The sequence below is a fragment of the Azospirillum rugosum genome, from assembly GCF_017876155.1.
In the GTDB taxonomy this organism is placed as follows: domain Bacteria; phylum Pseudomonadota; class Alphaproteobacteria; order Azospirillales; family Azospirillaceae; genus Azospirillum; species Azospirillum rugosum.
Window position 1 is genome coordinate 57,272 of the sequence record NZ_JAGINP010000007.1, and the last position, 57,671, is coordinate 114,942.

General features: G+C 68.4%; 47 protein-coding genes (2 of these 47 running past the window's edge). 20 read left to right on the forward strand and 27 right to left on the reverse strand.

Annotated elements, in window-relative coordinates; translation table 11 throughout:
* Positions 1-498, forward strand: the 3' end of a protein-coding gene (locus J2851_RS11430) for a methyl-accepting chemotaxis protein (protein WP_209766404.1). Its footprint begins 1,671 nt before the window's first position; the window shows 498 of its 2,169 coding nt (coding positions 1,672-2,169); its start codon lies off the left edge, out of view; the stop codon is at positions 496-498.
* A 145-nt stretch (positions 499-643) separates the two neighbouring features.
* Positions 644-1,432, forward strand: a complete 789-nt coding sequence (locus J2851_RS11435) for a Crp/Fnr family transcriptional regulator (RefSeq protein WP_209766405.1) — start codon at positions 644-646, stop codon at positions 1,430-1,432.
* Positions 1,433-1,743: 311 nt separating this feature from the next.
* On the opposite strand, the gene J2851_RS11440 is transcribed toward J2851_RS11435, so the two are convergent.
* Positions 1,744-3,588, reverse strand: a complete 1,845-nt coding sequence (locus J2851_RS11440; RefSeq protein WP_209766406.1) for an MHYT domain-containing protein — start codon at positions 3,586-3,588, stop codon at positions 1,744-1,746.
* Positions 3,589-4,307: 719 nt separating this feature from the next.
* Between J2851_RS11440 and J2851_RS11445 the strand changes: the two genes are divergently transcribed.
* Positions 4,308-7,046 (forward strand): ATP-binding protein, encoded by a 2,739-nt coding sequence (locus tag J2851_RS11445; protein WP_307419510.1) that lies wholly within the window; start codon positions 4,308-4,310, stop codon positions 7,044-7,046.
* Between the two features lie 90 nt (positions 7,047-7,136).
* Here the strand turns inward: J2851_RS11445 and J2851_RS11450 are convergent, their stop codons facing one another.
* From J2851_RS11450 to J2851_RS11460, 3 genes are read right to left on the reverse strand one after another with little or no spacing between them, the layout of a single operon-like run.
* Positions 7,137-9,308 (reverse strand): xanthine dehydrogenase family protein molybdopterin-binding subunit, encoded by a 2,172-nt coding sequence (locus J2851_RS11450; protein WP_209766408.1) that lies wholly within the window; start codon positions 9,306-9,308, stop codon positions 7,137-7,139.
* Positions 9,305-10,288, reverse strand: coding sequence for an FAD binding domain-containing protein (locus J2851_RS11455; RefSeq protein ID WP_209766409.1), 984 nt, complete (start codon positions 10,286-10,288; stop codon positions 9,305-9,307). Before J2851_RS11455 ends, J2851_RS11450 begins: the two co-directional genes overlap by 4 nt.
* Before the next feature lie 6 nt (positions 10,289-10,294).
* The gene (locus tag J2851_RS11460) at positions 10,295-10,804 is read right to left on the reverse strand and encodes a (2Fe-2S)-binding protein (protein WP_209766410.1); all 510 of its coding nucleotides are present in this window, start codon (positions 10,802-10,804) and stop codon (positions 10,295-10,297) included.
* Positions 10,805-10,958: 154 nt separating this feature from the next.
* Here J2851_RS11460 and J2851_RS11465 point away from each other — a divergent pair, with 154 nt between their 5' ends.
* Positions 10,959-11,972: a sensor histidine kinase gene (locus J2851_RS11465; protein ID WP_209766411.1), complete on the forward strand. Its 1,014-nt coding sequence runs from the start codon at positions 10,959-10,961 to the stop codon at positions 11,970-11,972.
* Positions 11,973-12,157: 185 nt separating this feature from the next.
* On the opposite strand, the gene fghA is transcribed toward J2851_RS11465, so the two are convergent.
* Both fghA and J2851_RS11475 read right to left on the reverse strand, forming a co-directional pair.
* Positions 12,158-13,003, reverse strand: a complete 846-nt coding sequence (gene fghA / locus J2851_RS11470) for an S-formylglutathione hydrolase (protein WP_209766585.1) — start codon at positions 13,001-13,003, stop codon at positions 12,158-12,160.
* 120 nt (positions 13,004-13,123) lie between these two features.
* A complete protein-coding gene (locus J2851_RS11475; protein ID WP_209766586.1) occupies positions 13,124-14,239 on the reverse strand; it encodes an S-(hydroxymethyl)glutathione dehydrogenase/class III alcohol dehydrogenase in 1,116 nt (371 codons plus the stop codon).
* A gap of 141 nt (positions 14,240-14,380) precedes the next feature.
* On the opposite strand from J2851_RS11475, the gene J2851_RS11480 reads away from it, so the two are divergent.
* Positions 14,381-15,196: a mechanosensitive ion channel family protein gene (locus tag J2851_RS11480; RefSeq protein ID WP_209766412.1), complete on the forward strand. Its 816-nt coding sequence runs from the start codon at positions 14,381-14,383 to the stop codon at positions 15,194-15,196.
* Between the two features lie 157 nt (positions 15,197-15,353).
* Positions 15,354-16,730: a calcium-binding protein gene (locus J2851_RS11490; protein WP_281416018.1), complete on the forward strand. Its 1,377-nt coding sequence runs from the start codon at positions 15,354-15,356 to the stop codon at positions 16,728-16,730.
* 90 nt (positions 16,731-16,820) lie between these two features.
* On the opposite strand, the gene J2851_RS11495 is transcribed toward J2851_RS11490, so the two are convergent.
* A complete protein-coding gene (locus tag J2851_RS11495) occupies positions 16,821-18,056 on the reverse strand; it encodes a YeeE/YedE family protein (protein WP_209766413.1) in 1,236 nt (411 codons plus the stop codon).
* A gap of 135 nt (positions 18,057-18,191) precedes the next feature.
* Complete coding sequence (locus J2851_RS11500; RefSeq protein ID WP_209766414.1) at positions 18,192-19,445, reverse strand: cation:proton antiporter; 1,254 nt, start codon at positions 19,443-19,445, stop codon at positions 18,192-18,194.
* Between the two features lie 193 nt (positions 19,446-19,638).
* Between J2851_RS11500 and J2851_RS11505 the strand changes: the two genes are divergently transcribed.
* Both J2851_RS11505 and J2851_RS11510 read left to right on the forward strand, forming a co-directional pair.
* Positions 19,639-20,733 (forward strand): ABC transporter ATP-binding protein, encoded by a 1,095-nt coding sequence (locus J2851_RS11505; RefSeq protein ID WP_246500586.1) that lies wholly within the window; start codon positions 19,639-19,641, stop codon positions 20,731-20,733.
* 104 nt (positions 20,734-20,837) lie between these two features.
* Positions 20,838-21,743 (forward strand): prephenate/arogenate dehydrogenase family protein, encoded by a 906-nt coding sequence (locus J2851_RS11510; RefSeq protein ID WP_209766415.1) that lies wholly within the window; start codon positions 20,838-20,840, stop codon positions 21,741-21,743.
* Between the two features lie 68 nt (positions 21,744-21,811).
* On the opposite strand, the gene infC is transcribed toward J2851_RS11510, so the two are convergent.
* The 3 genes from infC to J2851_RS11525 all read right to left on the reverse strand — a co-directional run bounded on the left by infC (position 21,812) and on the right by J2851_RS11525 (position 23,870).
* Complete coding sequence (infC, locus tag J2851_RS11515) at positions 21,812-22,345, reverse strand: translation initiation factor IF-3 (protein WP_209766589.1); 534 nt, start codon at positions 22,343-22,345, stop codon at positions 21,812-21,814.
* Positions 22,346-22,415: 70 nt separating this feature from the next.
* The gene (locus J2851_RS11520; protein ID WP_209766416.1) at positions 22,416-22,568 is read right to left on the reverse strand and encodes a hypothetical protein; all 153 of its coding nucleotides are present in this window, start codon (positions 22,566-22,568) and stop codon (positions 22,416-22,418) included.
* Between the two features lie 288 nt (positions 22,569-22,856).
* The gene (locus J2851_RS11525; protein ID WP_209766417.1) at positions 22,857-23,870 is read right to left on the reverse strand and encodes a DUF2125 domain-containing protein; all 1,014 of its coding nucleotides are present in this window, start codon (positions 23,868-23,870) and stop codon (positions 22,857-22,859) included.
* 206 nt (positions 23,871-24,076) lie between these two features.
* Here J2851_RS11525 and J2851_RS11530 point away from each other — a divergent pair, with 206 nt between their 5' ends.
* The 5 genes from J2851_RS11530 (at position 24,077) to J2851_RS11550 (ending at position 30,587) form a co-directional block, all read left to right on the forward strand.
* Positions 24,077-24,631 (forward strand): gamma-glutamylcyclotransferase, encoded by a 555-nt coding sequence (locus tag J2851_RS11530; RefSeq protein WP_246500587.1) that lies wholly within the window; start codon positions 24,077-24,079, stop codon positions 24,629-24,631.
* A 132-nt stretch (positions 24,632-24,763) separates the two neighbouring features.
* Positions 24,764-26,731: a M1 family metallopeptidase gene (locus J2851_RS11535; protein ID WP_209766419.1), complete on the forward strand. Its 1,968-nt coding sequence runs from the start codon at positions 24,764-24,766 to the stop codon at positions 26,729-26,731.
* Between the two features lie 99 nt (positions 26,732-26,830).
* On the forward strand, positions 26,831-27,472 hold the full coding sequence (locus J2851_RS11540) for an SH3 domain-containing protein (RefSeq protein ID WP_209766420.1): 642 nt from the start codon (positions 26,831-26,833) through the stop codon (positions 27,470-27,472).
* A gap of 272 nt (positions 27,473-27,744) precedes the next feature.
* Positions 27,745-28,887: a hydrogenase formation protein HypD gene (gene hypD / locus J2851_RS11545; protein ID WP_209766421.1), complete on the forward strand. Its 1,143-nt coding sequence runs from the start codon at positions 27,745-27,747 to the stop codon at positions 28,885-28,887.
* Positions 28,887-30,587: a hydrogenase maturation protein gene (locus J2851_RS11550; RefSeq protein WP_209766422.1), complete on the forward strand. Its 1,701-nt coding sequence runs from the start codon at positions 28,887-28,889 to the stop codon at positions 30,585-30,587. The genes hypD and J2851_RS11550 overlap by 1 nt, the downstream gene beginning before the upstream one ends.
* Positions 30,588-30,827: 240 nt before the next feature.
* Here J2851_RS11550 and J2851_RS11555 read toward each other — a convergent pair whose 3' ends face one another.
* Positions 30,828-31,490: a calcium-binding protein gene (locus J2851_RS11555; RefSeq protein WP_209766423.1), complete on the reverse strand. Its 663-nt coding sequence runs from the start codon at positions 31,488-31,490 to the stop codon at positions 30,828-30,830.
* Positions 31,491-31,927: 437 nt separating this feature from the next.
* Here J2851_RS11555 and J2851_RS11560 point away from each other — a divergent pair, with 437 nt between their 5' ends.
* Complete coding sequence (locus J2851_RS11560) at positions 31,928-32,917, forward strand: hypothetical protein (RefSeq protein WP_209766424.1); 990 nt, start codon at positions 31,928-31,930, stop codon at positions 32,915-32,917.
* Positions 32,918-33,161: 244 nt separating this feature from the next.
* Here J2851_RS11560 and J2851_RS11565 read toward each other — a convergent pair whose 3' ends face one another.
* The gene (locus tag J2851_RS11565) at positions 33,162-33,323 is read right to left on the reverse strand and encodes a hypothetical protein (RefSeq protein ID WP_209766425.1); all 162 of its coding nucleotides are present in this window, start codon (positions 33,321-33,323) and stop codon (positions 33,162-33,164) included.
* Between the two features lie 212 nt (positions 33,324-33,535).
* Between J2851_RS11565 and J2851_RS11570 the strand changes: the two genes are divergently transcribed.
* Together J2851_RS11570 and J2851_RS11575 are read left to right on the forward strand one after the other, a co-directional pair.
* The gene (locus J2851_RS11570) at positions 33,536-34,900 is read left to right on the forward strand and encodes a dicarboxylate/amino acid:cation symporter (RefSeq protein WP_209766426.1); all 1,365 of its coding nucleotides are present in this window, start codon (positions 33,536-33,538) and stop codon (positions 34,898-34,900) included.
* A 135-nt stretch (positions 34,901-35,035) separates the two neighbouring features.
* Complete coding sequence (locus J2851_RS11575; protein WP_209766427.1) at positions 35,036-36,136, forward strand: TRAP transporter substrate-binding protein; 1,101 nt, start codon at positions 35,036-35,038, stop codon at positions 36,134-36,136.
* A 47-nt stretch (positions 36,137-36,183) separates the two neighbouring features.
* On the opposite strand, the gene J2851_RS11580 is transcribed toward J2851_RS11575, so the two are convergent.
* Complete coding sequence (locus tag J2851_RS11580; protein ID WP_209766428.1) at positions 36,184-36,408, reverse strand: hypothetical protein; 225 nt, start codon at positions 36,406-36,408, stop codon at positions 36,184-36,186.
* Positions 36,409-36,633: 225 nt separating this feature from the next.
* Here J2851_RS11580 and J2851_RS11585 point away from each other — a divergent pair, with 225 nt between their 5' ends.
* On the forward strand, positions 36,634-36,921 hold the full coding sequence (locus tag J2851_RS11585; protein ID WP_209766429.1) for a hypothetical protein: 288 nt from the start codon (positions 36,634-36,636) through the stop codon (positions 36,919-36,921).
* 18 nt (positions 36,922-36,939) lie between these two features.
* Here the strand turns inward: J2851_RS11585 and J2851_RS11590 are convergent, their stop codons facing one another.
* Positions 36,940-37,392, reverse strand: coding sequence for a hypothetical protein (locus J2851_RS11590; RefSeq protein ID WP_209766430.1), 453 nt, complete (start codon positions 37,390-37,392; stop codon positions 36,940-36,942).
* Between the two features lie 361 nt (positions 37,393-37,753).
* Between J2851_RS11590 and J2851_RS11595 the strand changes: the two genes are divergently transcribed.
* Together J2851_RS11595 and J2851_RS11600 are read left to right on the forward strand one after the other, a co-directional pair.
* Positions 37,754-39,910, forward strand: coding sequence for a GNAT family N-acetyltransferase (locus tag J2851_RS11595; RefSeq protein WP_209766431.1), 2,157 nt, complete (start codon positions 37,754-37,756; stop codon positions 39,908-39,910).
* Entirely contained in the window at positions 39,903-40,361 is a 459-nt protein-coding gene (locus J2851_RS11600) for an ASCH domain-containing protein (RefSeq protein ID WP_209766432.1), read from the forward strand. Before J2851_RS11595 ends, J2851_RS11600 begins: the two co-directional genes overlap by 8 nt.
* Positions 40,362-40,412: 51 nt before the next feature.
* Here the strand turns inward: J2851_RS11600 and J2851_RS11605 are convergent, their stop codons facing one another.
* The 11 genes from J2851_RS11605 to ftsE all read right to left on the reverse strand — a co-directional run bounded on the left by J2851_RS11605 (position 40,413) and on the right by ftsE (position 56,450).
* Entirely contained in the window at positions 40,413-40,994 is a 582-nt protein-coding gene (locus tag J2851_RS11605; RefSeq protein WP_209766433.1) for a hypothetical protein, read from the reverse strand.
* 20 nt (positions 40,995-41,014) lie between these two features.
* The gene (locus tag J2851_RS11610) at positions 41,015-44,098 is read right to left on the reverse strand and encodes an efflux RND transporter permease subunit (RefSeq protein ID WP_209766434.1); all 3,084 of its coding nucleotides are present in this window, start codon (positions 44,096-44,098) and stop codon (positions 41,015-41,017) included.
* Positions 44,095-45,183, reverse strand: a complete 1,089-nt coding sequence (locus J2851_RS11615) for an efflux RND transporter periplasmic adaptor subunit (RefSeq protein ID WP_246500588.1) — start codon at positions 45,181-45,183, stop codon at positions 44,095-44,097. The genes J2851_RS11610 and J2851_RS11615 overlap by 4 nt, the downstream gene beginning before the upstream one ends.
* Positions 45,184-45,210: 27 nt before the next feature.
* Positions 45,211-46,686, reverse strand: a complete 1,476-nt coding sequence (locus tag J2851_RS11620) for a GntP family permease (protein WP_209766436.1) — start codon at positions 46,684-46,686, stop codon at positions 45,211-45,213.
* Positions 46,687-46,725: 39 nt separating this feature from the next.
* A complete protein-coding gene (locus J2851_RS11625) occupies positions 46,726-47,985 on the reverse strand; it encodes a patatin-like phospholipase family protein (RefSeq protein WP_209766437.1) in 1,260 nt (419 codons plus the stop codon).
* Between the two features lie 4 nt (positions 47,986-47,989).
* On the reverse strand, positions 47,990-49,471 hold the full coding sequence (locus J2851_RS11630; protein WP_246500589.1) for an alpha/beta hydrolase: 1,482 nt from the start codon (positions 49,469-49,471) through the stop codon (positions 47,990-47,992).
* A 276-nt stretch (positions 49,472-49,747) separates the two neighbouring features.
* Positions 49,748-53,254, reverse strand: coding sequence for an LAGLIDADG family homing endonuclease (locus J2851_RS11635; RefSeq protein WP_209766439.1), 3,507 nt, complete (start codon positions 53,252-53,254; stop codon positions 49,748-49,750).
* A gap of 120 nt (positions 53,255-53,374) precedes the next feature.
* Positions 53,375-54,166 carry a lysophospholipid acyltransferase family protein gene (locus J2851_RS11640; protein WP_209766440.1) on the reverse strand — a complete coding sequence of 264 codons (792 nt, stop codon included), beginning with the start codon at positions 54,164-54,166 and terminating at the stop codon, positions 53,375-53,377.
* Between the two features lie 12 nt (positions 54,167-54,178).
* Entirely contained in the window at positions 54,179-54,817 is a 639-nt protein-coding gene (locus tag J2851_RS11645; RefSeq protein ID WP_209766441.1) for a YdcF family protein, read from the reverse strand.
* A 40-nt stretch (positions 54,818-54,857) separates the two neighbouring features.
* Positions 54,858-55,751, reverse strand: a complete 894-nt coding sequence (locus tag J2851_RS11650; protein WP_209766442.1) for a cell division protein FtsX — start codon at positions 55,749-55,751, stop codon at positions 54,858-54,860.
* A gap of 18 nt (positions 55,752-55,769) precedes the next feature.
* A complete protein-coding gene (ftsE, locus tag J2851_RS11655; RefSeq protein ID WP_209766443.1) occupies positions 55,770-56,450 on the reverse strand; it encodes a cell division ATP-binding protein FtsE in 681 nt (226 codons plus the stop codon).
* Between the two features lie 232 nt (positions 56,451-56,682).
* Between ftsE and J2851_RS11660 the strand changes: the two genes are divergently transcribed.
* Positions 56,683-57,327 carry a DUF3426 domain-containing protein gene (locus tag J2851_RS11660; RefSeq protein ID WP_209766444.1) on the forward strand — a complete coding sequence of 215 codons (645 nt, stop codon included), beginning with the start codon at positions 56,683-56,685 and terminating at the stop codon, positions 57,325-57,327.
* Positions 57,328-57,447: 120 nt separating this feature from the next.
* On the opposite strand, the gene J2851_RS11665 is transcribed toward J2851_RS11660, so the two are convergent.
* Positions 57,448-57,671 carry the end of a TIGR02302 family protein gene (locus J2851_RS11665; RefSeq protein ID WP_209766445.1) on the reverse strand. Its footprint extends 2,404 nt past the window's final position, so only the last 224 of its 2,628 coding nucleotides appear in the window; its start codon lies beyond the right edge, outside the window; its stop codon occupies positions 57,448-57,450.

Here is a 57,671-nt window from a genome sequence, read left to right on the forward strand (position 1 = left end):
ATCGAGACCATCGCCAGCCAAACCAACCTGCTGGCGCTGAACGCCACCATCGAGGCGGCGCGGGCCGGTGACGCGGGCAAGGGCTTTGCGGTGGTCGCCAACGAGGTGAAGGGCCTTGCTGCCCAGACCGCCAAGGCGACCAGCGAGGTCAGCGGCCTGATCGGCGACATCCAGGCGGCCAGCGACACCGCCGTGTCGGCCATCGGCCGCATCGCCACGATCATCCGCGAGGTGGACGGCATCTCCGCCGTCATCGCCTCGGCGGTGGAGCAGCAGGGGGCGGCCACGGCGGAGATCGCTGAGACGGTCCAGCGCTCCGCGGCCGGGGCGCAGACGGTGTCCACCACCATCGTCGGCGTCAGCGAGGCCGCGGGCAAGACCGGGGCCGCCGCCTCCGACATGCTGGCCTCCGCGCAGGGGCTTGCCCGGCAGGCCGACGCGTTGCGCGGCGAGATCGACCGCTTCCTGGGCGCGATCCGCAACGTGGAGGCGGCGTGAGGCAACGAATTGTTGCAGGAACCCTTGATCCAGATCAGGGCAGGGAGGGCCGAGGACCAATACCTTTTGCTGAGAGTTGAGACCTTGGTATCGGTCGTGGGGTGATCCCGCGGCGCCCCGGGTCGGACAGCACGAGGTGCCCACCATGACCTTCTCCGTTGCCGCCACCGCCGAGAGCATCGCCGCCGTTCCGGTGTCCATCCCCGCACCGGCGGTGGTGTCGGGTTCCAGCGCGGCGACGGAGAAGGGCCGTTGCGCCGGCTGCTCGGTGCGGAGCAAGGGGCTGTGCGCCGCCCTGCCGGCGGAGGAGCTGCCGGAACTGTCCGCCGCGTCGCGCACCATCAACCTCCTGTCGTCGACCCCGGTCGTGCTGGAGGGGGCGGAGGCCGACAGCGTCTTTACCGTCGTGTCGGGCATGCTGAAGCTGTACAAGACCCTGCCCGACGGCCGGCAGCAGATCACCGGCTTCGCCACCGCCGGCGACGTGATCGGGCTGGCGGTGGGCGAGGCCTACGCCTACACGGCGGAGACGGTCACCGCCTCCACCGTCTGCCGCGCGCCGCGCTCGGCGCTGCACCGGCTGATGGAGCGCCGGCCGGCCGTGCAGGCGCGGCTGCTCGCCATGACCTCGGTGGAGCTGTCGGCGGCGCAGGACCAGATCCTGCTGCTCGGCTGCAAGACGGCGGTGGAACGGGTCGCCAGCTTCCTGCTGGCCCTGTCGCGCCGTTCCCGCCCGCTGCCGGACGGTTGCCCCAGCGTCTTCCTGCCCATGCCGAAGGTGGACATCGGCGCCTACCTGGGCCTGCGCCCGGAGACCCTGTCCCGTGTTCTGCGCAAGCTGGAGGACGCCGGCGCCATCACCCGCCTGACCAACGACCGCATCCGCCTGGACGACGCCGCCGCGCTGGAAGCCACGGCGACGCTCGCGGCGTGAAAACCCCTCTTCTTTCCCAAGATGTGCGCATATGCTGCTGTGAATTTGGTGGTGGTAAACGCAACAATAAGCCCCTCTCCCCTTGTGGGAGAGGGGTTGGGGTGAGGGGGCGTTACGGGCGCAAGCCCGGAGAAAATTTTACTTTACGTCGCTTTTGATTGTATCCGGCCGGCCTGTGGCCGGCGCCACCCTCACCCCAACCCCTCTCCCCTCAAGGGAGAGGGGCTTTTTCTTCGCCACAACATCACCGTCAGACTGCGCAGACCGTGTGCATACCGAAGCTCTCCCGCCCCCGGCGGGAGAGAGAGCGTTTACCCCACCGTTTCTGTCGGTGCCACCGCCGCATCCGGCGCGGTGAAGCGGGTGCCGGGCATGCGGAAGAGGGAGCGGTAGCCGCCGGCGCGGTTGATGTCCAGCTGCGCCTGGACCTGCTGCGCCAATGCCTCGATCAGGCGCTTGCCCAGGCCCTTGGCGCGCTCTCCGGTCTCGGAGCCGACGCCGTCGTCGCTCACCTCGAAGACGACGTCGTCGCCCTCGCGGAACAGGCGGATGCGGACGGTGCCGGAGCGGCCGTCGGGGAAGGCGTGTTTCAGGCTGTTGGTCACTAGCTCGTTGGCGATGAGGCCCAGCGGCATGGCCGTGTCCAGGTCGCAGACCAGCGGCTCCACCGCGGCCTCGATGCAAACCGGCTGGCCGACGTGCAGGGCGGCCAGCCCCTGGCCCAGCTCCGCGAAATAGCTGCCCAGGTCGATGCGCCGCAGGTCCTGCGCGCTGTACAGCTGCTCGTGCAGGCGGGCCATGGCCTGGATGCGCTGGCCGACGGCGGCGAAGCCCTCGCGCGCCTTTTCGTCCGCCACCTGCGCGGCCTCAAGCTGCAAAATGGCGGTGATGGCCTGCATGTTGTTCTTCACGCGGTGGTGCACCTCGCGCAGGAGCATCTCCTTCTCCTGGAGCGAGGCGCGCAGCCGCTCCTCCGCCAGCCGGCGGGCGGTGATGTCCAGGATGGTGCCGAGCAGGCGCACCGGGCGCCGTTCTCCGGTCGCGGAAGCGCCGGACTCGAAATGGGTCTGCCCCTGGGTGCTCAGCCAGCGGACCGCGCCGTCGGGCTGGAGCGCGCGGAACTCCGCCTCCAGGCGTCCGTCGCCCTCCGGCGCCAGGGCGGTGCGCACCGCCGCCTCGACCACCGCGCGGTCGTCCGGGTGGACCGCCTGCAGGAACCGCGTGTAATCGACCGCGCTGCCCGGGGCCAAGCCGAACAGCGCGTAGGTCCGCTCCGACCACAGGATGGCGTCGCGGGCCATGTCCCAGTCCCAGGTGCCCAGCCCGGTCGCCTGCACGGCGAGCCGCAGCCGCTCCTCGCTCTGCCGCAGCAGCGTTTCGCTGGACTGCCGCTCCTCGGCCAGAGTCGCCTCGACCTCCCGCGCCTTGCGCTCGGCGCTGCGCCGGGCCAGCGCGGAGGAGGTCAGCGCCAGCGCCAGCACGATGCCCGTCACGCCCGCGACCTGGAGCGCCAGCACCGGCGCCTCGACCGGCGACGCCTCGAACCAGCGCTGGGCTTTCCCCTCATGGAAGGTGAAGGTCGCCGCCGCCATGCCGACGAAATGCATGCCGATCACCGCAGCGCCCATGGTCACCGCGCCGATGGCGCGCTGCGCGCGCGTCCGGATCGCGCCGGCCAGCCGCAGGGCCGCGGTGGCCGCCGCGACGGCGATCAGCGCCGACAGGGCGACCAGCCCCGGATCGTAGGTGACGACGCCGTCCATGGTGATGGCCGCCATGCCGACGTAATGCATCAGCACGATGCCGCCGCCCATGACCAGCCCGCCGAGCGCCAGGCGACCCCAGGCCAGCCCGTCGCGCGCGGTGAGCGCCAGGGCGCCGCCGGTCACGACGATGGGCAGCGCCAGCGACACCAGCGTGATGGTCAGGTCGTAGGCGACGGGGACCGGCGTCACCAACGCCAGCATGGCGATGAAGTGCATCGACCAGATGCCGCCGCCCATCGCCACCGCGGCCGCCCCCAGCCACGCCCACCGCGCGGCGCCCGCGGTGGCCCGCTGCCGGCCCGCGAGGTCGAGCGCGACGTAGGCGGTGAAGACCGCCACCGCCACCGATAGGGCCACCAGCAGCGGCTGGTGGTGACTGCTCACATGCATCCGACGCCGTCTCCAACCCGGCCGCTCCGTCGATGACCGGTTGGGCCGGCCGCGGGGGCGGCGGGCCGTCCGGTTCGTTCGAGGATAGGGCGCCCGGACCCTTGTTCTCTTCCTGTTGCGCGGGGCAGGCCGACATACCGGAGCGACCGAGTCGGCTATTGCTTAAGGGCACCATCAGTTCTTATCGTTAAGGAGTAGTAAATTGTAAAATTACTCTAAAGTGTGCAGCCATGCGCTAAGGGCTGGTCAGCCAATACATATCAGAAACAATAATCGGAAGATGGAAGGCGTCGTTGGGGGCAGATGAAACCATTGGCAAAGATCGCCCTGTGGTTGCTAGGGCATCAGGCGCAGGCGTGGCTATTTTGGACTTCAATTCTCTTCTGGAATTTTCCAAGCGAACTCGGGGAAATGACGCGCTGAGGAGCGCATAAGTATTATCAAGGGCATTATGCGTTGCATCTCCCCTTCGCTGTGGCATGAACGTCCCACCAAGAACGAAGAACGCCAACGGAATGGCGGTGTCGTAATTGCTGCTCTTGAGACGGTATCGACCGCCCGGGTGCATTGGTTGCGGTCGCCGCCCAACAGTATTCGTGATGCCACACTACTCCCGCTTGTTTCTCTTTCTCGTGGCGGCCGTTATCCCGCTTGCGGCGCTGCAATTCATGATGCAATACAACGTGCGGCAGCATCGCGCGGTTGAGATCCAAAACGACGTGGTCCGGCTTCTCCACCTCGTTGACGCCGAACAGCAGCGCATCGCCGCCGACGCGCAGCATGTCCTGGCGGCGGTGCTCGAATCCGGAATTCCGCGCACCGCACCGGTGGATTGCCAGGCGACGCTCGCCCGGATGAAGGCGCGCTACCCCGCCTATCTGACGATCGAGGTCGCGGACCGTGAGGGCACCGTCTGGTGCTCCACCGACCCGCGGACGCTGGGGATCTCGGTCGGCGACTACGGCACCTTCCAGGAGGCCATGCGCTCCAACGGGATCGTGCTCGGCGAATACGCCGTCGCCCGCGGGATCGGGCGTCCGATCCTGCCCTTCCGGATGGGCTACCGGGGGCCCGACGGCGCCATGGCGGGGGTGGTGACCGTCCTGCTCGACGTCGGCTGGCTGGAGGACGACCTGACCCACCGCAACCTGCCGGCGGGCATGGCCATCCTGCTGACCGACCGGAACGGCATCGTCATGGCCCGGGTGCCGGCGCGGCCCGAGGCGGTCGGCCGCCCGCTGCCGTCCGACATGCTGCGCACCCTGCTGTCGGCGACGGACACGCAGACCATCGAGGTGGTGGGGCTGGACGGGGTCCGGCGGATCGTCGCGGTATCCCCGCCGCGGACGGGCTGGCGCGGCACGATGCTGGCCGTCGGCGTGGACCGCGACGCGGCGATGGCCCCGGTGAACGAGGCGATGATGCAGTCGCTGGCCTATTTCGGCGGGACGCTTCTGCTCTGCTGCCTGGGGGCCACCTGGGGCCTCCGCCAGTTCCTGCGCATGCGCGAGCGGATGCACGACACCGCGCTGGAGATGGCCTCCGTGCTGGAAAGCACGACCGACGCCGTGGCGGAGGTCGACCGCGACTGGAAGGTCGTCTTCCTCAACGACCGGGCGAAGGCGCTGCTTCCCTACTCCTCCTCCCTGTATGGCCGCAACGGGTGGGAGGCCTTCCCGGAACTGGTCGGCGGCACGGCCTGGGACCGCCTGAACCACGCGATGATGGAGCGCGAGCCGGTGGAGTTCGAGCTGCTGGGCCCGACCACCGGCCTGTGGTTCGCGGCGCGCGCCTTCCCGTCGCGCAAGGGGCTGGTGATCTATTTCCAGGACGTCAGCCAGCGCAAGCAGCACGAGGAGGAGCGCACGCGCCTCAACCGGCAGCTGGAGGAGGAGCGGACGCTCCTGCGCGCCGTGCTCGACCATATGCCCTCGGGCGTTCTGGTGGCGGAAGCGCCGTCCGGTCGCATCGTGAAGGTCAACGCCGCGGCCGAGCGGATGCTCGGCCAGCCGCTGCCCCGCGTGATCGGGGCGGAGCGCCTGTACGACGTGCCGATACCCCCCGGCTTCGGGCCGCATCGGCCGGACGGTACCCTCTACGGCGGGGGGGAGACCCCGCTGGCCCGCGCCCTGCTGGCCGGCGAGGTGGTGGAGCAGGAGGATCTCGACTACCACCGCGCCGACGGCGGCGTGGTCACCCTGTCGGTCAGCGCGGCGCCGGTCCGCGACGCCGACGGGCGGGTCGTGCTCGCCATCTGCACGCTGCGCGACGTCGGGGAGCGCAAGGCCATGGAGATGGCGCTCCATCAGGCGAAGGAGCAGGCCGACCAGGCCAACCGCGCCAAGTCGAAGTTCCTGGCGGCGGCCAGCCACGACCTGCGCCAGCCCATGCAGTCCATGTTCCTGTTCAGCGGCATCCTGCACCGCCACGTGACGGGGGAGCAGGGCCAGCGCAGCCTGGAGATGCTGGAGCGCGGGCTGGACACGCTGAAGGGCCTGCTGGACAGCCTGCTGGACGTCTCCCGCCTCGACGTCGGGGCCATCGAGCCGCGCATCGAAGCCGTGGCGCTGGCCGGGCTGGTCGACGAGATCGTCGCCTCCTACACGCCGATCCTGGAGAGCAAGGGGCTGTCCTTCCGCGTGGCCGGCGACCGGGCGGTGTCGGTGCGCAGCGACCGCGTCCTGCTTGGCCGCATGCTGCGCAACCTCGTCGAGAACGCCGTGAAATACACGGAGCGCGGCGGCGTGGAGATCGGTCTCCACTTGCTTGACGGCAAGGTGCGCGTCGAGGTGGCCGACACCGGCATCGGCATTCCGCCGGACCAGCTGGACCAAATCTTCGCGGAGTTTCACCAGGTCAACAACCCGGAACGCGACCGCGCCCGCGGCCTGGGGCTTGGGCTGGCCATCGTCCAGCGCCTGTCCGTCATCCTGGACCATCCGGTGGAGGTCCGCTCGCAGCCCGGCCGCGGATCGGTCTTCACCATCGACCTGCCGCTGGACCAAGCGGAGGCGGAGCCGCCGCCCAACGAGGCGCAGCCCCGCGGCGACGGCCGGGCGCCGCTCGCCCTCCTGGTGGACGACGACGCCATCGTTCTGCTGGGGCTTCGCGACATGTTCCGGGAATGGGGCTACGAGGTGCTGATCGCGGGCTCCACCGACCAGGCGGTCGAGCGCGTGCGGGAGGCCGGGCGCTTCCCCGACGCGATGCTGGTCGATTACCGCCTGCGCGAGGGACGGGTGGGGACGGAGGCGGTGGTGCGCATCCGCGCCATGGCCGGCGCCCCTGTGCCGGCGATGATCCTGACCGGCGAATCCGGCCCGGAGTGCGAGCAGGACGCGGCGCAGCACGGGTTGAAGGTCGTGCGCAAGCCGGTCACCCCGCGCCAGCTGCGCCGCGCCCTGGACCGCGCGCTGGAGGCCGGCCGGGCGAAGGACCTTCAGGGCACCCCGTCCTGACGGGCCGTCTGGACGGGGACTTCGCCCTGGCCGTATCCAGCGCGCGGGGCGGGCATGCTGCTGCTGGTGGGCGGGTGACTTGCGGAGAGGTCAGCGCTTGGCCAGCCCCGCCAGCACCTTGTCCGGGGTGATCGGCAGGCTGCGGAAGCGGATGCCCGTGGCGTGGTGGACAGCGTTGGCGATGGCGGGGGTCACGCCCACTGCGGCGATCTCGGCCAAGCCCTTGACGCCCAGCGGGTTCACGTGCGGGTCGTGCTCGTCCACGAAGGTGACGTCGAGGTGCGGGACGTCGGCGTTCACCGGGACGAGGTATTCCGCGAGGTTGGCGTTCATCACCTTGCCGAAACGGTCGTCCCACTCGCTCTGCTCGCTCAGCGCCATGCCCAGGCCCAGCACCATGCCGCCGACGCACTGGCTGCGCGCCGTCTTCGGATTGATGATCCGGCCGGAGCCATAGGCGCCGACCAGCCGCGGCACGCGGACGGTGCCGAGGTTCGGGTCCACGCGCACCTCCGCGAAGATGGCGCCGAAGGCGTACATGGAGAATCGCTTCTGCTCGATGCCGGGGGCGGCGTCGGCCTCCACATCCACCTGCGGCAGGCCGTGGCGGCGCAGGATGCCGGCGTAGTCCGCCCCGCGCACCGGGTCCACGGCGTTGGACAGCGCGCGCATGCGCGCGCGGGCGGCGACGCAGGCGGCCTGCACGGCGGAGCCGACGCTCGCCATGGTGATGGAGCCGCCGTGCACCGGCGCCTTGGGCAGGTCGGTGTCGCCCAGCTCGAACCGCACGCGCTCGACGGGCAGATCCAGAGCCTCGGCCGCGACCTGGGTCATGGCGGTGTAGGTGCCCGGCCCCATGTCGCTGGCCGCACTGCGCACCACCGCGGTACCGTCGTCGCGGATGACCACCGACGCGCTGGCCGCGGCGCGGTGGGTGGGGTAGACCGCGGTCGCCATGCCCCAGCCGACCAGCTCCCGCCCGTCGCGCATGCTGCCGGGGGCGGCGGAGCGGCCGCTCCAGCCGAAGCGCTCCGCCGCCGTGCGGTAGCAGTCGCGCAAGCCCTTACTGGACCAGGGCAGGTCCTTGTTCTCGTCGCGCTCCGCGTAATTGCGCAGGCGCAGCTCCAGCGGGTCGATACCCGCAGCCTCGGCCAGCTCGTCCATCGCCATCTCCAGCGCCAGCACGCCGGTGATCACCCCCGGCGCCCGCATGGGGCAGGGGGAGTTGATGTTCATCGGCGCCAGCCGGTAGGCGGTGCGCAGGTTCCGGCAGGAATAGAGCATGGCGGTCGGCTCGACCGTCGTCTCCGCGTAGTCCTCGTATTGGGAGGTGTGGCCGACCGCCTCGTGGATCACGGCGGTCAGGCGGCCGTCGGCCTCGGCGCCCAGGGCCACCCGCTGCACCGTGCGCGGGCGGAAGCCGATGGCGGAGAACAGCTGGCGCCGCGTCAGCTCCAGCTTCACCGGACGGCCGGCCATCTTGGCGGCCATGGCGGCCAGCGTGACGTGCGGCCAGGTGCGCAGGGCCGAGCCGAAGGCCCCGCCGACGAAGGGGGAGACGACGCGGATGTTCTCCTCCGGAATGCCGAAGACGTGGGCGATCTCCGCGCGGTCGTTGCCGACCCACTGTGTCTTGTCCCACAGCGTCAGCCGGTCGCCGTCCCAGGCGGCGATGGTCACGTGCGGCTCGATGGCGTTGTGGTGCTCCATCGGCTGGTCGTAGGTGGCGTCGACGCTGACCGGGGCGGCGGCCAGCGCCGCGTCCGCGTCGCCGCGCGCGAGGTCGGTCGGCTTGCCGGCGCCGGGCTTGCGGGGGCTCTTCGCCGCCTCCTCGAAGCGGGTGACGGCGGGGGTAGGGTCGTATTCGACGCGGACGAGGGCGGCGGCGTGGGTTGCCTGCTCCAGCGTTTCCGCCACCACGACGGCGATGGGCTGGCCGTTGAACTGGATCTCCGGCCCCTGGAGCACGCGCAGCTGGTCGCCCGCCTGCGGGTCCACCTGCGGGCGCTGGGCCATGCTGTTGTAGGGCAGGCGCGGCGCGTTGTGGTGGGTGGCGACCAGCACGACGCCGGGGGAGGCCTCCGCCGCGTCGGCGAACAGGGCGCGGATGCGGCCGGCGGGGATGCTGCTGGTCACCACCGCGGCGTGGGCGAGGCGGTCGGGCCGGAACTCCCCGGCGTAGGTGGCGGCACCCGTCACCTTGGCGCGGCCGTCGACGCGGCTGACGGGCTTGCCGATCACGGCGGAGGACTGGTCCGTCATGCGCAACCTCCCAACTCCATCAGGGCGCGGGTGACCGTGTGCTTCAGAAGCTCGACCTTGTAGGCGTTGTCGCCGCGCGGCTGGGCGCCGTCGGCGGCGCGGTCGGCCGCCGCCTTGAAGACCTGGGGGCCGGGCGCCTTGCCGATCAGCAGCGATTCGACGGCGCGCAGGCGCCAGGGCTTGGTGCCGACCCCGCCCACGGCGACGCGGGCGTCGCGGATGGTGCCGCCGTCCATGTCCAGCCCGACCGCGGCGGAGACCAGCGCCCATTCGAAGGTGGCGCGGTCGCGCACCTTCACGTAGTGGGACCGGCTCGCGCAGCCGGACGCCGGGATGTGGATCGCGGTGATCAGGTCGCCGGGCTGGAGCACCGTTTCCATGTGCGGGGTGTCGCCGGGCAGGCGGTGCAGGTTCTCCACGGCGACCTCGTCCTCGCCGTCCGGCCCCAGGATGGACACGCGCGCGTCCAGCGCCACCAGCGCCACCGCGAGATCCGACGGGTGGGCGGCGATGCAGCGGTCGCTGGTGCCGAGGATCGCGTGGATGCGGTTCAGCCCGTCCAGCGCGGAGCAGCCGGTCCCCGGATCCCGCCTGTTGCAGGGGGTGGTGACGTCGCGGAAATAGGGGCAGCGCGTGCGCTGGAGCAGGTTGCCGGCGATGGTCGCCATGTTGCGCACCTGCGCCGAGGCGCTCTCCAGCAGGGCCTTGGACACGACCGGCCAGTCGCGTTTCACCCGCGGATCCTCGGCCAGCTCGCTCATGCGGACCAGGGCGCCGACGCGCAGGCAGCCGTTCTTCTCCACGATGCCGCCGAGGTCGAGGCCGTTGATGTCGATGAGTTCGGCCGGCGTGCGCACCCGCTCCTTCAGCAGTTGCAGCAGGTCGGTGCCGCCGGCCAGGATGTCGGGGTGCGGCGGGTGGCTGCCCCGCGTGGTGACGTCCTGCGGCGTCTGGGCGGCGGTGTAGGCGAAGGGGTGCATCGGGCGTCAGCCTTTTTGGGCCGCGGCTGCGGCCTTCACCGCCTCCACGATGTTCACGTAGGCGCCGCAGCGGCACAGGTTGCCGCTCATGCGCTCGCGGATGGCCGCGTCGGTCGCCGGCACGCCCTCGTTGAGCAGGCCGACCGCCGCCATGATCTGGCCCGGCGTGCAGTAGCCGCACTGGAAGGCGTCGTGCTCGATGAAGGCCTCCTGCACCGGGTGCAGTTTCCCGTCGCGCTCCAGCCCCTCGATGGTGGTGATGGCGCGGCCCTGCTGGGTCGCCGCCAGCGTCAGGCAGGAGACGACGGGGCGCCCGTCGACCAGCACCGTGCAGGCCCCGCACTGGCCGAGGTCGCAGCCCTTCTTGGTCCCCGTCAGGTTCAGGTGGTCGCGCAGCGCGTCCAGCAGGGTCGTGCGCACGTCGAGGTGCAGCGTGTGCGGCGCGCCGTTGACGTCCAGCGTGACGTCGGCCGTCATGACGGCGGTCAGGGGGGTGTTCTTCGCCGGGTCGGCCATGGAGTCTCCTGTCGGGCAATTGCCTGTCGGGCAGCAGCCGCCCCTTCCGGAACAGGCGCGGTCCCGACCGGTTCCCCAGCCCGTCGCAGGCGACACCAAGCGGGACGTTCCGTGTTGTCCACGGGTTAACCGTTGCCCCAACCGGATACGCGGCATGGAAAATCTGCTGTTCCAGCTCCTTCCCCGGACACCGCGCTCGCTCTGGGTGCGCTACGGCGTCACCGTCGCGGTGATCGGCGTGGCGACGGCCTTGCGCTACAGCCTCGACCCGGTGCTGCGCGCCTACCCGTTCCTGCTGTACATCCCGGCCATCTTCCTGGTGTCGCTGCTGTTCGACCGCGCGTCGGGCTACCTGGCCGTGGTCCTGTCCTGCGTGGTGACGCTCTACCTGTTCATCGAGCCGAAGTACCAGTTCGCCATCGCCAGTCCCGGCGACCAGCTGGCCTTCATCATCTACACCGGCCTCGGCTTCGCCATCGCCGCGGTCACGGAGACGCTGCGCAAGACGCTGGACGCGCTGCACGACGCCTGGGAGAAGGTGGCCGCCGCGGACCGGGAGAAGGACCTGATGCTGCAGGAGATCCACCACCGCATCCGCAACGACCTGCAACTGATCGTGGCGCAGCTGTCGCTGGCCGCCATGCGGTCGGACAACACCCAGGACATCGTGGCGGGGACGATCGACCGCATCGGCGTGCTCGCCCGCGTCTACACCCGCCTGCGCCGGATCGAGGGCGCCAGCATCGTCAACGCCAAGGAGTTCCTGGAGAGCCTGGTGGAGGATTTGCAGGCCGGCATGGTGGGCGTGCGCCCCATCGCGCTGAGCGCGCGCGTCGACAGCCTGGACCTGGACATGGGTACCGCGGTTGCGGTGGGAACCATCGCCAACGAGCTGGTCACCAACGCGGTGAAGTACGCCTTCCCGGACGGCCGGGCCGGCTGGATCGACCTGACCTTCCGGATGGAGGACGGGGTTTGCATCCTCGACGTCCGCGACAACGGCGAGGGGCTGTCGTCGGCGGAGCCGAAGGGCACCGGCCTCGGCCGCCAGATCGTCCAGCAGCTGGCCCTGCAACTGCGCGGCACGCTGGAGATCCGGCCGAGGGAGGAGGGCCCGGGGGAAAGCGGTGGGGTGCAGGCGACCCTGCGCTTTCCCGCCGGGTCGTGAAACCCTCTTCACTGCGGGGACCGGGGCCGATTTTTAGGATTTCCGTCATCCCCGCGAAGGCGGGGATCCAGAAAACTCCGCACAATAGCGCCCGTGTGGTCTGGATCCCCGCCTTCGCGGGGATGACGGATTCTATGACCGAGATCCCTTGATGCGATAGCCGTGTTTGCGGGGAGAAAGAGTTTTCACCCCAGCGCCGCGGCGGCGTGGCGCAGGTGGTCGTCGATGAAGCTGGCGATGAAGAAATAGCTGTGGTCGTAGCCCGGCTGCATCCGCAGGGTCAGCGGGTGGCCGGCGGCGTCGGCCGCCTTCTTCAGGTTTTCGGGCTTCAGCTGCCGTTCCAGGAAGCCATCGGCGTCGCCCTGGTCCACGAGGATCGGCAAACGCTCCTTGGCGCGGCCGAGCAGGGCGCAACTGTCCCACTCCAGCCAGGTCGCGTAGTCGGTGCCGAAGAAGCGCTCGAAGGCCTTTTCGCCCCAGGGCACGCTTGCCGGGTTGCCGATCGGTGCGAAGGCCGACACGGAACGATAGCGGCCCGGATTGCGCAGCGCGCAGACGATCGCCCCGTGCCCGCCCATGGAATGGCCGGAGATGGAGCGGCGGTCGGTGACCGGCAGTTCGGCCTCCACCAGCGCCGGCAGTTCCTGCACCACATAGTCGTGCATGCGGTAGTGCTTCGCCCAGGGCTCCTGCGTCGCGTTGACGTAGAAACCGGCGCCGAGCCCGAAGTCCCAGGAGCCGTCCGGGTCGCCCGGCACGTCGGGGCCGCGCGGGCTGGTGTCCGGCGCCACGATGGCGATGCCGAGCTCCGCCGCCGTCCGCATGGCGCCGGCCTTCTGCATGAAGTTCTCGTCCGTGCAGGTCAGGCCGGACAGCCAGTAGAACACCGGCACCTTGCCGCTTTCGGCCTGCGGCGGCAGGTAGACGGCGAACACCATGTCGCAGTCCAGCACCGCGGAGCGGTGGCGGAAGCGCTTATGCCAGCCGCCGAAGCAGCGGTTCGCCGCGATTTGAGTCAGGGCCGTGTCCATCATCCCCCCTTGTTTTGGCTTTTTTGTAGGTTGGGTGGAGCGCCAGCGGAACCCAACATCCCCCGTGGTGGGGAGGATGTTGGGTTGCGCCTGCGGCTCCACCCAACCTACGGAGGTTCGTTACTGACCGTAGAGGATGACGGAGCGGATGCTCTTGCCCTCGTGCATCAGGTCGAAGGCCTCGTTGATGTCCTCAAGGCCCATGGTGTGGGTGATGAAGGTGTCCAGTTCGAACTCGCCCTTCAGGTAGCGCTCGACGTAGTCCGGCAGCTCCGACCGGCCACGCACGCCGCCGAAGGCGGAGCCGCGCCAGACGCGGCCGGTCACCAGCTGGAAGGGACGGGTGCTGATCTCCTGCCCGGCGCCGGCGACGCCGATGATCACCGACTCGCCCCAGCCCTTGTGGCAGCACTCCAGCGCCGCGCGCATCACCTGCACGTTGCCGATGCACTCGAAGCTGTAGTCCACGCCGCCGTCGGTCATCTCGACCAGGACTTCCTGGATCGGGCGGTCGTAGTCCTTGGGGTTGACGACGTCGGTGGCGCCCAGCTGCTTGGCGATCTCGAACTTGTCGGGGTTGATGTCGATGCCGATGATGCGCGAGGCCTTGGCCATCACCGCGCCGATGATCGCCGACAGGCCGATGCCGCCGAGCCCGAAGATGGCGACGGTGGAGCCCGGCTCCACCTTCGCGGTGTTGCGCACGGCGCCCATGCCCGTGGTGATGCCGCAGCCGAGCAGGCAGACCTTCTCCAGCGGGGCGGCCTTGTTGATCTTGGCGACCGCGATCTCCGGCAGGACCGTGTATTCGGAGAAGGTGGAGGTGCCCATGTAGTGGAAGACCTCGCGCCCCTTCGCGGAGAAGCGGGTGGTGCCGTCGGGCATCAGCCCCTTGCCCTGGGTGGCGCGGATCGCCTGGCACAGGTTGGTCTTGCCGGACAGGCAGAATTTGCACTTGCCGCATTCCGGTGTGTAGAGCGGGATGACGTGGTCGCCGACGGCGACGGTGGTGACGCCCGGCCCGACCTCCTCCACGACGCCGCCGCCCTCGTGGCCCAGGATCGAGGGAAAGATGCCTTCCGGATCGGCGCCGGACAGGGTGTAGGCGTCGGTGTGGCAGACGCCGGTGGCGACGATGCGCACCAGGACCTCGCCCTGCTTGGGCGCTGCGACCTCGACCTCTTCGATCTCCAGGGGACGCTTCGCTTCCCAGGCAACCGCCGCGCGTGACTTCACCATCCCACCGTCTCCGTATTCTGGTTGTTTGCTGCCAGGGAAGGTGGACCGGCGCGCGCTTTTTGGCAACGCCGCACCGGTGGAACATCCCAGCCCTTTGGGCATTGAAAAAGGTGTGCCAGGACTGTTGAGGGATTTTTGATGAACATTGATTTGTCCGCAGCCGCCGACCGCATTCAGTCGATGCTGCACGGCGCCATCGCGTTGCTGCCGAACCTGATGATCGCCGTTCTGGTCTTCATGATCTTCCTGGTCGTCGCCCGGATGGTGCGGTCGCTGGTGCTGCGCCTGATCGGCCGGCATGCCTCGGCGGGGCTGGAGCGGGTGCTGGGCCGGCTCGTGCAGGGGGCGGTGACCATCGTCGGCCTGTTCGTGGCCCTGACCATCATCATCCCGACCCTGACCGCCGGAAGCCTCGTGCAGCTGCTGGGCATCAGCAGCGTGGCCGTCGGCTTCGCCTTCAAGGACGTGCTGCAGAACTTCCTGGCCGGGATCCTGATCCTGGTCACGCGGCCCTTCCGCATCGGCGACGAGATCGTCTTCGGCGGGTTCGAGGGCACGGTGGAGGACATCCAGACCCGTGCGACGGAACTGCGCACCTACGACGGGCGCCGGGCGGTGATCCCCAATTCCAAGCTGTTCACCGACGCGGTGCTGGTCAACACCGCCTACAAGGGCCGCCGGTCGGAGGTGGACCTCGCCTTCGACATCAACGCCGACCTGGACCGCGCCCGCAACGCCATCCTGACGACGGTGCGCGGCGTGGACGGCGTGCTGACCGACCCGGCGCCGGAGGTGCTGACGACGTCCGTCTCCCCGGAGAAGGCGGTGCTGCACATCCGCTGGTGGAGCCCGCCGCACCGCGGCGACGTCGCCCGCGTCCAGGACCGCGTGATGGCCGCCATCGACCGCGCGCTGAAGGACAGCGGAATCGTGAAGCTGCCCTCGGCGGCGTGATGGCAGGACAACAATGAAAAGTATAAAATTGCGGCAATCCGCTCCTTATGTGACGCATTGCCGCACATTGCTCTCTCCTTGGGAGTGATGACCGTCACATGTCCCCTTTTTGCAAGGCTGTTACTTTCCGGCGCGACCTATTGGTGACGGGCGCGCAATGCTGATCAATCTGGGGACAATAATGTCGACGATTATGGGGACCGCGGACGCGGATTACCTGAAGGGAACGCGCAATGACGATGCCCTTTCCGGGCTGGATGGCAACGACACGCTGATCGGGGGGGCTGGCGCCGACACGCTGCTTGGTGGCGATGGAGATGACCGCCTCTACATCGACGCGGCGGATCAGATCGTCAGTGGCGGTGCGGGCTTCGACACCGCCGTCGTGCGCGGAACCGCCGGCGTTACGCTGGATCTCGCCGCGACGCAGATCGAACAGGTCTATGGCGGTGCGGGCGGCGACGTCCTGACGGCCGTCGGGGCGGCCAGCAGCGTGGTGATCAACGGCGGTGGCGGCAACGACACGACCAGCGGCAGCGATTTCAACGACACCTTGCGTGGCGGCGACGGCGACGACCTCCTGCAGGGAGGCGCCGGCAATGACTGGCTGGTCGGGGGGGCCGGTTTCGACACGCTGCTGGGCGGCGATGGGGACGACCGCATCTACATCAGTGGCTACGGCGATTGGGTCGACGCTGGCGCCGGCTATGACACGGTCGTCGTGCAGGGAACCGATCCCGTATACCTGGACCTTGAGGTCTCGCAGGTCGAACGCGTCTATGGCGGCGGGGGCGACGATTACTTCTATGCCGATTTCCGCTCGGTCGATGTCGAAATCAACGCGGGGGCCGGCAACGACTGGCTGATGGGAGGCAGCGGCAACGACACGCTCCGCGGCGGTGCCGGGAACGACTTTTTCGAAGGCGGCGAGGGTGCCGATGTGATCGCCGGCGGGGCCGGCATCGACACAGCCTATTTCAGCCGCTCCCAGGCGGGCGTCACGGTGAACCTCGCCACCGGCATCGGGAGCGGCGGTGTCGCGGATGGCGACCGGTTGAGCGGGATCGAGGACGTTTACGGGTCCTATTACGGCGACAGCCTGATCGGAAACGCCGCGGCCAACAAGCTGACGGGGTGGGAAGGCAACGATACCCTGTCGGGCGGGAAGGGCGACGACACCCTCATCGGGGGTTCGGGCAATGATGTCCTGATCGGTGGCGCAGGTGGCGATGCCTTCCGGTTCCTCCGCTATGATGCGGGAACCGACGTCATCAGCGACTTCCAGACTGGGGTGGACCGCATCGAACTGGAAGGTTGGTCGTTCGGCAATCTTCCCGATGGTCCGCTGGACGCGAGCCTTTTCGCGCTGAACGCGCCGGCCGATGCCGACGACCGCTTCATCTTCAACACCGCGACCGGCGTCCTGTCCTACGACTTTGATGGCAACGGCTCGGGTGCGGCGGTTGCGATCGTGGCGCTCAATGTCAGGACGCTGTCCGCCTCGGACATCGTGTCTGTGCCCTACGGTTCATAACGCCTTCCGGCCTGTGATGCGGCGAGCGGTGGCTCGCCGCATCATTCGGCTGGAGATCTCTGCCCCGTTCGCGGGCTGCTTCAAGAGCGCTCAGCAGGAGGTCTGGCGCGGAACGCGCTCCACCTCCAGGCCGAACAGCGGGCGCAGGCGGGTGCCCAGCACGTTGCCGGCCAGCGCCGCGACGATCCACACCCAGCCGTGCAGGCTGCCCGACGCGATGCCGCTGAAATACGCCCCGATGTTGCAGCCGTAGGCGAGGCGGGAGCCGTAGCCGAGCAGCACGCCGCCGACCACCGCCGCGACCAGGGAGCGCAGGGGCAGCTTCCACACCGGCGCGAACTTGCCGGCGAGGCCGGCGGCGAACAGCGCGCCGACGATGATGCCGAAGTCCATCACCGAGGTGACGTCGGCCAGCACGCTGTCCTGCAGCGACTTGGCCTGGGCCGGCGGCTGCCAGAAGGGCCAGGAGGCGACATCGACGCCGAGCGCGCCCAGGCCCTTGCTGCCCCACAGCGCGAAGGCCGACGTGATGCCCCAGGGGCGGCCGGCCAGCGCCAGGGTCGCGAAATTCAGCAATGCCAGCGCGACGGCACCCCAGACCAGCGGCCAGGGGCCGCGCATGAGGCGCTGCACGCCCTCCGTGCGGGCCGGCGCGCCTTCGACGAGGCGGCCGTGCGCGCGCTTCTCCAGCGCCACGGTCACGGCGTAGACGGCGGCGAAGACCGCGAGGTTGACGGCCAGCGCCAGCGGCCAGCCCCAGGCGGAGACCAGCGAGACGGGCGCGAAGGTCGGCTGCGTCTGCCACCAGGGCAGGTGGTAGGCGCCGAGCACGGATCCGACGACGAAGAAGAACAGCGTGACCAACATGCGCGTGCTGCCGCCGCCGACGGTGTAGAGCGTGCCGGACGCGCAGCCGCCGCCCAGCTGCATGCCGATGCCGAACAGGAAGGCACCGGCCACGACGGAGACGCCGACCGGCGACACCAGCCCCTTCACCGGCGTGCCGAACAGCGTCCCCGCCGCAAGCACCGGGAAGAACAGCGCGCAGGCCACCGCCAGCATGACCATCTGCGCCCGCAGGCCGGCCCCGCGCCGGTCCGCGATGAAGACGCGGAAGGCGGAGGTGAAGCCGAACAGCGCGTGGTAGAGGACGAGGCCCATGGCCCCGCCGATCAGGTACAGCGCCGCCTGCGTGCCGGAGACGGAATCCCCGATCCACAGGCCGCCGCCCGCCAGCGCCAGCAGCGCAGCCCCGGCCACGCGCCAGTCGATCCCGGGCACAAACGCGGCCGGGCCCGCCGCCCGGCCGAGTGTCACGTCAGCCATGCCGACTCTCCAATTCACACAAGAAAATGTGTTTGAAAGGTTTAAGAACGCTCAAGGAGCAGTAGATAATGGGACGGGCTTTCCGCGGAAGGCTTTCGTGTGCATCCCTGTCCTGCGTTCGCCGGGTGTGTGAAATTAACCGGCGTCGGGGAAGGCGCGCCGGGCCAAGCGGCCGAGCGTCAGGCTCTGCACCACGATGGTGAAGGCGACCACGGCGTAGCAGACGGTGAGCAGCGCGTCCCGGTGCGGGCTGTCGGGTAGGGACAGCACCAGGGCCACGGCGATGCCGCCGCGCACGCCGCCCCACACCAGCACCGCGGTGGCCGCCGCCTTGCGCTGGTAGCGGGCGTGGGCGAGGACCACCGGCACCACGCTGGCCAGCCGGGCCGCCAGCGCGACCGCCGGTGCCGCGAGCGCCGCGAGAAGGACCGCGCCGCTCCACGACGACAGGATCGCCGCTTCCAGCCCGACCAGCAGGAACAGCATCGCGTTCAGGATGGCGTCCACCATCTGCCAGAAGGTCTTCAGGATTCGGCCGGCCTTTTCGGAGGACACGTGCCGCTCCGCCGTGGTGCCGATCAGCAGGCCAGCCGCGACGACCGCGATCGGCCCCGACACCTCCAGCCGCAGCGCGAGGCTGTAGGTCGCGGCGGCCAGCGCCAGGGAGATCGACAGCTCAACCGACGCGTCGTCGGCCTGCTTCTTGGCCCAGAAGGCGAGGGAGCCGGTCGCCAGGCCGAGCAGGATCCCGCCGACGGCCTCCTTCACGAACTCCCAGGCGACCCCGCCGACGGTCACGTCGGCCCCCGTCCCCGTGGCGACGCCCAGCAGAACGGTGAAGAGGACGACGCCCACGCCGTCGTTGAACAGGCTTTCCCCGGCGATGGCGGCGCGCAGGCCGGCGGGAAGGGGGGAGCGCTCCAGCACCGCCAGCACGGCGACCGGATCGGTGGGGGCGAGCGCCGCGCCGAGCACGAGGCACCAGATGAACGGGACGGGATGCCCCAGCCAGCCGAACAGCAGCCACATCGCCGTGCCGAACACCGCCGTGGAAATGACCACCGACAGCGAGGCGAGCGCCACCACCGACCAGCGCCGGCTCCACAGCTCCTCGCTGTCCTGCTCGATCGCGCCGGCGAACAGCAGGAAGGCCAGAGCCCCCTGCAGCAGGGTCTCCGGCAGGTTGGCGGAGGTGATCAGCCTCTGTTCCCAGTCGCGGACGCCCTCGGTGCCGGGCACCAGGGAGGCGGCGAGGCTGGTCGCGAAGGCGACGCCGAACGCCAGCAGGAACACCCCGACCGTCCCCGGCAGACGAAGCCAGCGGTGGCTGGCGAAGCTGAACAGAGCCGCCAGGGTCAGCAGGATGGACACCAGTTCGAACAGGCCCATGGGCTCCATCGGGTGATAGGGGGATCAGCGGGAATGCACGGGCAGCCCAACAGGGCGGGGGGCGTTGTATTCCGGAGCCGGAACGACAGGCGTCATCGCAGCGTCACTTGACTTGGCCCGAGCCTTGCGCTGACTTGGCCCGCGCCTTAGGCGCCCTGCGTATCCCCGTTCGCCACCTCATTTACCGGTTTCCATGCCCGACCAGATGCCCGCCCTGTTGATCGACTCCGCCTCCCGCCACTACGCGGGCACCGCCGCGCCGGCGGTGGACGGGGTCACCCTCGACGTCGCCGCGGGGGAGTTCCTGGCGCTGCTCGGGCCCTCGGGCTGCGGGAAGAGCACGCTGCTGCGCATGGTCGCGGGGTTCGAGCGGCTGGACGCCGGGCGGATCGCCGTCGGCGGGCGCACGCTGTCCGGTCCCAGCACCCACGTCCCGCCGGAGGAGCGGCGGATCGGGCTGGTCTTCCAGTCCTACGCGCTGTGGCCGCACATGACGGTGGACGGCAACGTCGCCTACCCGCTGGAAACGGCGCGCGTGCCGAAGGCCGACCGCGAACGGCGCGTGCGCGCCGCGCTGGAGACGGTGGGCCTGACCGGCTATGAGGCGCGGCGGCCGGCGGAGCTGTCGGGCGGCCAGCGGCAGCGCGTCGCGCTGGCCCGCTGCCTGGTCATGAGCCCGGAGTTGGTGCTGCTGGACGAGCCGCTCGCCAACCTCGACGTGCACCTGCGCGCGGCGATGGAGGAGGAGTTCGCGGACTTCCACGCCAAGACCGGCGCCACCATGGTCTATGTGACGCATGACCAGGCGGAGGCGATGGCGCTGGCGACGCGCATCGCGGTGCTCGACCGCGGGCGCCTCGCCCAGGTGGCGCCGCCGCGCACCCTCTACCGGGAGCCGGCCACCCCCATGGTCGCGGGCTTCGTCGGGCAGGGCGCGGTGGTGGAGGGCGCGGTGCTGACGGCCGCAGCGGAAGGCCGCTGCCGCGTGCGGCTGTTCGGTGCGGAGGCGGTGGTCCGCTGCCGCTCCGGCCAAGGGGAGGGGCCGGCGCTGTTCTGCCTGCGCCCGGAGGATCTGGAGCCCGACCCGCAGGGGCCCATCACGGCGACCGTGGTGCGCGCCGCCTACAAGGGCGGCTTCGTGCTGGTCGAGGCGGAGCCGGCGGAAGCGCCCGGCGTCCGCCTGACGCTGCGGGTCGGCGGCGACGCCCACGTCGCGCCGGGGGAAGCGCTGCGGCTGGCGATCCGGGACGGGTGGGTGGTGCCGGAGGGTGACGGCGCGGCCGGGTGATTCGTCGCGCCGAACATTCGTGCCCAACTTTCGCTTGGTCACGGGCGGCCTTGGTGGTTTATAGCGGGGCGTTCCGCAACCAATCCGCTGCCGGTACCCCCATCATGAGCGACACCGCTGCCCCCCTGGCTGCCCCTCTGTTCGACCGCGTTGCCATCCTCGGCATCGGCCTGATCGGCTCCTCCCTGGCGCGGGCGCTGACGGAGTATGGGGTCGCGGCGCATGTGGTCTGCGCCGACCGCAGCGCGGAGGCCTGCGCCAAGGCGATGGAACTGGGAATCGTGGAGCGGGCGACGACCGACCTCGCCGAGGCGCTGGACGGCGCCGACCTCGTCGTGCTGGCGACCCCGGTCGGCAGCTTCGCGGAGGTGGGGGAGCGCATCGGGCCGCTGCTGCGCCCCGGCACCATCGTGACCGACGTCGGGTCGGTGAAGCAGGCGGTGCTGCGCGACGTCGGGCCGCACATGCCCGAGGGCGTGCACCTGATCCCCGGCCACCCGGTGGCCGGCACCGAGCATTCCGGCCCGGAGGCCGGCTTCGCCACCCTGTTCCAGGGCCGCTGGTGCATCGTGACCCCGCCGTCCGGGGCCAACCCGGAGGCGCTGGACAAGGTCGCGGAGATGTGGCGCCGCGTCGGCTCGACGGTGGAGATCATGGACGCGAACCACCACGACCGGGTGCTCGCCATCACCTCGCACCTGCCGCACCTGATCGCCTACACCATCGTCGGCACCGCGTCCTACCTGGAGGACGACACCAAGTCGGAGGTCATCAAGTTCTCGGCCGGCGGCTTCCGCGACTTCACCCGCATCGCGGCCAGCGACCCGGTGATGTGGCGCGACATTTTCATGAACAACCGCGAGGCGGTTCTGGATATCCTCCAGCGTTTCACGGAGGATCTGACCGCGCTCCAGCGCGCGATCCGCTGGGGCGAGGGCGAGGTGCTGCAGGACCACTTCACCAAGACGCGCGCCATCCGCCGCGGCATCATCGACGCCCGGCAGGCGTAAAGCGGGCTGGTCGGCCGCAGGCGCCGGTTTCCCGGCGCCTTAGCCGCCATAATCAGCGCGTAGCCCAATCAGCGCGGAGCAAGGACCATGATCATCATGCGGCCTTCCATCCGGGGCATCTGCTCGACCTTGGCGATGTCCTGGAGCTGGTCGCGCACGCGGATCAGCACGTTCATGCCCAGATCCTGGTGGGCCATCTCGCGCCCGCGGAAGCGCATGGTCATCTTGACCTTGTCGCCCTCTTCGAGGAACCGCTGCGCGGCGCGCATCTTGACGTCATAGTCGTGGTCATCAATGTTGGGGCGGAGCTTCAGCTCCTTCAACTCGATGATCTTCTGCTTCTTGCGCGCCTCGTTGGCCTTCTTCTGCTCCTCGAAGCGGTGCTTGCCGTAATCGAGGATCTTGCAGACCGGCGGGTCGGCCTGGGGCGCAATCTCGACCAGATCAAGTTCCGCATCCGCCGCCGCGTCGAACGCGTCGCGCAGGGAGACAATGCCGATCATCTCCCCGTTGGCGCCGACCAGACGGACGGTGCGGGCGGTGATTTCCCGATTGAGGCGCGGGCCTTCGCGGACCGGATCCGCGTCATAAAGCTTGGCTATTGTCGATCTCCTAGAAGTTTCACCATGCCAGTGGTGGCGTGGGACTCATGCGTTGGGGACGTGACCCCAATTATCCCATGATGTCCAGAATAATTTGGCGCACCTCGCGCCGAGTCAACCGGGGCCACTCCGGTCCCCGCGGCGTCAGCGGACGAATGTCCGGGGACACATGCGGCTGCGGCGCGGCGGTGGTGCCGTTCGTCGGGGTGATTGCGGTCGTCATAAAAAATCCTCCGGCCCGGTCGGGTGTTTCCCCGCCGGTTCTTGTCTCGGTTTGTGTGAAAGACCGCTCCGGTGCGCATGGATGCACCGCGGCGAACACTGCAACGCTTGGACCGCGCAGAGGTTCTCGGCAAAAACGCGAACGGCATCCCAATCTAAACGGGACAAGACCCGGACCCAGGGCGGGGGCCGGCGAACGCATCGCGCAGAGCGACTTCGGTTCGTTCTAAGTGGTGCCTCGGCCGCCGTATGCAAGCGCAAACATGGCAGCAGGCGGGCGCCGCCCCGCCTACCACACAAGTGGAGGCAGCGCGGCTACCTTCAGGGGCCCTAGGAACAGCGCCTGGTTCTGCACGGTGACCGGCGCGGTCAGCACCGGCTCGCCGCCGGGCTCGGCTGGGCGGGCAAGCATGGTCAGCATGGTGCGGGCGAAGGCCAGCTCCTTCGGGCGGAACACGCCCTGGAGGGCGTCCAGCACAGCCTGGAAGCCGCGCACCTCCGCGGTCAGGGCGGCCTGCGGCTGGAGGGCGGCGTCGAGCGCCAGCGTGCCGTTCATCGCCAGCTTCAGCGGCCCCCAGTCGAGCTTCAGGCTGTCCAGCTGGACCGTGCCGCCATCGCGGCTCCACGCCGACAGGCTGGCCGGCTCCGGCTTGGGCGGGCGGCCCATCACGCGGGCGGTGACCAGCGCCCGCTCCACCTGCCGTCCCAGCGAGCCCGGCGCCTCCTGCGGCAAAGTCACGCCGCTGGCGGTGGCCGAGACGGACAGGCCCGCGTCGCCGTGGCCGGCCGGCGGCTCGGCCGGCTGGGTGGCGGTCAGGTCGAGTGCTGCGACCGGCACGGGCAGGGCCTCCGGCTGGGCGACGAGGTCCTTGAGGCCAAGCTGGAGTTCCACCGGCTGCCCGCCGAAGGTCAGCAGGACGTGCCCCGCGCCGCCCCCCTTGGCCTGGAGGGCGAAGGGCGGCTGGTTGGCCTGGACCAGGGTCAGCCGCTGCTCCCCCGGCAGGTCCAGTGCGATGCGCGTGTGGTTCCAGGGCGGCGCCTCGGCCACCAGCCGGGTCCCCTGCCACTCCACCCCGCGGGTGGCGAGGTGCGGGGCCTCCAGGGCGGCGCGGATGGACAGGGGATAGCCGGTCACGGTCAGGCCGCGATGCTCCACCATCGTTCCGGCGGCGCGCTGCTCCTCGATCCAGGCGAGCACGCCGCGCTCCACCGCCGATGCCGCCTGCCACCACCAGACGGAATAGGCGGCGATGGCGACGGCCAAGGCCAGGATGACGGCCCCGATGACCTTATGTGTGCGCATGTGTGGCATTTCCGTTGTATGACACCCACGTTATAGCGGGCAGGCCGGGACCGTGCTAGCATTCACCCGGTCGGCGCAAGATCGCGCCAATTGAATACTTCTGGGACATGCTGCTCGATACGCAATCGCTTGTTGCCGAGCTTCCGGTTGTTGCGCCGAACCGCGCGACGCCACCCGCCACCCCCCGCCATCCCCCCCAGTGGACCATGGACATCACCGTCGACACCGGCGCGGATCTGTGGGTTTTCGGCTACGGATCCCTGATGTGGAACCCCGGCTTCCCGTTCCTGGAAAGCCAGCCCGCGGTCATCGGCGGTTACCACCGGCGCTTCTGCGTCTCCTCCCACCGCTACCGCGGCACGCCGGAACGGCCGGGGCTGGTGCTGGGGCTGGACCGCGGCGGCTCCTGCCGGGGCCTCGCCTTCCGCGTGGCGTCGGAGCATGTGCCCGCGACCCTGGATTACCTGTGGGAGCGGGAGATGATCAACCGCGTCTATCGGCCCAAGATGGTGCCGGTGCGGCTGGGCGGCGGCCGGGGGCCGGTGAGTGCCTGCACCTTCGTGGTGGACCGCCGGCATTGCCAGTATTGCGGCTGCCTCGACGAATCCACCATGGCCGACCGCATCGCCGGCTGCCGCGGCGAGCGCGGGCCGAACCTGGACTATCTCGCCAACACCGTCGCGCATCTGGAAGAACTGGGCATCCGGGACAAGAGCCTGTCCAGCCTGCTCGCCGCAGTGAAGCGCCGCATAAACCCTTAGATCCGTAGGTTGGGTGGAGCGCAGCGCAACCCAACACCCGTTGCATCGCCGGGGATGTTGGGTTGCGCTTGCGCTCCACCCAACCTACGCGGCCTGCTGGCGGTCACGCTGGCGGATCTTATATGGAAGGGCATGCGACCCCTTCCGATTGTCTTTTCCATCCTCATCGCCGCCTGTGCTCTGCCCGCCTGGGCGGCGGGGCTGCACCATGACCTGGACGTCACGCTCGACCCGAAGACGCGGCGGCTGGAGGTGGTGGACCGGCTCCATCTGCCGGCGGGGGACCGGACGCTGCATCTGGCGCCCGGCCTGACGGTCGGGGAGGCGACGGCAGGCGGGCGTCCGCTCGCCGTGAACCGGAGCGGGGCGACGTTGCGGCTGGCGGTGCCGGAGGGGGCGGGGGAGGTGGTCCTGCGCTACGCCGGGACCCTGGCGCCCCTGTCCGCGGAGGCGCGCGGCGACGGACCCATGGCCGGGGAGGAGGGGGCGTATTTGCCGGCCGGGAGCGGCTGGTTTCCCTCCGCCGGAGACGAGCCGCCGACCTGGAGGCTCGCCGTGCGCGTGCCCGCCCCCTTCGTGGCGGTGGCGACCGGCCGGCTGCTGGAGGAGGCGCGCGGCGGCGACCAATACCGCGCCGTCTTCGCCGAGGACCGCGCCGTCGAGGAGCCGTCGCTCTTCGCCGGACCCTGGCAGGTGAAGGAGCGGCAGGACGGTGACCTGCGCCTGCGCACCTATTTCCACCCCGAACAGGCCGGGCTGGCCGACGATTATCTGGACCTGTCCGCCCGCACCATCGACGAGCAGTCGCGGCGCATCGGCGCCTACCCCTTCGCCGGCTTCTCCATCCTGTCGGCGCCGCTTCCCGTGGGGCTGGGCTTTCCGGGGCTGACCTACATCGGGCGGCAGGTGCTGCCGCTGCCCTTCATCCGGGCGCAGTCGCTGCCGCACGAGATCCTGCACAACTGGTGGGGCAACGGCGTGCGGGTGGGGGAGGGCGGCAACTGGTGCGAGGGCCTGACCACCTTCATGGCCGACTACGCCGCCGCCGAATCGCGCGGGCCCGACGCGGCGCGGGCGATGCGGCTGGACTGGCTGCGCGACTACGCCGCCCTGCCGGCCGACCGCGATTCGGCGCTGACCGCCTTCCGGTCGAAGACCCACGACGCGTCGCAGATCGTCGGCTATGGCAAGGCGGCGATGCTGTTCCAGATGCTGCGCGCGGAGATCGGGGAGAGCGCCTTCTCCGACGGCATCCGCCGCTTCTGGACCGACCACCGCTTCAAGGACGCGGGATGGACCGACCTGCGCCGCGCCTTCGAAGGCGCGTCGGGCCGCGCCTTCGAAGGCGCGTCGGGCCGCGACCTCGGCCCCTTCTTCGAGCAGTGGCTGACCCGCGTCGGCGCGCCGACCCTGCGGCTGGCCGATGTGAAAGCGGACGGCAACGCGGTCACGCTGACCGTGCAGCAGGGCTCCCCCACCTACGCGCTGACCGTGCCGGTGGCGGTGGAGACGGCGAACGGCACGGTGTGGGACAGCGTCCGCCTCGACGGGCGGCAGGGCACCGCGACGATCCACACCGACGCTCCGCCCAAGGCGGTGTCGGTCGACCCGGCCTTCGACCTGTTCCGCCGGCTGGCCCCGGGCGAGGCGCCGCCGATCCTGCGCGACGTGACGCTCGACCACGCCGCCAACATGGTGATCGCGGCGGACGGGGACGCGGCCCAGGCGGCCCGCGCGCTGGCGGAGCGGCTGGCCGACGGCAAGCCGCGCGTCGTGGCACCCGACCGGACGGACCCGGTGGCCCCGCTTGCCCTGATCGGCACGACGGAGGGGGTGGACCGGCTGCTCGCCCTCTACCGGCTGCCGCCGGTGCCCGACAGCCTGGAAAAGCGCGGCACGGCGCGGGTCTGGGCCTTCCGCACGGCGCAAGGGCGCGCGGTGCTGGCCGTGGCCGGCGACGACGCGGCGGCCTTGCAGTCCCTGCTGCGCCCGCTGCCCCATTATGGCCGGCAGAGCTGGCTGGTGTTCGCCGGGACGAAGGCGGAGGACCGCGGAGTCTGGCCGGCGGGAGACAGCCCTTTGCGCCGGTCGCTCGACTGAAGACTCTGGCCTTTCGCACAGTACCCATGGAGCATACCCCCGCCTTCGCTTGTTGAAGGGGAAATCGCGCGTTTCGCGCGCACCCTGCGGGAGGATGCAATGTCTCGGACAGCGAAGCTTTTCCTGGGTTCCGTGATGGGGATCGGCATGGCGGCGGCGCTCGCCCTGCCGGCGGCTGCGGCGCCCGGCGACATCTATGCGGTGAGCGGCGAGAAGGTGAACCTGCGCGCCGCCCCGTCGGACAACGCCTCGATCCGCTCGACGGTCGGACGCGGCGACGAGGTGATCGAGCTGAAGCAGGAGGGCAACTGGCTCGGCGTGCGGTCGATGCGCACGGGCGAGGAGGGCTGGGTCTTCGCCGACCTCGTGAAGCGGCGCACGCCCAGCACGCTCAGCGGTGCGTCGGCGGCGGCGTCGGACGCCGGCTTCGGCCGGATCTCGTCGGGCTTCGACGGGCTGATGGCGAACATCAACAACCAGCTCGGCTACCGCATGGCGGAGCGGGTGGAGCAGACCAACGACGGCGGCCTGCGCGTCATCCCGACCCAGGAATGGCTCTACAACACCAGCCGCGAGGCCAAGATCTACGCGGCCCTGGCGCTGTACGAGATGTGGAAGAACCACAACAACGGGCGGCCGGTGAACGTGGCGCTGGGCTCCCCCGGCTCCTCCGCCATCGCCATCGAGGACGGCAACCGCGGTCCGGAGATGGCCCTGCCGATGATGGGTGCCTCGCGGTAACGGCCTGATGGCGTTTGCGGAAGCCCCTCTCCCTTGAGGGGAGAGGGGTTGGGGTGAGGGTGACGCCAGCGGAGCTGGCCGGAAATTCATGTCCGCCCTGCCGGGCGTAACGACCCCTCATCCCAACCCTTCTCCCCCAAGGGGAGAAGGGCTTCATTGTTCGTGTCCCTTCCCCAAGTGTGCCCCCCGCGCGGCATTCTTGATCCGCATCAACGCCCGTTCGCCCCGCGGTCGGCCAAATGCCGTCATGCGTGGGCGAACGGGCGGGGGCCATGAAGTACGTCGATGAATTCCGGGACGCCGGCCTTGCCCGCGGCCTCGCCGCCGCCATCGGGCGGGAGGCGGCGACCGGACGGTCCTATCACCTGATGGAGTTCTGCGGGGGGCACACCCACGCCATCTCCCGCTACGGCATCCCGGACATGTTGCCGGCGAACGTCCGGATGATCCACGGGCCGGGCTGCCCGGTCTGCGTGCTGCCGGTGGGGCGCATCGACGACGCGATCGCGATCGCGCGCCAGCCCGGCGTGATCCTCTGCACCTATGGCGACGTGCTGCGCGTGCCGGGCTCCGGCCGGGTCAGCCTGCTGAAGGCCAAGGCGGGCGGGGCCGACGTGCGCATGGTGCTGTCCACCATGGACGCACTGCGCATCGCGGAGGAGAATCCCGGCCGCGAGGTCGTCTTCTTCGCCATCGGCTTCGAGACCACCACGCCGCCCACGGCATTGGCCATCCAGGCGGCGCAGGCCAAGGGGCTGGCCAATTTCACCGTCTTCTGCAACCACGTGCTGACCCCCTCGGCGATCCAGAACATCCTGGAAAGCCCGGAGGTGCGGGAGCTTGGGACCCTGCCGCTGGACGGCTTCATCGGGCCGGCCCACGTCTCCGTCGTCATCGGCAGCCGCCCCTACGAGTATTTCGCGGAGGAATACCGCAAGCCGGTCGTCGTCGCCGGGTTCGAGCCGCTGGACGTGCTCCAGGCCATCCTGATGCTGGTGCGGCAGGTGAACGGGGGGCGGGCGGAGGTGGAGAACCAGTTCACCCGCGCCGTGACCCGCGACGGCAACCGCAAGGCCCAGCGCCTCGTCGCCGAGGTGTTCGAGATGCGGCGCAGCTTCGAATGGCGGGGCCTCGGCACCGTTCCCTACAGCGGCCTGCGCATCAAGGAGTCCTACGCCGCCTTCGACGCGGAGCGGCGCTTCGCCGTGCCCGGCCGCTCGGTGCCCGACCACAAGGGCTGCGAGTGCGGGGCGATCCTGCGCGGGGTGAAGCGGCCCAGCGACTGCAAGCTGTTCGGCACCGTCTGCACGCCGGAGAACCCTATGGGGTCCTGCATGGTGTCGGCGGAGGGGGGCTGCGCCGCCCACTACACCTACGGGCGCTTCCGCGACCACCAGAATGCAGGGGCGGCCTGATGCGCATCCTGATCCTCTGCCACGCCTTCAACAGCCTGACCCAGCGCCTGTATGTGGAACTGGCGGAGCGCGGGCATGCGCTGTCGCTGGAATTCGACGTCAACGACGCGGTGACGCGGGAAGCGGTCGGGCTGTTCGGACCGGACCTCGTCCTCGCCCCCTTCCTGAAGCGCGCGATCCCGGAGGACGTGTGGCGCCGCGTGCCCTGCCTCGTCGTCCATCCCGGCCCGCTCGGCGATCGCGGGCCGTCGGCGCTGGACTGGGCGGTGCTGGAGGGGGCGGAGCGCTGGGGCGTGACGCTGCTCCAGGCCAACGGAGAGATGGATGCGGGCGACGTCTGGGGTTCCGTCCCCTTCGCCATGCGCGAGGCGCCGAAGGCCAGCCTGTACCGGCACGAGGTGACGGAGGCGGCGGTCGCGGCGGTGCTCGACGCGCTGGAGCGCTTTGCGGCCGGGGGCAAGCCGACGCCCGTCGATCCTGCCGATCCTGCTGTGTTTGGCCGAGCCCGCCCGGCGATGCGGCAGGCCGACCGGGCCATTGACTGGAGCCGCGACGACACCGCCACCGTGCTGCGCAAGATCCGCAGCGGCGACGGCATGCCCGGCGTGCGCGACCGGATCGGCGACCGCGAGGTCAGCCTGTTCGACGCCCGGCCGGAGCACAGTTTACGTGGCACACCCGGCGCCCTGGTCGCTCGCTGCGAGGGGGCGCTGTGCCGCGCTACGGTCGACGGCGCGGTGTGGATCGGCCACCTGAAGCCGTGGGACTCGGAGATATCGCTGAAGCTGCCCGCCGCGCTGGTGCTGGGCGAGGAGGCCGCGCGCCTGCCCGAGGCACCAGGCTACCGCGACCTGTGGTACGAGGAGGCAGACGGCGTCGGCTGGCTGCATTTCCCCTTCACCAACGGCGCTATGAGCGTCCGGCAATGCGAGCGGCTGCTCGCCGCCTACCAAGCGGCCTGCCGGCGCGACGTGCGGGTGATCGTGCTGGCCGGCGGCGACGATTTCTGGAGCAATGGCATCCACCTGAACGTCATCGAGGCGGCGAACAGCCCGGCCGACGAGTCCTGGCGCACCATCAACGCCATCGACGACCTCGCCCGCGCCATCCTGACCACCGGGGACAAGCTGACCGTGGCGGCGCTGGCCGGCAACGCCGGGGCCGGCGGCGTCTTCCTGGCGCTGGCCGCCGACCGCGTGTGGGCGCGCGGGGGCGTGGTGCTGAACCCGCACTACAAGGGGATGGGCAACCTCTACGGCAGCGAATACTGGACCTACGTCCTGCCGCGCCGCGCCGGGGAAGAGCGCGCCCGCGCCGTGACCGAGGCCCGCCTGCCCATGGGCGCGCCGGAGGCGCGGCGGCTGGGTCTGCTGGACGAGGCGTTCGGGCGGGGCGTGGCCGATTTCCGGGCGGCGGTGCGGGACCGCGCCCGCGCGCTGGCCGCCGATCCGGCCTTGCCCGTGCTGCTGGAGGAGAAGCGCCGCCGCCGCGCGGAAGATGAGGCGGTGAAGCCGCTGGAGGCCTACCGGGCGGAGGAACTGGAGCGCATGCGCCTGAACTTCTACGGCTTCGACCCCAGCTACCACGTCGCGCGGTACAACTTCACCTTCAAGGTGCCGAAGTCACGCACGCCGTTGTACTTGGCGCGGCACAGGATTCTGGCCCCTTCCTGGCCCTCTCCCGCGCAGCGGGGGAGATAGGGAGCCACGCGTCCGCGTGGAAGGGTGGGGGGCTTGGCCTGGAGCCATGGCCGAGATCGACCGGCGGCTTGCCATCCCGGCAGCCCGCCAGACCCACAGAGCGCGCCCACGGCGCCACCTGTTGGCACGCCTTCGGCGCGACCGTCACGATCCTCGTGAATGATCCAGGTGAGGATGGATTCAAACCAGAAAGAGTGGCCTTCTTGCGAAGGCACACCCTCAAAGCAGCTACAGATCCAGTCACGCTGTTACGTTTTGTATATTGATCCAATCGCTAAGCCAGAAACTTGATCCGTTGACATTCAGATATTCGATACGGCCAGCGCCAAATCCGCCACCGCTATAGAAGTTCTCGATTTCAACGAACTCAGACAGTGACCCGTCTGCCGCATCAGAATCGGTGTAAATCAGCAAGTTATTAGCGCTGTGTCCAATGACTGTTGCCGATTTAATCGTCAGCTGATTGATAATGGTCACGCCATTAACGCGAAGTGTGTCGTAATCTCCTTGAGTGTCGTAAATTTTATCTTGACCATCTGAGTTGAAATTAAATCCGTAAAAATCGTCCTTCTGCCCACCTTGCAAATAATCATTGCCAGTCTGCCCCCAGAGGACATCATTTCCTCCATCATAAGAATAGTCGCCAAGCAAAAGATCAGCGCCTGCGCCACCATATAAAGTATCATTATTATCTTCGCCAATCAGTGTGTCGTTCCCATTTTCGCCGGCGAGTAAGTCGTAACCGTATGATCCCCAAAGTTGGTCGTCGCCAGCTCCGCCATAAAGAGAATCATTCCCAACATCACCATCAATGGTGTCATTGCCACCGTTTCCGTAAATGGCATCGGCGCTCTGCGTGCCAGTGATGTAATGTGCATTATCATCGTCTGAATAGGTCGCCATTTTATCCTCGCTTTACGTATGTAGGAGTCGAGGCTAGACCATATATCTCTAAATAAAGCATAAGTCAATACCATTTTACTAGCTAGTGACTTCCATTCTAGTGTATAAAAGTGTGTCATGCGAATGCATGATAAAGGACAGTTTCTGTAAGTACTGCCAATCCTTAGATATCGAACTATCCATCGGGGCGAATTCTCGGCGTGCGTAACAACACTTGTTAACAGGTTTTTTAATTTGTATGTTGCAATGTGAGTAACCATAAATCAGATGCAGTCTGAGGAATTCTCAAATAAGAGATGGGGGCAGAAATGGGAACTTTTCAGCCGATCACGAAGGCCGCGCAGCCAATGGCTCCGTCAACGTGGCAGCCTGTTGCATCTTCAGCAGGAAGCAGCGTGGCCGCGGCCGGCAAGCCCAAACTTGCAGCAGGAGACAGCGTGTCGGTTAGCAAGCTCGGTCAAGCTTTGAAAGGTGTGGCGGCTGAAGCTTTTAACCAACTTAGTGATAAGGCAAAAGGATTTCTTGAGAATCTCGTTAAATCCGGAGCGGTCAGTGCCAAGGAAGTAGCATTGGGCCTGCGATCAGCGGCCAGCGAGGCGACGTTCTCAAGGTATGTTGCTGAGCGACCTCAAGATGAGGAGGACAAGCAGCGTCTAGCTGCCGCGGATGCGGCATCGGAAAGGATGCGCAATTATGCGAGCGATCTTGGCTCTGCTCGCATTGCGTTCAGCGCCGCTCGCGACAAGCTGCGTAAGCAACAGGCTGGCGGTGAGCTTTCCGCCACGGAAGTGCAAGAAAAACTCGCCCCTCTCCAGGAGGATTTCGCAAAGTCGGTCACTGCCCTTGATAAAGATTATTCCCCAGAACAGAGGCAATCCGATTTATCGCAAGGCGATACAGGAGGTCTTGCCAAAAATATGAATGGATTCGTGGCGGCTATTTCCAATAATATGGGGGAAGACGGACTGATTAGTCCTTATTCATCAGAGGGAAAAGCCGCCGGAGAGAAGTTGTTCAAGCTGGGATTTCGGGAAGAAGTTTTTGGAAATGCATTCAAGTCATTTGCTAATGGCGTTGACTTGCCCGGCATCGGCCGGAAGGTCTCAACACGGTCTGGATCGTCAGCCCCGTCCACAAACGAAACATCTGCAGCGTCACAGCAGAAGAGTGCGGCTACGGCCAAGGGCAAGTTCCCGGTTACCGCGCCAGTGGATGGGGCGCAGGTGCCGAGTGCTCTCGACCCCGGCAATGCCAAGACGGCTATGTCGATTTTGAAGGCGGCATCGGGCGCTAATGCAAAGAGCAATACGCCTGCCACCGCTGTGCCCGCCGCCTCCGAAGAGGCCAACGCCAATTTGATGGCGCTGATGGATGCGCTGAAGAGCGGCGTTAGCCCCTCGTCGCCCTCTGTCAAGATCGATACCTAGCCCGGATCATTCATCAGAGCTGAATCCGGCGCGGTGGGCGCGAGGTTAAGCCGCTGAATTCCTGTGTAATTCTGGTGCTGAAGCAGTCTCCCCAGGGATCAACGGAGTTCACGCCCGCCATGGCCGGGAGCCCTGGGGTTCTGCCCGGCTTGCCATCCCGGCAGCCCGCCAGACCCTCGGAGCGCGCCCACGGCACCATCCTTCGGCGCGACCGTCACGATCCTCCTGAATGATCCGAGCCAACTCACCAGGGCAACAATGACGGCAGCAGGCTGCACGCGCTGAAGAACAGGGCGCCGGTCACGAATTTCCAGTAGGCGACGGTGCGGCAGCGGTCCAGTTCGTCGGCGGTGATCGCGCGGGCGCGCTGGACGGTGGTCACGGAACGGGCATCCAGGATCCTCATGACGCGATCTCCCCATAGGTCTGATCGCGAGCCTAGGCACGCACCCGCCGCACGGCATTGATCCGGAGCAATCCTCTTCACGGGCCAATGTGACAAAGCGGCGGCGGAACGTGCCGGAAACCAGGGAAATATCGGGGTAGCGTGCATCCCCCCGCGCCCCGGCACAGTTACCGGGTGGCGCAGTTGCAGGATGGCATTGTGGGAGACGCGCCATGCAGGAACAGATCGGGACGGCCGGCGCAGGCCCCCGCCCGCCGTCACCGGCTCACAAGCCGCTCTACACCAACCTGTATTTCCAGGTCCTGTGCGCCATCGCGATCGGGATCGCGCTCGGCTACTTCCAGCCGGCGCTGGCGGAGAAGATGAAGCCCTTCGGCGACGGCTTCGTGAAGCTGATCAAGATGCTGATCGCGCCGATCATCTTCTGCACGGTCGTGCACGGCATCGCCAGCATGGACGACATGAAGAAGGTCGGCCGCGTCGGCGTGAAGGCGATCCTGTATTTCGAGGCGCTGACCACCGTCGCCCTGGTCATCGGGCTGGTCATCGTCAACCTGTGGAAGCCCGGCGTGGGCATGAACGTCGATCCCTCCACGCTCGACACCAAGGCGATCCAGACCTACACGCAGGCGGCGGAGAAGACCGGGGCGGTCGATTACTTCCTGCACATCATCCCGGACACGGTCGTCGGCGCCTTCGCGGAGGGCGAGATCCTCCAGGTGCTTCTGTTCGCGATCCTGTTCGCCTTCGGCCTGCATTTCCTGGGCGAGCGCGGCAAGCCGCTGCTGTCGGTCATAGACCTGACGTCGGCCGCGCTGTTCAAGGTGGTGGGCATCATCATGCGCGTGGCGCCGCTGGGCGCCTTCGGCGCCATGGCCTTCACCATCGGCAAGTACGGGCTGGGCACGCTGCTGTCTCTGGGCAAGCTGATGGCCGGCTTCTACGCCACCTGCCTGCTGTTCGTCTTCGTCGTGCTGGGCACCGTCGCGTGGTTCGCCGGCTTCAACATCTTCCGCTTCATCCGCTACATCAAGGAGGAGCTGCTGATCGTGCTCGGCACCTCCTCCTCGGAATCGGTGCTGCCGCGCATGATGGCGAAGCTGGAGAATCTGGGCTGCGACAAGTCGGTGGTCGGGCTGGTGATCCCGACCGGCTATTCCTTCAACCTGGACGGCACCTGCATCTACCTGACCATGGCCGCGATCTTCCTGGCGCAGGCGACCAACACGCCGCTGACGCTGGCGCACGAGCTGGGGATCATCGGCGTGCTGCTGCTGACCTCCAAGGGGGCGGCGGGGGTGACGGGCAGCGGCTTCATCGTGCTGGCCGCGACGCTGGCGTCGGTCGGCACCATCCCGGTGGCGAGCATCGCGCTGATCCTCGGCGTTGACCGCTTCATGTCCGAGGCGCGCGCGCTGACCAACCTGGTCGGCAACGGCGTCGCCACCATCGTGGTCGCCAAGTGGGAAGGCGCCCTGGACGAGGAGCGCATGCACCGTCAGCTGGCCCATGAGACCGGTGCCGACGCCGACAACCCGGAGGACGCGATGGCCGGGCGGGAAGCCGCGCATCGCTAAATTTTCGTGGGTCGGCGTTTTTGTGGGGTATGCCATTCGATCATTGCAGGGCTAACGGTTTTGCCGCGACGGGAACGAGACTGCTAGGGTCCCCCGGATTGTTTGTGCTCAAGAAAGTAACCGGAGGGGATCTCAATGAAGCGTCGTTCGTTCCTGACCAGGGGCCTGACCACGGCCGGCGTCGGCGTGGCGGCCAGCACGCTGGCGGCCCCGGCGATCGCCCAGTCGACTCCGGAACTCCGCTGGCGCCTGGCGTCCAGCTTCCCGAAGAGCCTGGACACCATCTATGGCGGGGCCGACGTGATCGCCCGCCGCGTCGCCGCGATCACCGACAACAAGTTCCAGATCCGCCCCTTCGCCGCCGGCGAGATCGTGCCCGGCCTGCAGGTGCTGGACGCCGTGAAGGACGGCACGGTGGAATGCGGCCACTCCGCCAGCTACTACTACGTCGGCAAGGACCCGACCTTCACCTTCGACGCCACGGTGCCGTTCGGCCTGAACGCCCGCCAGCAGAACGCCTGGATCATGCAGGGCGGCGGCATGGAGCTGCTGCGCGACTTCTTCAAGGACTACAACATCGTCAACTTCCCGGCGGGCAACACCGGCGTCCAGATGGGCGGCTGGTTCCGCAAGGAGATCAAGACGGTCGATGACCTGAAGGGCCTGAAGTTCCGCATCGGCGGCTTTGCCGGCCAGGTCCTGCAAAAGCTCGGCGTCGTGCCGCAGCAGATCGCCGGCGGCGACATCTACCCGTCGCTGGAAAAGGGCACCATCGACGCCGCGGAGTGGATCGGCCCCTACGACGACGAGAAGCTGGGCTTCAACAAGGTCGCCAAGTACTACTACTACCCCGGCTGGTGGGAAGGCGGCCTGAACGTCTCCCTCTACGTCAACCAGCAGCAGTGGGACCAGCTGCCGAAGCCGTACCAGGCGGCGCTGGAGGCGGCCTGCTATGAGGCGACGCTGGTGATGAACGCCAAGTACGACGCCGACAACCCCGCCGCGCTGAAGCGCCTGGTGGCCGGCGGCGCCCAGCTGCGCCCCTTCTCGCGCGAGATCATGGAGGCGAGCTACAAGGCGGCCACCGAGCTGTACGACGAGACGGCCAAGGCCAACCCGAAGTTCGCCAAGATCTACGAGCCGTGGAAGAAGTTCCGCGACGAGGAATACCTGTGGTTCCGCGTCGCCGAGAGCAGCTTCGATAACTTCGCCTTCACGGCGGGCCAGCGCCGCTAAAGGGTCCGGTGCGGCGTTTCGGCGCCGCACCGTTTTCCGCGCAATCGTCAGGCGGCTTTCGCGTCCGCCGCCACCTTCTGGGACAGGCGCTTCAGGTCCTGCGCCGCGCGGTCGGCGATGCGCTGGGCGGCCACCAGGGCGTCCGTATAATTCCCCACGTCCGGCGCGATCTCGCCGGCCGCGTCCGACATCTCGTCGAGCGCCTTCACCGCGGTGTCGATCAACCGGATGACCAGCCCCGCGGGGCCGTCGGCGTTGTCGTAACCAGCCATTCCCAATTCTCCTCGGTTGCGCAAAGCGTTCCGAACGACACCCGGGGAGAGTTTCCGGCCCGCCCGGCAAAACCGCAAGAGCCTTGTTGCAGCGCACAGCAATCGCGCCCCTTCGTCGGCATAGGCGCCGGGCTTGCGCAAACGTGGCCGGGACTGGCCGTTTGGGCGATTGGAACAGGGCAGGGGGGATGTCACGTTCTTAGGACGGTGGCGATGGAGATGCTCATGTCCGACGCGCAGGATGAAGTCTTTGCCATGCAGGGGCGGGAGGTGCGCAAGCCGCTGCCCGTGCCGGAAATCGCCAACTCGGCGCTCTCCTCCGCGGCGGCGCTGTTCCGCCGGATCGAGGCGCAGCCCCAGGACGAGTGGATCGTCGGCGACGCCGGCCCCTACGGAGCCTTCACGCCCCCGCCGTCCGCGCCGGTCACCGAACGGGTGCCGTCCGAACTGCTGGCCCGGCGGGAACTCGCCGCGAGGCTGGACGGCGGCATCGCCATGGACGACGGTGCCTGACAGGGGCCTTTGCCTGGGTCAGTTGTTCTTGCGGAACAGCTCGACCAGCTTCGCCAGCACGCCAGGGTCGTCGTAGCGGCCGAGGAACAGGTCGCCGATGGCCCGGCGCAGCAGGATGCTGATCCGCGCCCGCGCCCGGCCATGGACGGCGCCCTCCAGCCGGCGGCAGCGGTTGCACAGCAGCCGCACGCGCTCCACCGGCGCGTTGGTGATGCGCAGAGCCTCCACGCTGACCAGCGTGTCGGTGGTGGCGGCGTATTCCACCGGCGCCGGCCAATCCACCCGCCGTCCCCGAGCGTCGCGCCACGTCTCGTCCGCGCCGTCGTACCACCGTCCATCCGGCAACCCGCGCACCACGACCCCGTCCGGCCGCCCACAGCAGCGGCACCGCAGATTCCCCGACGACTCGCCCACCCGCACGGGGTCGAGATAGGGCGCCCGAATCTGCGCCCGCGTCTGCCGTCCCCGCATTCCACACTCCACGCCAGCCCAAACGAAGGGGCGGGACAGTGTCACAGATCGGCGGCCGAGGCACGTGACCTTTGGCCGTTCGGGTGCGTTGGCTTGTGAGCCGTGTAAGAGTCCGCATTGCGCGAATTGCGGGCTTTCCGTCGGCAGCTGTTAGCCTCCAACAGCGGATGTTTGCTGATTCATTGCGTCAGCTTTCATGGCCCGGTCGCTTCCGTCGCGCCATCAGACGAGAAAAGCCGTTTGGCTATGTACGAATCCAGATATCTTCTGTTTCGGATACCGCTCTTCAGGTTGTCTGGAAACCTATCCTTTTCCTTCCATGGCTGTGTTGCTAAGATGGTGAAAACAGTCGAAGCCGGCCATGCTCATCGGAATCAGAGGCAAGCCTGAGGATGTCCTTCCTTTCCTCCCATATGTGAAGGCAGGAGCGGACAGCGCGAAGGAAGAATTGGGGTTTCTGCCCAGCAAGGTCTATGACGACCTTGCTATCTCGGGGAAACTGCTGGTGGCGACCGTCACCGCCGCCGGCAAAGAAATTTACGCTGGACATCTCATGTTCGGGGGCATTTACCCCCATGCCAAGGTGTTCCAGCTTTTCGTTGATTCGGCCTGTCGTGGGAACGGGATTGCGGGTCGTTTGATTGGCTACCTGAAGGAACGACTGACCGCAAGCCAGTGGCTCAGTATCAAAGCCAGCGTGGCCGACGATCTGGCGGCGAATGATGTCTGGGCGCATATGGGTTTCCGTATCGTCAGGACTAGGGCTGGCGGCAGCGCCCGAAAGCGGCGGATCAATATACGAGTTCTGGAACTGGATACTCCATCACTTTTTATTCTCATGCGTAATGCTACGCAGAACGAAGGTTTGTGTTTGGTGGAGCGCCTTTCTCAGCGCCCAATTTATTTGATCGACCTGAATGTCCTATTTGACGTTATTCGTAAGAGGCCTCGTTCATCGTCGGCAGCTAAGGTCATACGGGCAGGCTTGATCAACAGCATTCGTCTCATGGTCGCGGCCGAGTTCACGGCGGAACTGCTTCGTACCTCGGCGGACACGAGCAATGATCCAGTTCTTGCGTTTGCCAGCCAGTTGGATGTCCTGAGCAGGCCGCCTGAAAAAACAGTCCGCTCCCTGGTTAGCAAACTGGCTCCCGTGGTCTTTCCTGAACGGGCGGCCCGCGGAACCCTCACAGAGCGCGACAAGTCCGACCTGATCCACGTTGCCACCGCGATCCACCACGGCGCAGCGGGGTTCGTCACCAGCGAAAACGCCATTCTACGCGCAAGCGGATATCTAAACGAAATCCACAAAATAGATGTCATCGGTGTGGAGGAATTTGCACGGATTGTTGATGTGGGCATCCGCGTACCTAGGGTATCCATCACAGACGCAGCCAGCGGTCCCCTCCGTTCCCACCGCAATCATGAAAATGACCTTGTTCAAGCCCGCGCATTCTTGGAAGCGATGCGCGCGAAAGCGTCATTCATCCATGAAGCTTTGGATTGCCAGGGAAGCCCTGCCCAATGGTTGCTGGTCACGGGCGAGAGCGGCGCTTTAGGCTTTGCTAAGTGGGAGGTGCATGGGGGGATAAAGCGTGTTGCCGACGTGTATTTGTGCGTTGATGAGGGACACCATGCGGCGGAAACCATCATCGACTACTTGGTTGATGTCATCCCTCGCGAACTGAGCGACGTTGCCCCAACCCTTGTTCGATTGCATATTCCATCGGGTCAGATGATGACACGCCAAGTCAGTCTGTCGATGGGATTTCTGCCTCCCGATAAGACGCCCGCTGGTGCATCCACGCTGCAGCGCCTTGCGGTTGGGCGAGTAGTCTCAGCCGAAAATTGGAACCCTGTTCGCAAGTCCCTCGTCTCGGTTGCTACGCTATCATTGCCGGTGCAAATTCCGACCTTTACAACTGCTAACCCCTCCTTGCTCGTAAACACGGGGCAGCGGGACATAGAGATGTCCCTGGCCGAAATCGAACGGAGCTTGTCGCCTGTTCTCTTCTTGTTCCAAGGGCGAGATGGTGTTATCGTTCCGATCCAGGAGCAGTATGCTCGTGAACTACTCGGCTCTAGTCCTCAGCTTTCGATGTTAGCTCCACCAGAGGCAATTTTGCGGCGAGAGCGCGTGTATATCAGCGCACCAATCACGCACCGGCGTATGGCGCCAGGGACACCCATGATTTTTTACGAATCACTGGATGGCAATGGACGAGGATGTGCAATCGCACTTGCTCGGATCACCAACAGCAGGGTAGTGAGCAAGGCGGAAGCACTGGGAAAGGTGAAGCGGCGGGGAGTGCTTGATGATCGCACGCTGGAGCAGCGGAGCGTGGGAAAGGAAGTGACTGAAACGTCCTTCGACAATATTTTTCTTTTTAAATCTCCTGTGCCTCTGGAACGCTTACGCCAGTTGGGTTGCATTGATGGCTCGAATCTTGTCAGTGCAAGAACCATATCGTTTGATAAGCTGACACAAGTGGTACGGGAAGGGCGCATTGATGGCTGAGACCGAGGACATCCTTATTTCGGTCCATCCCCGCCATGTCGACAGCATGGTGCGGGGGCAGAAGACCGTTGAGCTTCGGCGCCGCCCCCTGAAGGTGGCCAACGGCTGTCGTGTCTGGATTTACTGTACGCTCCCTCGTGGGTCCGTTGAGGTTCTGGGGATCGTCCATACGGTCGTTGCTGCCCCCCCGTCTAAAATCTGGCGCGATTACGGGCGGCAGAGCGGAATCACCAAAGCAGAGTTTGATGCGTATTACGAAGGCGTTGATACTGCATATGCAATCGTGTTCTCGTCGGTGGAGAAACTAAATTTGACCTTTGCTCTGGCAGAGATCAGGCGACACCTTAGCAGCTTCCATCCTCCGCAATTTTTTAAGCGCCTTGCCACGGGCGGACCCGAACTCAATCTATTTGCTGCCGCCCTCCCTTCCTCATCAGGCGTCTGTGCGTGAGCATTGTTCAGGCATTCGGAAATCCACCAATCCTTGCCGGAACAACAACCCCTATCCATCCTCGCGAACAACCACCTCTGCCGACGCAAGCCGAAGCAGCAGGTTCCGGCGCCGGTGTTGGCGTGAGGGAAGCAGCTCGTAGAGAAACGTCTCGATGGGTTTCCAGACCGAGACCCAGCCCAGGATGACGAAGCTTTCCTGCAGGATCCGGGTCATGGCGCGGGCGGTGAGATGGTGGGAGATCTGCCAGGCGAGGAAGAGGCAGGCGGACAGGGTCGCGAATCCGATCAACGCCTGTTGGCGCCATATCTGGACGGCCTCGCGGAGGCGCTTTTTCTCGGCGGCGGCGCAGGCGGCGAAATGGCCGGTCAGGGCGGACGCGATGTCGAAATTGGGGTGTCGCGCCAGGGTTCCGGCCGGCAGGTGGAGGGTGATGCGCAGCGGCTGGCCGTCCGGCTGCTCCTTCGCCCGGTTCAGGAGATAGGCCTCCGCGTCCTCCGTCAGGGTGCCCGCGCGGAAGGGTGACGGGTCGAGGCAGCGGAACAGCTGCGACAGGTCGCACAGCCGGATGTCGATGCCGCCATCATTATCGTCTCTGCGGCTCTCCGCCCGCATCGTCGTCCTTGTGTCCATGGTTGTGGGCTCCGGGCCGGTCATGCGGTCGATGGGGGGAAGGGCGGTGGGATCGGCGAGCGTTCCGGCGCCATCTCCCGGCGGCCGAACCACGCCACGTAGAGGGTCGGCAGGAAGATCAGCGTCAGCAGCGACGCGACGAGCAGGCCGCCCATGATCGCGAAGGCCATCGCGCCCCAGAAAACCGTGAAGGCGATGGGGATCAGGCCGAGCACGGTGGAGGCGGCGGTCAGCATGATCGGGCGGAAGCGGGACCCGCTCGCCGCGATCACGGCGTCATTGATGCCGCGGCCGGCGCTGCGCTCCGCCTCGATCTGCTCGATCAGGATGACCGCGTTCTTCGCGATCATGCCGACCAGCGCCAGCACGCCGAGGATGGCGACGAAGCCCAGCGGTTGGCCGGAGGCCAGCAGCGCCAGCACGACGCCGATCAGGCCGAGCGGCACCACGCTCAGCACCAGGAACAGGCGCTGGAAGCTGCGGAGCTGGATCATCAGCACGGTCAGGACGAGCAGAAGCATCAGCGGGACGACGGCGAAGACCGACTCGCGGCTCTTGGCGCTCTCCTCGGCGATGCCGCCGACCTCGATGCGGTAGCCGCGGGGGAGGGAGGCGGAGAGATCCGCGATCTGCGGCGCCAGGGCGTCGATGGCGGTTTCCGGCAGGACACCCGGCGCCACGTCCGCTTGCAGCGTCAGGGTCGGCACCCGGCCGCGCCGCCACACCAGCGGCAGGTCCTGGCCGTAGTCGAAGGAGGCCAGCTGGCTCAGCGGGACGCTCCGGCCATTGGGAAGGGGCACCGGCAGGCTGCGCAGCGTCTCGATGGACAGGGTCTGGCCGCGGGCGTCACGGGCCAGGACGTCGATCAGGTAGATGCCGTCACGGATGGGCGTGACGGCGGTGCCGGAGACGGTGGCGTCCAGCATGGCGGCGACGGCGGCCGAACTCAGGCCCAGGCGCCGCGCCTCGTCCTGGTCGATGCGCACCCGCAGCGTGCGCGCGGTTTCCATCCAGTCGAAGTTGATCCGCCGTGCCTCTGGCGAGGTGCCGACGACCTGCGCGAGCCTCAGCGCGATCTCCCGCACCTGGTTCGGGTCGGGACCCAGGACGCGGTACTGGAGCGGCCATCCCACCGGGGGCCCGAGTTCCAGCGGGTAGACGCGGGCGACGGCGTTCGGGAATTCGTCGGCCAGCAGGGTCTCCAGGCGGGCTTGCAGCCGCTCCCGCGCCGCCACGTCGGTGGTCACGACCACGGACTGGCCCATGAAGGGGTTGGCGAGCTGCACGTTCAGCGGCAGGTAGAAGCGGATCGCGCCGCGCCCGACGTAGCTGCTCCAGCGCTCCACGCCCGGCTCCTTGGCGAGCAGCGCGTCGAACCGCTCGACCGCCTCGCGGGTGGCGTGGATCGACGCGTTCTGCGGCAGGCGCAGGTCGACCATCAGCTCGACGCGGTCCGACGGCGGGAAGAACTGCCGCGGGACGAGGCCCAGCGCCGAGATCGCCAGGACGAACAGGCCGAGCGTCGTCGCGATGGTCAGCCAGCGCGCCCGGATCGCCGCCTCCAGCGCGCGGCGGTACAGGCGCATCACGGCGCCGGGCTCCTCGGCCTTTCCGGGCTTGGGCGGCTTCAGCAGCATGGTGCCCAGGACAGGCGCGAAGACGGTGGCGACGAGCCAGGACGCGATCAGCGCGATGCCCACCACCGCGAAGATGGAGAAGGTGTACTCCCCGGCCGAGCTTTGCGCGAAGCCGATGGGCACGAAGCCGGCGATGGTCACCAGCGTGCCGGACAGCATGGCGAAGGCCAGCGTCTTGTAGGCGTAGACGGCCGCGACCTCCATCCGGTCGCCGGCGGCGAGCCGCCGCGTCATCGCGTCCACCGTGGTCAGCGCGTCGTCCACCAGCAGGGCGAGCGCGATGATGAGCGCACCCAGCGACACGCGCTGGAGGTCGATGCCGGCCAGATCCATCACGGAAAAGACCATCGCCAGCGTCAACGGGATGGTGATCGCCACGACGGTGCCGGCGCGCAGGCCGAGTGCGATAAAGCTGACCACCAGCACGATGACGATGGCCTGCCACAGCGAGGTGATGAAGTCGGAGATCGCCTCGTCCACCGTGCGCGCCTGGTCGGCCACCGGGTGCGCCTCGATCCCCACCGGCAGGTCGGCGTTGACCCGCGCCATCTCCGCCGTGATGTTCCGGCCCAGCGCCAGGATGTCGCCGCCCGGCCGCATGGCGATGGCGAGCCCGATGGCCGGCTTGCCGTCCACCCGGAACAGGGGCTGCGGCGGGTCGGCGAAGTCGCGGCGCACCTCCGCCACGTCGCGCAGGCGCAGCATACGGCCCCCGGCCACGAAATTGACGTCCAGGATGTCCTGCTCCGACGCGAAGGCGCCGGACACTTGCAGGGACAGCGCCTCCTTCCCCGTGCGCAGCACGCCGGCCGGGCGCACCGCGTTCTGCGCCTGGAGCGCCGCGATCAGCGCGCCGGGCTCGACGCCCAGGCCGGCCAGCGTCTCCAGCGAAAAATCGACGTGGATGCGCTCGTCCTGCTCCCCCAGCAGCTCGATCTTCGCGACGTCGGGGACGAGCAGCAGGCGGGAGCGCACGTCCTCCACCGCGTCGCGCAGCTCCCGGTGCGTGAAGCCGTCGGCGGTGAAGCCGTAGATGATGCCGAACGTGTCGCCGAAGTCGTCGTTGAAGCCGGGGCCGAGCACCCCCTGCGGCAGGGTGTGGCGCATGTCGCCGACCCGCTTGCGCACCTCGTACCAGGTGTCGGACACCGTGCGGCCATGGGCGCTGCCCACCAGGTCGACGAAGATCACGGTCGTGCCGGGGACGGTGTAGCTGCGCAGCGTGTCGAGGTTCGGCACCTCCTGCAGGGTGCGCTCGATCCGCTCCGTCACCTGCTGGAGCGTCTCGTCCAGCGTGGCGCCCGGCCAGTGCGCCTGCACCACCATGGTGCGGATGGTGAAGACCGGATCCTCCGCCCGGCCGAGCTTCAGGAACGCGACGGTCCCGGCCACCACCACCCCGATCATCAGGAACAGGACCAGGGAGCGGTTGCGGATCGCCCATGCGGAGAGGTTGAAGGTGCTCATGAGCCCTCTCCCAAAATGCGGACCTTCTGGCCGGGGCGGAGCGCCTGCACGCCGGCGGTCACCACGATCTCGTCGGCCTCCAGGCCGCGCGCGACCATGACCCGGGCGAGGTCGTAGCGGTCGAGGTCGATGTTGCGCAACGCCACGGTGTTGGTCGCCCGGTCGACGATCCAGACCGCCGGCTGCTGGTTCGCCTGGGTCAGGGCGGTGGCCGGAATCTCGATCCCGCCGACGCCGCCGACCTGCATCGACCCGTTGACGGTGGAGCCGAGCCGCAGGGCCTCGGGCGGGTCCTGCAGGCCGACGCGGACCTTGAAGGTGCGGGTGACCGGATCGGCCTGGGGCGCCACCTCGCGCACCCGGCCGATGGCGCGCACGGTGGGGTCGGACACCAGGGAGACCGTAACGACGGGGTTGGCGGGCGCGTCCCGGATGGCCGAGGCCGGCACGTCGAACACCGCGTCGCGCCCGCCCTGACGGGCCAGATGCACGATCATGCGGCCGGCCGCCACCACCTCCCCGGGCTCGGCCCCGCGGGCGGTGACCGTGCCGGGGCCGTCGGCCACCAGCTCCGTGTAGCCCAGCCGGTCCTGCGCAGTGTCGAACTGCGCCTGCGCCGCGTCGACCTGCGCCTGGGCGGCCTTCAGCGCCTGCGCCGCGGCGTCGTAGCGGGCGCGGGTGGTCCAGCCCTGGCGCAGCAGGGTTTCCTGCCGCTCGTAGTCGTTGCGCGCCAGGGTCTGCTGCCCCATGGCCGCGGTCAGGTTCGCCCGCGCCGCGCGCAGGGCGTTGCGGGTCGGCTCCGGGTCCAGGCGGGCGACCACCTGGCCCGCCTGGACCGTGTCGCCGACGTTCACCAGCCGCTCGACCATCCGGCCGTCGACGCGGAAGGACAGGCTGACCTCGTCCTGCGCCTGGATCTGGCCGGGAAGCGTCAGCGTCTCGCCGGCGTCTCGCCGCTCGACCGCCGCCACCCGCACCGGGCGCACCGGATCCGCGACGGGCGCTTCGTCGGCGTCGCAGGCCGCGAGCAGGAGCAGCGACAGGAGGGCGAGCGACGCACGACCGTGATGCAGACTGTTGTTCATCGGAGCCTCCATTCATGCCGTGCCGGGCTAGAGCCCGAAGCTCCGGAACAGGCCGGCCAGGACGATCAGGACGACCAGCGCGATCATCGGGATGGCGGCCGCGACGACGAACACGTCGCCGTAGGCGTCCCGGTGGCTGAGCCGGCAGACGGTGAGGAGCGTGATGACCGCGCCGTTGTGCGGCAGCGCGTCCAGCGCGCCCGAGGCGACCGCCGTCACCCGGTGCATCACCTCGAGCGACACGCCCGTCGTGCGCGCCATGTCCACGAAGGTCGGGCCGAGCGCGTCCAGCGCGATGCTCATGCCGCCGGACGCCGATCCGGTCATCGCGGACAGCACCGACACCGACGCCGCGACCGACACCAGAGGATTGCCGCCGCCGAGCGCCAGGACGGCCTGGCTGATGACGTCGAAGATGGGCAGGGCGGCGATCACCGCGCCGAAGCCGACGAGGCTCGCCGTGTTGAAGATCGGCAGGACCGAGGCATCGGCCCCCTGGTCCAGGCTGGTGCGCAAATCGTCCAGGCGGTGCCAGTTGCCGGCGATCAGCAGAAGGATGGCGACCGACAGCGACACGATGACCGCCCAAACGCCGCGCACGGTCTCGATGGTCGTCGCACCGAACTTCGGTTCGGCAAGGAAGGCCGTGTCCATCCGCGGAACGACGACCTGGATGAACAGGAAGTTGGTGACGATGACCACGACGATCGGCAGCACCGCCAGCGCCGCCGGGGGCAGGCGTTCGGCGTCGGGGTCCATGGCCGAGGCGGGCTTGGCGGAGATCTCCACGATGTCGAAGCCTTCGGCCTGCGCTCGCTCCCGCGTCGTGCGGTCCAGCGCCGGGGCGCAGTCGACATGGTCGCCGTAGCCCTCGCCGGCCGCCTGCGCGCGGGCGGCGCGGCCGTTCAGCCACAGCACGCCCAGCGCGAACATCACCAGCCCCGACACGATCCCCAGCGCCGGCGCGGCGAAGGCCGTGGTGCCGAGGAAGGGCATGGGGATCGCGTTCTGGATCGCCGGCGATCCCGGCAGGGCCGACATGGTGAAGGTGAAGGCACCGAGCGCCAGCGCGCCGGGGATCAGCCGCTTCGGGATGTCGGCGTTGCGGAACAGGGCGGCGGCGACCGGGTAGATTGCGAAGGCGACGACGAAGGCCGAGACGCCGCCGTAGGTCAGCACGGCGCAGCACAGCACCACCGCGACCACCGCGCGCTCCGGCCCCAGACGGGCGCTGACCAGCCGGGCGAGCGACCGCGCCGAGCCCGTGTCGTCCATCAGCTTCCCGAAGATCGCGCCGAGCATGAACAGCGGAAAGAAGGAGACGATGAAGGACCCGGTGTTGCTCATGAAGATCTGGGTGTAGGCGCCGAGGATCGGCAGGCCGCCGGTCAGCAACGCCGCGAGCAGCGCCGTGGCGGGGGCCGCGATCAGCAGGGTCACGCCCCGGTAGGCCAGACCCATGAGCAGCCCGAGCGCGACGAGGACGGCGGCGAGATCGGTCATGCTGTTCGCTCCATGTGGCGCTTCATGTGCCGCTTCATCTCAGGCCGGCTCGGGGTAGCGCGCGTCGTAGGGGTAGCGGGGGAAGTCCGCGCCGAGCCGCCGCCAGTCCGCCAGCCAGCGCTCCGTCACCGTCCGCCCTTCTTCGCGAAGCGACGCGAAATAATCCGGGCTGCGGTTGAACTTCGAGGTGTGCTTCAGGCCCCAGGCGGTGTCGCGGGTCATCTTGATGGTGCGGACCGCGACGATCTTGCGGCTGTCCAGCGGGGGGTGGCCGTCCCCGTAGCGCTCGATCCAATGGTTGATCGTCATGATGCCGTCCAGCTCCTGGTTCAGCGACAGGTTGCCGGCCAGGTCGTTTTCCCGGTCGCGGATGTCCTCCAGGCCGATGTTTGGGGAGGCGGGCTGGAATTCCTGCGGGTTGATGCGGACGATCCAGATCTCGTCGGGCTTCTCGTCCTTGGTTTGCCCGTCCAGAAGGTCGCGCACCGGCGGGTTGCGCGAATAGAGCCCGTCCCAGTAGAAGCCGTTGCGGGTGACGGTCCGGCCCGGCGTGCAGGTGGGGAACACCATGTCGGGGATCACCTGCGCCGGCAGCACCTCCGGCAGCGTCCCCGACGCCGCCACGCCGTCCAGCGAGATCGCCCGGCGCATGCGCCAGCGCGTGATGTCGTACTGGCTGATCGCCCGCCCGTCGGGACGCAGGCCCATCTGTTCCAGCGTCTTGTCGGAATCGAACACCTCGAAGTTGCCGCTGAGGACCTCGATGGCGCCGGCCAGGATCCGGATGTCGGCCTTGGCCAGCGCCGGCCAGTCGATGGCGTCGAAGTTCGGGCAGAGGTCCCGCAGCAGCTCCGCAAAGCCCAGATACTGCGGGCGCGCCCCCATCATGGCGAGGCTGCTCAGCGCGAGCTTGCCGCAGGCAGCATACGGATTGGCTTCCGGCAGCGGCATGCCCTGCGATTTCCAGCCCAGCAGGGTGCCGACCAGCTGGTTGTGCGCGGCCTCCACCGGGTTGGCCGCGGCGAAGGTCGTCCAGAGGAAGTCCAGCCGCTCGATGGCCTTCTCGACGGTGCCGCAGGCCGGGTCGGCCGTGTTCGGGACCAGCCCGTACCAGGTCGCGAGCGCACACAGCGCGCCGGCCGAGGTGCCGCTGACCGCGACGATGTCGAAGGTCTCGCCGCCTTGCGGGTCGGCGTCCCACCGCGTCTTCGTCGTCAGGATGGTCCGCAGCACGCCCCAGGTGAACGCGGCGTGCGTTCCCCCGCCCTGACAGGCGATCGCGACCTTTTTTGTGGCCATATCTTCACCGCCTTCCAGTGTCGGCTACATCGTGGCGAAGCGCCTGCCGGGAGGACGCCTGGGTCAGCGGCTCCTCGATGCGGCGCAGCAGGTAGGGGAAGAAGGGGTTGGACGACATGCGGAGCAGGCTGTCCATGCTGACGATCAGTGCCCCGCGCTCCCCACGGGCGGCCACGGCGCCCAGGTGGATGCCGAAATCCTCCGCCGGGTCGGGCTGCAGGCCGTAGAGGGAGTCGCTCGTCGGAAAGGGAAGGGCGACGTGCGACAGCGAAAAGACGTCGAAGGGATAGGACAGGCCCAGCGCGTTCACCTGCTCCGTCACCGCGCCGGCCTCCGTGACGCGCTCGACCACATCGGGGCGGTCCGGATCGGCGTTGGTGATGATCGCGGTCCGGAAACGCCGGGGCGGATCGGGCAGGACGCGCGCCAGCATGCTGTCCGACGCCGAACTGAGGAGCGGGCCGAACTTGGTGTTGCGGTTCACGTCGAACAGCACCAGCTCGCTGCCGTTGTCGGGCAGGTGGGCGTACAGGCCGGAGAGGATCGCGCGCGTGCTGACGGTGAAGTCCATCACCGACTGGAAGGTCAGGATCGGCGGCAGTTCGGCCAGCCGGCCATCGGCGGCGCGGCTCGCGACCGTGCTCTGCAGGGCGTTGGTCAGCAGGTACGACTGCCGCGCGCCGTTGACCGGAAAGGAGTTGTACTTGAACGGGTTGAACTCCGGCACGACGGCGAGCCACGCGGCCTTGGCGAAGGCGGGGAACAGGGCGGGCAGGCCGGCCAGACCGGCGAAGCGCGCGAAGGCGGTGATCCCGATCATCGGCGAGATCAGCGTGATGCGGTCGGGCCGCCGCAGCCCGGTGTCGTCGAGGGATTCCAGCGCGTACATCATCGCGAGCGCGCCGCCGTTGGAAAACCCGACCATGTGGAACGGCTGCGTTGGACCAATGCGCCGCTGCGCCTCCCGCGCCGCCAGCCGGGTCGCCGCCAGCCAGTCCTCCCACGCGATGTCGGTCAGGCCCGCGGGAACCGTGCCGTGGCCGGGCAGCCGGATGGCGATCGCGACATAGCCGTGCGCCCGGTAGAGGCGGGCGATGTGGCGGAGGCTGTAGGGGGAATCGGTCAGGCCATGAAGGAAGACGACCGCCCCGCGGACGGGGCCGTCGGGTTCGAGCAGGTAGGAACGGTTCCAGTCCTGGGCGAACCGGCCGGGGTAGATCGGGCTTCCGTCGAAGTATCGGTTGACGGGAACGCGCTCCCCCTCCGGCAGCTTCTGCGTCACCTCGGCGCGCACGCTGTCGAAAAGGGCGTCCTCGGCGGCCAGATATTCGGCCCAACCGCTGCGGTCCAAGTCCTTCTTGTGGAGTTCCTCGGGCACGAAGGTGTGCCAAACCTCAAGCGGCGGGCCACGCTGCGAGTCGTAGATGCGCACGAGGAATAAAACCAGGACGCCCAGGACGAGCAGTGTCGTGATCCGCTTTGCCAATCTCCATGGCCATCGTCGCATGACATCCCGCTTCCTGGCTTCGACCAGCGGACCGGGAGCGCGCGGCGTTCGTCCATGACGCCGTCTGCACCGATCCGGTCACGCAGCGCCATCGAGCCGAAAAACCAGGGCGGGCCGAAAGTAACAAGGATGCGGACAAGGCCGAGTTACGGTATCCCGGAACCGGCGCGTCCGGCGGTTCCGCGGCCGGTTCGGAACTGGGCGTACGGGGCCTCGTACGCCCGCGGCGGGCGCCTCAGGCGGCGTGCGGCGGGATCACCCGCTGCATTTCGAATAACCGCAATTCAGGCAGGTGTCGCAGCCTTCCTGGCGGATCAGTCCGGGCTGGCCGCATTTCGGGCACTGGCGGGTGGGCACCGGCTGCGGCTCCACACTTTGCTCCATGGTTGGCTGCTCCACGGCTGGCGGTTCCATGGCTGGCCGGGTGACCTCCGGGTCGCCCATGGCCTTGCGCGCCGCCTCGGCCAGCAGCGTGTCGGGTTCGGGCAGCATGCCGATGGCCTTCAGGTGGCGCTCGATGACGTCGCCGATGGCCGCCAGCAGCGACGGCACGTAGCGCCCCTGCATCCAGGCGCCGCCGCGCGGGTCGAAGACCGCCTTCAGCTCCTCCACCACGAAGCTGACGTCGCCGCCGCGCCGGAACACCGCGGAGATCATCCGCGTCAGCGCCACGGTCCAGGCGTAATGCTCCATGTTCTTGGAGTTGATGAACACCTCGAACGGGCGCCGCCGGCCGCCTTCGATGATGTCGTTGATGGTGATGTACATGGCGTGGTCGCTGTCCGGCCAGCGCACCTTGTAGGTCTCGCCCGGCAACGCCTCCGGCCGGTCGAGCGGCTTGGTCATGTAGACGACCGAGCCGACCTCGCCCCGATGGCCGCCAGCGTCGGCCGGTGCCGCAGGGGGCGCCGAGGTGGGCGGCGAATCGGCCTTTGGCTCCTCCTTCTTCACGGTGAGGACGGATCCGGTGACGGCGTTCGGCCGGTAGGTCGTGCAGCCCTTGCAGCCCAGCTCGTAGGCTTGCCGGTAGACGTCCTTGAAGGCGTCGAAGGGCAGGTCCTCCGGGCAATTGATGGTCTTGGAAATGGAGCTGTCGATGTGCCGCTGCGCCGCCGCCTGCATGACCACATGCTCCGCCGGGGTCAGCACCTGGGCGTCGACGAAATAGTCGGGCAGGGGGCGGTCCGGGCCGAAGGCCGCCCGGAACAGGCGGTAGGCGTGGTCGCTCACCTCCTCCGTCCGGCGGGCGCCGTCGGGCAGCAGGACCGTGCGCTCGTAGCTGTAGGAGAAGACCGGCTCGATGCCCGACGACACGTTGTCGGCGAACAGCGAGATCGTCCCGGTCGGCGCGATCGAGGTCAGCAGCGCGTTGCGCACGCCGTGCCGCTCGATCAGCGCGCGCACGTCGGCGTCCAGCGAGCGCACCATGGGGGCGGCAAGGTAGGCGTCGCGGTCGAAGAGCGGAAAGGCACCCTTCTCCGCCGCCAGCCGCGCGGAGGTGCGGTACGCCTCGTTCTTGATGGTCCGCAGCCATTGGTCGGTGAGGGCGACCGCGCGCTCCGTCCCGTAGCGGGTCCGGCAGAGGATCAGCGCGTCGGCCAGCCCGGTGACGCCCAGCCCGATGCGCCGCTTGGCCTCCGCCTCCCGCGCCTGCTCCGGCAGCGGAAAGCGCGAGGCGTCCACGACGTTGTCCATCATCCGCACGGCGAGCGCCGTCAGCTCCCGCAGCCGGTCCATGTCGAGCCGCGCGGTATCCCCGAAGGGATCGCGCACCAGCGCCGCGAGGTTGATGGACCCCAGCAGGCAGGCGCCATAGGGGGGCAGCGGCTGCTCGCCGCAGTTGTGCACCAGGACGCCGTTGGCGTCAAAGGCGTTGGCGCCGAGGATCTGGACGTCGTAGACATCCTCGACGCCATCGTCCTCCACCGTTGCGATTTCGGCGACAAAGCGCTCCCGGTTGGGGGTGCGGCGATAGCCGGCGATGGCTGCGCGCAGCCGCGCCTGCTTTTCGGTGTCGGCAAAGCCGATCCGATCGGCGAAGCGGCCGACGTTGTCCTTCGCGATGATCAACTCATGGTCGGCGGCGCACTGGTACTCCTTGCGCGCCCCCTTGCCGTCCGGCAGCAGACTCGCTCCGGCCGGCCGCCGGTCGGCGTAGAGGCGCCCGACGATGCCGAGGCGGAGCAGCATGCGCTGCACCGCGCGCAGGCGGTCCAGGTCGCTCTGCGCCAGCCGGATGCTGATCCCCTTCACATGGTCGCCGAGCACGGCCCCGTCGGCGTCGAACAGGCCGCGCAGGAAACCCCGGTGGAACGCGCTGGACGTCTGCTCGATGGCCGGCGTGATGGCCTTGTTGCCGGGCGCCATGCCCAGCTCGGTGACGATCCGCTTGACCGACCCGAGCGCCAGTCGCCGTTCCCCACGGCCGGGCACCGTGACCCAGCCGCTGAAATCGGATCGGTGGGGCAGGCTGTGCGCGGCGGCCAGCGCCGCGTCCATGACCCCGGCAACGCCGGGGCGCTGGAGGCCGCCGTTCACCGTCGCCTCGCCGGGCCAAACCGAGAGGACGGCCTTGTCCTCCTTCAGCGTGCCGTCACCGACCAGCAGCCCGACGAGGTAGCCCTCGGCCTCGCCATAGGTGCCCTCCCATTGCAGGTCCGTCCCGTGGTCGTTCAGCACGATCCGGTCGCCCGGCGCGAGAGCCCCGGCCTTCGTCCACGCCGATTCGATCCCGTAGCGCGACATCGAGACGACGGAACGCACGGGGTGATCCGCCGTGACGCGGAGGGCGAAGCCGTCCTTCGTCGTGATGCGCAGAAGGGGCTTCGTTCCAGTCTTGAAGAAGCCTTCCGGGCTGGATGGGAAGGTCACTCCATTAACCACCGCCATGAAGGGACGCCCGACCAGATCGCCCACGCGGCGCGGCCCTTCGGCGGTCTGCACCCAGCTGTCGACCGAAACGCACGGATTGGTCGCGGAAATCCGCTCCGCATAGCGCAGGTTGTTCGACTCGTTGATGCGGTCGATGAAGATGACGCCGGGTTCCGCGTAGGCGTAGGTCGCCTGCATGATGCGGTCCCACAGGGCGCGGGCCTGCACCACGCGGTAGACGCGGTCGCCGAAGACGAGCGGCCAGGGCTTGTCGGCTTTCACCGCGTCCATGAAGGCGTCGGTGACCAGCACCGACAGGTTGAACATGCGCAGGCGGCCGGGCTCGCGCTTGGCGTCGATGAAGTCCTCGATGTCCGGGTGGTCGCAGCGCAGCGTCGCCATCATGGCGCCGCGCCGGGCGCCGGCGGACATGATGGTGCGGCACATGCTGTCCCACACGTCCATGAAGGACAGCGGCCCGGACGCGTCGGCACCGACGCCGCGCACCGGGGCACCCTTGGGACGCAGGGTGGAGAAGTCGTAGCCGATGCCGCCGCCCTGCTGCATGGTCAGCGCGGCTTCGCGCAGGTGGGCGAAGATGGAGCCGAGGTCGTCCTCGATCGTCCCCATGACGAAGCAGTTGAACAGCGTCACCGACCGGCCGGTGCCGGCCCCGGCCAGGATGCGCCCGGCCGGCAGGAACTCGAATCGGGACAGCGCCTCCTCGAAGCGGGGTGCCCAGGCCGCCGGGTCGGATTCGGGCGCGGCCAGCGCCGTGGCGACGCGGCGCCAGGTGTCCGCGACGTCCTGGTCGATGGGCTCGCCCTCGGCCGTTTTGAAGCGGTACTTCATGTCCCAGATCCGCTGGGAAATGGCGGCGATGCCCGGCATGCGTCCTCCCTCGCGCGGCCGGCCGATCCGGGGCCAGCCCGCTTACAACACCCGCGAAAGGGTACGTGTCACCCTTCGAAGGGTCAATCCGGATGTTCTTCTTGCGTTCCGCGCAAGCGCCTAGGACGTCGCGCTGGCGGCCTTTTCCGGTGAGACGGACGAGTCGACCGCCGGCTTCGGCCGCACGGTCGCCGGGCCGCCGGCCGCGACGACGATGCGGTCGGTGGCGGCCTCCAGCTGTTCCTCCAGCAACTGCATGGCCTTGGCGCGGCCGAGGCCGGGCTGGATCGGGGGCAGGAACTCGACCACCACGGTGCCCGGCCGCTTGATGAAGCTGTGGCGCGCCCAGTAGAGGCCGGCGTTCAGCGCCATCGGCACGATGGGGATGTCCAGGCTCTCGTACAGGACGCCCACGCCGATCCGGTAGGGGCGATACGCACCGGCGGCCACCCGCGTGCCCTGCGGGAAGATCACGATGGGCCGCCCCTCGTCGCGCACCGGCTTGGAATTCTTGATCAGCGACGTGATGGCCCGGCCGCGGGCGCCGCGGTCCACCGGGATCATGCGCGCCTTCGCCGCGTACCAGCCCCAGATCGGGATCCACAGAAGCTCCCGCTTCAGGATGATCGCCGGGTCGTCGACCAGGAAATGGAGCTTCATCGTCTCCCACGCCGACTGGTGCTTGGCGGCCAGCAGGAAGGAGCCGGAGGCCGGCAGGTGCTCCCGCCCGCGCACCTCGTACCGGATGCCGACGAGCGTGCGCTCCAGCCAGCCGACGGTGCCCAGGTACCATTTGACGACGTGGATCATCGCCGGCCGGGGCAGCAGCAGCATCCACAGCAGGCCGAAGCAGCAGATCGCGGTCCACACGTGGAACGCGACATTGAAGGCGAGGGAGCGGAGGTAGATCATCGGCGGAACTTGTCAGGATTCGAGGAGCATCTCAAGCTCGTAGCGCAGCAGCGTCAAAAGGTACTTGTTGTACTCCGTCACCAGCAGGCTGGCGGTGCCGGGCCATTTCCACCAGTCCTCCAGATGGACGTTGGGCGAGGCGACGGGGTGCGGCACCACCTCCACGTCCGGGATGACCATCCGGAACTCCAGCAGGCTGCGCTTCATGTGGTAGTTGGCGGTGACCAGCCGCATCGACCGGAAGCCCTGCTCGCGCAGCCAGTCCGCCGTCTCGTAGGCGTTGCCGATGGTGCTGTCGGCGGAGTAGCCGAGCGTGATGCAGCATTCGATGTCGCTCGGCGACTGGCGGGACTTGCGCAGCAGCTCCTGGACGTCCAGCCCTTCATAGACCCCGGACACGAACAGCTTGCGGGCCCGCCCGGCGGTGAGCAGATCCAGCCCGGTGCCGAGCCGCCCGCTGCCGCCGGTCAGCACCACGATGGCGTCGGTGGGGCGGGTCGCGTCCGCGCTCTCCTCCGCCGGCGGGCGCGGAATCGCGTTGGCGAACCAGACCAGCCCACCGGCCCAGGCGAGCCCAGCCACCAGTCCCACCGCCAGCAGGCGGCCCAGCGACCGGGCGAGCCGGACGCGCCGGGAACCGACCCGCGCCATCACGCGCTCCATGGCGGAGGGGGCGGCGGGCAGGCCGGCGTCACGGCAGCGACTCCAGCGTGCGCAGCACCGTCCAGCGCGCCGTGACCATGGCCAGCAGGCAGGCCACGACCGGCACGACCGCCAGCAGCGCGAGATGCCAGACATTGATGGTGACGGTCGGCAGCAAGCTGGCCTTCAGCCCGGCGGCCGCGTGGCCGATGCCGGCCAGCGTCGCCACCGCCAGCACGAGCCCGCCCAGGCCGCCGCGCAGGGTCAGGGACAGGACGTGCGATTCGAACTGCCGGGCGACGTATCGGTCGGTGGCGCCCATCAGGTGCAGCAGCTCCACCACATGCTTGTGGATCGCCAGACCGGCGCGCACGGCGAAGACCACCGCCATCACGCCCGCCCCGCCGATCAGCGCCATGACGGCGAGTGCGGCCAGATGCAGCGCCCCGGCGAAGCGCCGCAGGTCGGCCAGCCAGACCGCGTGGTCGTCCATGGTGGCGCCGGGGGCCGCGGACTTCAGCCGGGCCGTCAAGGCCGTGGTGTCCACCGGCCCGTCGGTGACCACGTCGATCAGCCGCGGCATGGGCAGCAGCGGGTCGGCCGCCTCCTTGCCCAGCCAGGGTTCCAGCAGGCGGCCGATGTCGTCGGTGGTCAACGCCGTGGCGGACTTCACGCCGGGGGTGGAGCGCAGCACCGTCAGCGCCGCCTCCGTCCGCTCGTTCAGCGTGGCGGATCCGGCCGGCAGGGGTACGATCTGCACGGTCAGGCCGCCGGCCAGGCCGGTGTCCCAGCGTCGCGCCATGTCGGACACGAACAGCGCGCCGGCCAGCGACAGCGCGGCCAGATAGACCATCAGCGCGGTCAGCCAGGTCAGGAAGCGCGAGGTCGGGTCCTTCGCCAGCGGCAGGTCGAAGCGCTTTCGCCGCAAGGGGGGCAGGGCCATGGCGATCCGTTCCCTCTCTCAGGCCCAGTGCGCCGACTGCGCGGGCATGACGTGCAGGCGCCCGTTCTCCAGATGGAGGCGCGGGTGGTTGAAGCGGCGGATCAGCGCCTCGTTGTGGGTGGCGATGACCACGGTCGCGCCCAGCTTGTGCATCTCCTCGAACAGATAGAGCAGGCGCATGCCGATGCCGTCGTCCACGTTGCCGGTCGGCTCGTCGGCCAGCAGCAGGCGCGGCCGGTTGATGACGGACCGGGCGATGGCGACGCGCTGCTGCTGGCCGCCCGACAGGGTGGAGGGCAGGGCGTTCAGGTGGTTGCCGAGCCCCACCCAGCGCAGGATCTCCGTGCAGTGCTCCACCACTTCGGCCTCGCCGGCGCCGCTCATGCGCAGCGGCAGCGCCACGTTGTCGAGCGCCGACAGGTGGTCGAGCAGGGAGAAGTCCTGGAACACGACGCCGATCTGGCGGCGCAGTTCCGGCAGGTCGGCCCGGGTCAGCCGCGCCATGTCGCGCCCGAACAGCGTTATCAGCCCGCGCGAGGGGCGGAGCGCCAGGTACATCAGCTTCAGCAGCGACGATTTGCCCGCCCCGCTCGCCCCCGTCATGAAATGGAAGGAGCCGGGGGGCAGGGTGAAGCTGACGTCGCGCAGCACCTCGGGACCGGTGCCATAGCGCAAACCCACGTTCTCGAAACGAATCACAATCTCACCAAGGCCGCGACGACGCCCCCGGGCGGTACCCCGCCTGGGGTGCGACAAGACAATGCACCGGTGCCGCCGACGCGTCCACCATCGTTGGGACGGCTCGTCGGAACGGCCGGACAAAAGGCCGCTCCCGCCGCTCCGGACGGCAACTGCTTGGGCGTTCCTTGCTTCATACCTCATGACTACCTATAACGGCATTCTGCAATTTCGGTGACCTCGATCGGCCTCCATGATCATCGCCTGTCCGACCTGCGCCACGCGCTACACACTGGCCGATTCGGCGGTCGGACCGCAGGGACGGAAAGTCCGCTGCGCGAAGTGCGGCCACACCTGGTGGCAGTCGCCGGACGAGGACGATCCGGAATTCTCGCTGAACGATGTGACCGAAATCCGGCCGACCTCGGCCCCCACGGTGGAAAAACCGCCGCGCGACCGGGCGGCGTTGCGCCGGGCGCTGGCCGGCTGGGGCCTGTTCGTGGCGGTGGTGCTGGCGCTCGCCGGGGGCGGATACGCGGCGCGCGACCAGATCGTGCGGCTGTGGCCGCCGGCCGCCCTGCTGTACGAGACGGTGGGCCTGCGCGTGGAGCCGCCGGGAACCGGCCTTCAGCTGCAGAACCTGCGGTCGGAGCAGAAGGTGGAGGGCGGGGCCCCGGTGCTGGTCGTCGACGGGCAGATCGTCAACGTGTCCGACACAGTCCGGCCGGTTCCGGTGGTGCGCGTCACGTCACTGGGCGAAGACCGCAAGCCGGTCCGGAGCTGGACGGTCGAGGCGTCGCCGGCGCAACTCCTCCCCGGCGAGATCGCCGTCTTCCGCGACGCGCAGCGCGATCCGGGCGCGGTGCTGGAGGTGATGGTCACGTTTGACGGCGGGTGAGGTTTTGCCCCCACCCTAACCCTCCCCCGCTTCGCGGGAGAGGGGACTGCCGTCGTCTTTCCCTAAAGTCCCCTCCACCGCGAAGCGGGGGAGGGTTAGGGAGGGGGCAACGCGTCCCGCTCAGAACTGCTTCAGCAGCCGGTCGATGTATTCGCGTTCCATCTGCGGGCGGTTGTACTGGCCGGAGCGTTTGCGGAGTTCGTCGAGGATTTCGCGGGCGCGCTGGAGTTCGGCCTCCTCCGGGATCTTCACGTCGTTGCCGTCGTAATTGCCGTTGTAGCCGGGTGGCCGGCGGCCGAGCGGGTCACGGTTGCGGCCCTGGCGCTGCTGGCCCGGCTGCTGGC

Excerpts from the sequence above, each read along its gene's own strand:
- J2851_RS11510 (WP_209766415.1), top strand. The coding sequence starts at position 20,838 with ATGAGCGACACCGCTGCCCCCCTGGCTGCCCCTCTGTTCGACCGCGTT.
- J2851_RS11620 (WP_209766436.1), bottom strand. The coding sequence starts at position 46,686 with ATGACCGATCTCGCCGCCGTCCTCGTCGCGCTCGGGCTGCTCATGGGT.
- J2851_RS11570 (WP_209766426.1), top strand. The coding sequence starts at position 33,536 with ATGCAGGAACAGATCGGGACGGCCGGCGCAGGCCCCCGCCCGCCGTCA.
- J2851_RS11505 (WP_246500586.1), top strand. The coding sequence starts at position 19,639 with ATGCCCGACCAGATGCCCGCCCTGTTGATCGACTCCGCCTCCCGCCAC.
- J2851_RS11615 (WP_246500588.1), bottom strand. The coding sequence starts at position 45,183 with ATGAACAACAGTCTGCATCACGGTCGTGCGTCGCTCGCCCTCCTGTCG.
- hypD (WP_209766421.1), top strand. The coding sequence starts at position 27,745 with ATGAAGTACGTCGATGAATTCCGGGACGCCGGCCTTGCCCGCGGCCTC.
- J2851_RS11590 (WP_209766430.1), bottom strand. The coding sequence starts at position 37,392 with ATGCGGGGACGGCAGACGCGGGCGCAGATTCGGGCGCCCTATCTCGAC.
- J2851_RS11535 (WP_209766419.1), top strand. The coding sequence starts at position 24,764 with ATGCGACCCCTTCCGATTGTCTTTTCCATCCTCATCGCCGCCTGTGCT.
- J2851_RS11440 (WP_209766406.1), bottom strand. The coding sequence starts at position 3,588 with ATGCATGTGAGCAGTCACCACCAGCCGCTGCTGGTGGCCCTATCGGTG.
- J2851_RS11565 (WP_209766425.1), bottom strand. The coding sequence starts at position 33,323 with ATGAGGATCCTGGATGCCCGTTCCGTGACCACCGTCCAGCGCGCCCGC.
- J2851_RS11585 (WP_209766429.1), top strand. The coding sequence starts at position 36,634 with ATGTCCGACGCGCAGGATGAAGTCTTTGCCATGCAGGGGCGGGAGGTG.
- J2851_RS11540 (WP_209766420.1), top strand. The coding sequence starts at position 26,831 with ATGTCTCGGACAGCGAAGCTTTTCCTGGGTTCCGTGATGGGGATCGGC.
- J2851_RS11530 (WP_246500587.1), top strand. The coding sequence starts at position 24,077 with ATGGACATCACCGTCGACACCGGCGCGGATCTGTGGGTTTTCGGCTAC.
- J2851_RS11460 (WP_209766410.1), bottom strand. The coding sequence starts at position 10,804 with ATGGCCGACCCGGCGAAGAACACCCCCCTGACCGCCGTCATGACGGCC.
- J2851_RS11625 (WP_209766437.1), bottom strand. The coding sequence starts at position 47,985 with ATGGCCACAAAAAAGGTCGCGATCGCCTGTCAGGGCGGGGGAACGCAC.
- J2851_RS11495 (WP_209766413.1), bottom strand. The coding sequence starts at position 18,056 with ATGGCTGACGTGACACTCGGCCGGGCGGCGGGCCCGGCCGCGTTTGTG.
- J2851_RS11490 (WP_281416018.1), top strand. The coding sequence starts at position 15,354 with ATGCTGATCAATCTGGGGACAATAATGTCGACGATTATGGGGACCGCG.
- fghA (WP_209766585.1), bottom strand. The coding sequence starts at position 13,003 with ATGGACACGGCCCTGACTCAAATCGCGGCGAACCGCTGCTTCGGCGGC.
- J2851_RS11525 (WP_209766417.1), bottom strand. The coding sequence starts at position 23,870 with ATGCGCACACATAAGGTCATCGGGGCCGTCATCCTGGCCTTGGCCGTC.
- J2851_RS11610 (WP_209766434.1), bottom strand. The coding sequence starts at position 44,098 with ATGAGCACCTTCAACCTCTCCGCATGGGCGATCCGCAACCGCTCCCTG.
- J2851_RS11650 (WP_209766442.1), bottom strand. The coding sequence starts at position 55,751 with ATGGCCCTGCCCCCCTTGCGGCGAAAGCGCTTCGACCTGCCGCTGGCG.
- J2851_RS11635 (WP_209766439.1), bottom strand. The coding sequence starts at position 53,254 with ATGCCGGGCATCGCCGCCATTTCCCAGCGGATCTGGGACATGAAGTAC.
- J2851_RS11605 (WP_209766433.1), bottom strand. The coding sequence starts at position 40,994 with ATGGACACAAGGACGACGATGCGGGCGGAGAGCCGCAGAGACGATAAT.
- J2851_RS11595 (WP_209766431.1), top strand. The coding sequence starts at position 37,754 with ATGCTCATCGGAATCAGAGGCAAGCCTGAGGATGTCCTTCCTTTCCTC.
- J2851_RS11660 (WP_209766444.1), top strand. The coding sequence starts at position 56,683 with ATGATCATCGCCTGTCCGACCTGCGCCACGCGCTACACACTGGCCGAT.
- J2851_RS11465 (WP_209766411.1), top strand. The coding sequence starts at position 10,959 with ATGGAAAATCTGCTGTTCCAGCTCCTTCCCCGGACACCGCGCTCGCTC.
- J2851_RS11550 (WP_209766422.1), top strand. The coding sequence starts at position 28,887 with ATGCGCATCCTGATCCTCTGCCACGCCTTCAACAGCCTGACCCAGCGC.
- J2851_RS11575 (WP_209766427.1), top strand. The coding sequence starts at position 35,036 with ATGAAGCGTCGTTCGTTCCTGACCAGGGGCCTGACCACGGCCGGCGTC.
- J2851_RS11435 (WP_209766405.1), top strand. The coding sequence starts at position 644 with ATGACCTTCTCCGTTGCCGCCACCGCCGAGAGCATCGCCGCCGTTCCG.
- J2851_RS11500 (WP_209766414.1), bottom strand. The coding sequence starts at position 19,445 with ATGGGCCTGTTCGAACTGGTGTCCATCCTGCTGACCCTGGCGGCTCTG.
- J2851_RS11600 (WP_209766432.1), top strand. The coding sequence starts at position 39,903 with ATGGCTGAGACCGAGGACATCCTTATTTCGGTCCATCCCCGCCATGTC.
- J2851_RS11645 (WP_209766441.1), bottom strand. The coding sequence starts at position 54,817 with ATGGCGCGGGTCGGTTCCCGGCGCGTCCGGCTCGCCCGGTCGCTGGGC.
- J2851_RS11455 (WP_209766409.1), bottom strand. The coding sequence starts at position 10,288 with ATGCACCCCTTCGCCTACACCGCCGCCCAGACGCCGCAGGACGTCACC.
- J2851_RS11450 (WP_209766408.1), bottom strand. The coding sequence starts at position 9,308 with ATGACGGACCAGTCCTCCGCCGTGATCGGCAAGCCCGTCAGCCGCGTC.
- J2851_RS11640 (WP_209766440.1), bottom strand. The coding sequence starts at position 54,166 with ATGATCTACCTCCGCTCCCTCGCCTTCAATGTCGCGTTCCACGTGTGG.
- J2851_RS11520 (WP_209766416.1), bottom strand. The coding sequence starts at position 22,568 with ATGACGACCGCAATCACCCCGACGAACGGCACCACCGCCGCGCCGCAG.
- J2851_RS11480 (WP_209766412.1), top strand. The coding sequence starts at position 14,381 with ATGAACATTGATTTGTCCGCAGCCGCCGACCGCATTCAGTCGATGCTG.
- J2851_RS11580 (WP_209766428.1), bottom strand. The coding sequence starts at position 36,408 with ATGGCTGGTTACGACAACGCCGACGGCCCCGCGGGGCTGGTCATCCGG.
- J2851_RS11555 (WP_209766423.1), bottom strand. The coding sequence starts at position 31,490 with ATGGCGACCTATTCAGACGATGATAATGCACATTACATCACTGGCACG.